This window comes from candidate division WOR-3 bacterium (genome assembly GCA_039802005.1).
Lineage (GTDB): Bacteria > Hydrothermota > Tepidihabitantia > SM23-42 > JAOAFX01 > JAOAFX01.
Window position 1 is genome coordinate 1 of record JBDRVV010000011.1, and the last position, 57,671, is coordinate 57,671.

General features: G+C 37.7%; 60 protein-coding genes (1 of these 60 running past the window's edge). 53 read left to right on the forward strand and 7 right to left on the reverse strand.

Going from position 1 to position 57,671, the window contains the following annotated elements; all coding sequences use genetic code 11:
- The 3 genes from ABIL69_04990 to ABIL69_05000 form a co-directional block, all read right to left on the reverse strand.
- Positions 1-80, reverse strand: an 80-nt coding sequence (locus tag ABIL69_04990; protein ID MEO0123342.1) for a hypothetical protein, incomplete at its 3' end; no start/stop codon positions are given.
- A 102-nt stretch (positions 81-182) separates the two neighbouring features.
- Positions 183-2,177, reverse strand: coding sequence for an excinuclease ABC subunit UvrB (uvrB, locus tag ABIL69_04995; protein MEO0123343.1), 1,995 nt, complete (start codon positions 2,175-2,177; stop codon positions 183-185).
- The gene (locus ABIL69_05000; GenBank protein ID MEO0123344.1) at positions 2,167-3,840 is read right to left on the reverse strand and encodes an alpha-amylase family glycosyl hydrolase; all 1,674 of its coding nucleotides are present in this window, start codon (positions 3,838-3,840) and stop codon (positions 2,167-2,169) included. Before ABIL69_05000 ends, uvrB begins: the two co-directional genes overlap by 11 nt.
- Positions 3,841-3,920: 80 nt before the next feature.
- Between ABIL69_05000 and ABIL69_05005 the strand changes: the two genes are divergently transcribed.
- The 29 genes from ABIL69_05005 to ABIL69_05145 all read left to right on the forward strand — a co-directional run bounded on the left by ABIL69_05005 (position 3,921) and on the right by ABIL69_05145 (position 30,334).
- Positions 3,921-4,859, forward strand: a complete 939-nt coding sequence (locus ABIL69_05005) for a D-alanine--D-alanine ligase (protein ID MEO0123345.1) — start codon at positions 3,921-3,923, stop codon at positions 4,857-4,859.
- 78 nt (positions 4,860-4,937) lie between these two features.
- A complete protein-coding gene (locus ABIL69_05010; GenBank protein ID MEO0123346.1) occupies positions 4,938-5,942 on the forward strand; it encodes a 4Fe-4S dicluster domain-containing protein in 1,005 nt (334 codons plus the stop codon).
- Positions 5,939-6,745 (forward strand): FAD/NAD(P)-binding protein, encoded by an 807-nt coding sequence (locus ABIL69_05015; protein ID MEO0123347.1) that lies wholly within the window; start codon positions 5,939-5,941, stop codon positions 6,743-6,745. The genes ABIL69_05010 and ABIL69_05015 overlap by 4 nt, the downstream gene beginning before the upstream one ends.
- Positions 6,742-8,307, forward strand: a complete 1,566-nt coding sequence (locus tag ABIL69_05020) for a molybdopterin dinucleotide binding domain-containing protein (protein MEO0123348.1) — start codon at positions 6,742-6,744, stop codon at positions 8,305-8,307. The genes ABIL69_05015 and ABIL69_05020 overlap by 4 nt, the downstream gene beginning before the upstream one ends.
- Complete coding sequence (locus ABIL69_05025; GenBank protein MEO0123349.1) at positions 8,292-8,759, forward strand: 4Fe-4S dicluster domain-containing protein; 468 nt, start codon at positions 8,292-8,294, stop codon at positions 8,757-8,759. The genes ABIL69_05020 and ABIL69_05025 overlap by 16 nt, the downstream gene beginning before the upstream one ends.
- A complete protein-coding gene (locus ABIL69_05030) occupies positions 8,759-9,679 on the forward strand; it encodes a complex I subunit 1 family protein (protein MEO0123350.1) in 921 nt (306 codons plus the stop codon). The genes ABIL69_05025 and ABIL69_05030 overlap by 1 nt, the downstream gene beginning before the upstream one ends.
- Before the next feature lie 66 nt (positions 9,680-9,745).
- Positions 9,746-10,165 (forward strand): NADH-quinone oxidoreductase subunit NuoB, encoded by a 420-nt coding sequence (gene nuoB, locus ABIL69_05035; protein MEO0123351.1) that lies wholly within the window; start codon positions 9,746-9,748, stop codon positions 10,163-10,165.
- Between the two features lie 117 nt (positions 10,166-10,282).
- A complete protein-coding gene (locus ABIL69_05040; GenBank protein ID MEO0123352.1) occupies positions 10,283-10,723 on the forward strand; it encodes an NADH-quinone oxidoreductase subunit C in 441 nt (146 codons plus the stop codon).
- Positions 10,716-11,930 (forward strand): nickel-dependent hydrogenase large subunit, encoded by a 1,215-nt coding sequence (locus ABIL69_05045; GenBank protein ID MEO0123353.1) that lies wholly within the window; start codon positions 10,716-10,718, stop codon positions 11,928-11,930. The genes ABIL69_05040 and ABIL69_05045 overlap by 8 nt, the downstream gene beginning before the upstream one ends.
- Positions 11,931-12,114: 184 nt before the next feature.
- On the forward strand, positions 12,115-13,317 hold the full coding sequence (locus ABIL69_05050; GenBank protein MEO0123354.1) for a proton-conducting transporter membrane subunit: 1,203 nt from the start codon (positions 12,115-12,117) through the stop codon (positions 13,315-13,317).
- Positions 13,317-15,218 (forward strand): proton-conducting transporter membrane subunit, encoded by a 1,902-nt coding sequence (locus tag ABIL69_05055; GenBank protein MEO0123355.1) that lies wholly within the window; start codon positions 13,317-13,319, stop codon positions 15,216-15,218. The genes ABIL69_05050 and ABIL69_05055 overlap by 1 nt, the downstream gene beginning before the upstream one ends.
- On the forward strand, positions 15,218-15,748 hold the full coding sequence (gene mbhE / locus ABIL69_05060; protein ID MEO0123356.1) for a hydrogen gas-evolving membrane-bound hydrogenase subunit E: 531 nt from the start codon (positions 15,218-15,220) through the stop codon (positions 15,746-15,748). The genes ABIL69_05055 and mbhE overlap by 1 nt, the downstream gene beginning before the upstream one ends.
- 8 nt (positions 15,749-15,756) lie before the next feature.
- The gene (locus tag ABIL69_05065; protein MEO0123357.1) at positions 15,757-16,188 is read left to right on the forward strand and encodes an MnhB domain-containing protein; all 432 of its coding nucleotides are present in this window, start codon (positions 15,757-15,759) and stop codon (positions 16,186-16,188) included.
- A gap of 1 nt (position 16,189) precedes the next feature.
- Entirely contained in the window at positions 16,190-16,684 is a 495-nt protein-coding gene (locus tag ABIL69_05070) for a four helix bundle protein (protein ID MEO0123358.1), read from the forward strand.
- The gene (locus ABIL69_05075) at positions 16,684-17,022 is read left to right on the forward strand and encodes an NADH-quinone oxidoreductase subunit K (protein MEO0123359.1); all 339 of its coding nucleotides are present in this window, start codon (positions 16,684-16,686) and stop codon (positions 17,020-17,022) included. Before ABIL69_05070 ends, ABIL69_05075 begins: the two co-directional genes overlap by 1 nt.
- A 2-nt stretch (positions 17,023-17,024) precedes the next feature.
- On the forward strand, positions 17,025-17,471 hold the full coding sequence (locus tag ABIL69_05080) for a four helix bundle protein (GenBank protein ID MEO0123360.1): 447 nt from the start codon (positions 17,025-17,027) through the stop codon (positions 17,469-17,471).
- 133 nt (positions 17,472-17,604) lie between these two features.
- Positions 17,605-19,095, forward strand: a complete 1,491-nt coding sequence (locus tag ABIL69_05085; protein MEO0123361.1) for a proton-conducting transporter membrane subunit — start codon at positions 17,605-17,607, stop codon at positions 19,093-19,095.
- A 159-nt stretch (positions 19,096-19,254) separates the two neighbouring features.
- Positions 19,255-19,740, forward strand: coding sequence for a Na+/H+ antiporter subunit E (locus ABIL69_05090; protein MEO0123362.1), 486 nt, complete (start codon positions 19,255-19,257; stop codon positions 19,738-19,740).
- Between the two features lie 240 nt (positions 19,741-19,980).
- Entirely contained in the window at positions 19,981-20,235 is a 255-nt protein-coding gene (locus ABIL69_05095) for a monovalent cation/H+ antiporter complex subunit F (protein ID MEO0123363.1), read from the forward strand.
- Positions 20,228-20,587, forward strand: a complete 360-nt coding sequence (mnhG, locus tag ABIL69_05100) for a monovalent cation/H(+) antiporter subunit G (protein ID MEO0123364.1) — start codon at positions 20,228-20,230, stop codon at positions 20,585-20,587. The genes ABIL69_05095 and mnhG overlap by 8 nt, the downstream gene beginning before the upstream one ends.
- 2 nt (positions 20,588-20,589) lie before the next feature.
- Positions 20,590-20,769, forward strand: coding sequence for a hypothetical protein (locus tag ABIL69_05105; GenBank protein ID MEO0123365.1), 180 nt, complete (start codon positions 20,590-20,592; stop codon positions 20,767-20,769).
- Positions 20,766-21,371, forward strand: a complete 606-nt coding sequence (locus tag ABIL69_05110) for a 4Fe-4S binding protein (protein MEO0123366.1) — start codon at positions 20,766-20,768, stop codon at positions 21,369-21,371. The genes ABIL69_05105 and ABIL69_05110 overlap by 4 nt, the downstream gene beginning before the upstream one ends.
- Positions 21,371-22,864 (forward strand): B12-binding domain-containing radical SAM protein, encoded by a 1,494-nt coding sequence (locus ABIL69_05115; GenBank protein ID MEO0123367.1) that lies wholly within the window; start codon positions 21,371-21,373, stop codon positions 22,862-22,864. Before ABIL69_05110 ends, ABIL69_05115 begins: the two co-directional genes overlap by 1 nt.
- A gap of 97 nt (positions 22,865-22,961) precedes the next feature.
- Entirely contained in the window at positions 22,962-24,236 is a 1,275-nt protein-coding gene (locus tag ABIL69_05120; protein ID MEO0123368.1) for an ATP-binding protein, read from the forward strand.
- 472 nt (positions 24,237-24,708) lie between these two features.
- Entirely contained in the window at positions 24,709-25,815 is a 1,107-nt protein-coding gene (locus ABIL69_05125; protein ID MEO0123369.1) for an efflux RND transporter periplasmic adaptor subunit, read from the forward strand.
- Positions 25,713-27,290: a radical SAM protein gene (locus ABIL69_05130; protein ID MEO0123370.1), complete on the forward strand. Its 1,578-nt coding sequence runs from the start codon at positions 25,713-25,715 to the stop codon at positions 27,288-27,290. The genes ABIL69_05125 and ABIL69_05130 overlap by 103 nt, the downstream gene beginning before the upstream one ends.
- Positions 27,291-27,323: 33 nt before the next feature.
- A complete protein-coding gene (locus ABIL69_05135) occupies positions 27,324-27,461 on the forward strand; it encodes a hypothetical protein (protein MEO0123371.1) in 138 nt (45 codons plus the stop codon).
- A 217-nt stretch (positions 27,462-27,678) separates the two neighbouring features.
- A complete protein-coding gene (locus tag ABIL69_05140; protein MEO0123372.1) occupies positions 27,679-28,557 on the forward strand; it encodes a hypothetical protein in 879 nt (292 codons plus the stop codon).
- A 142-nt stretch (positions 28,558-28,699) separates the two neighbouring features.
- Positions 28,700-30,334 carry an ABC transporter ATP-binding protein gene (locus ABIL69_05145; GenBank protein ID MEO0123373.1) on the forward strand — a complete coding sequence of 545 codons (1,635 nt, stop codon included), beginning with the start codon at positions 28,700-28,702 and terminating at the stop codon, positions 30,332-30,334.
- Positions 30,335-30,464: 130 nt separating this feature from the next.
- Here the strand turns inward: ABIL69_05145 and ABIL69_05150 are convergent, their stop codons facing one another.
- From ABIL69_05150 to ABIL69_05160, 3 genes are all read right to left on the reverse strand, one after another.
- Positions 30,465-30,650: a hypothetical protein gene (locus tag ABIL69_05150; protein MEO0123374.1), complete on the reverse strand. Its 186-nt coding sequence runs from the start codon at positions 30,648-30,650 to the stop codon at positions 30,465-30,467.
- Positions 30,651-30,724: 74 nt separating this feature from the next.
- Entirely contained in the window at positions 30,725-31,366 is a 642-nt protein-coding gene (locus ABIL69_05155) for a hypothetical protein (GenBank protein MEO0123375.1), read from the reverse strand.
- Positions 31,367-31,627: 261 nt separating this feature from the next.
- Positions 31,628-32,677: an IS110 family transposase gene (locus ABIL69_05160; protein MEO0123376.1), complete on the reverse strand. Its 1,050-nt coding sequence runs from the start codon at positions 32,675-32,677 to the stop codon at positions 31,628-31,630.
- A 345-nt stretch (positions 32,678-33,022) separates the two neighbouring features.
- Between ABIL69_05160 and ABIL69_05165 the strand changes: the two genes are divergently transcribed.
- The 13 genes from ABIL69_05165 to yedE all read left to right on the forward strand — a co-directional run bounded on the left by ABIL69_05165 (position 33,023) and on the right by yedE (position 43,362).
- Positions 33,023-33,325, forward strand: a complete 303-nt coding sequence (locus ABIL69_05165; GenBank protein MEO0123377.1) for a ferredoxin-thioredoxin reductase catalytic domain-containing protein — start codon at positions 33,023-33,025, stop codon at positions 33,323-33,325.
- A gap of 64 nt (positions 33,326-33,389) precedes the next feature.
- Positions 33,390-34,667: a double-cubane-cluster-containing anaerobic reductase gene (locus ABIL69_05170; protein ID MEO0123378.1), complete on the forward strand. Its 1,278-nt coding sequence runs from the start codon at positions 33,390-33,392 to the stop codon at positions 34,665-34,667.
- 49 nt (positions 34,668-34,716) lie between these two features.
- The gene (locus tag ABIL69_05175) at positions 34,717-35,487 is read left to right on the forward strand and encodes an acyl-CoA dehydratase activase (GenBank protein ID MEO0123379.1); all 771 of its coding nucleotides are present in this window, start codon (positions 34,717-34,719) and stop codon (positions 35,485-35,487) included.
- A gap of 2 nt (positions 35,488-35,489) precedes the next feature.
- On the forward strand, positions 35,490-36,266 hold the full coding sequence (locus tag ABIL69_05180; protein MEO0123380.1) for a hypothetical protein: 777 nt from the start codon (positions 35,490-35,492) through the stop codon (positions 36,264-36,266).
- Positions 36,266-37,828, forward strand: a complete 1,563-nt coding sequence (locus tag ABIL69_05185; GenBank protein MEO0123381.1) for a sodium:solute symporter family protein — start codon at positions 36,266-36,268, stop codon at positions 37,826-37,828. Before ABIL69_05180 ends, ABIL69_05185 begins: the two co-directional genes overlap by 1 nt.
- An 11-nt stretch (positions 37,829-37,839) precedes the next feature.
- Positions 37,840-38,637 (forward strand): methyltransferase domain-containing protein, encoded by a 798-nt coding sequence (locus tag ABIL69_05190; protein ID MEO0123382.1) that lies wholly within the window; start codon positions 37,840-37,842, stop codon positions 38,635-38,637.
- A 12-nt stretch (positions 38,638-38,649) separates the two neighbouring features.
- Positions 38,650-39,309 (forward strand): YdjY domain-containing protein, encoded by a 660-nt coding sequence (locus ABIL69_05195; GenBank protein MEO0123383.1) that lies wholly within the window; start codon positions 38,650-38,652, stop codon positions 39,307-39,309.
- A 103-nt stretch (positions 39,310-39,412) separates the two neighbouring features.
- Entirely contained in the window at positions 39,413-39,937 is a 525-nt protein-coding gene (locus ABIL69_05200) for an Ig-like domain-containing protein (GenBank protein ID MEO0123384.1), read from the forward strand.
- Between the two features lie 39 nt (positions 39,938-39,976).
- A complete protein-coding gene (locus tag ABIL69_05205) occupies positions 39,977-40,399 on the forward strand; it encodes a hypothetical protein (protein ID MEO0123385.1) in 423 nt (140 codons plus the stop codon).
- 13 nt (positions 40,400-40,412) lie between these two features.
- Positions 40,413-41,057 carry a YdjY domain-containing protein gene (locus tag ABIL69_05210; protein MEO0123386.1) on the forward strand — a complete coding sequence of 215 codons (645 nt, stop codon included), beginning with the start codon at positions 40,413-40,415 and terminating at the stop codon, positions 41,055-41,057.
- A gap of 4 nt (positions 41,058-41,061) precedes the next feature.
- Positions 41,062-41,253 carry a hypothetical protein gene (locus tag ABIL69_05215; GenBank protein ID MEO0123387.1) on the forward strand — a complete coding sequence of 64 codons (192 nt, stop codon included), beginning with the start codon at positions 41,062-41,064 and terminating at the stop codon, positions 41,251-41,253.
- A 38-nt stretch (positions 41,254-41,291) separates the two neighbouring features.
- Entirely contained in the window at positions 41,292-42,284 is a 993-nt protein-coding gene (locus tag ABIL69_05220) for a hypothetical protein (GenBank protein MEO0123388.1), read from the forward strand.
- Positions 42,285-42,297: 13 nt separating this feature from the next.
- The gene (yedE, locus tag ABIL69_05225; protein MEO0123389.1) at positions 42,298-43,362 is read left to right on the forward strand and encodes a YedE family putative selenium transporter; all 1,065 of its coding nucleotides are present in this window, start codon (positions 42,298-42,300) and stop codon (positions 43,360-43,362) included.
- A 384-nt stretch (positions 43,363-43,746) separates the two neighbouring features.
- Here yedE and ABIL69_05230 read toward each other — a convergent pair whose 3' ends face one another.
- Complete coding sequence (locus ABIL69_05230) at positions 43,747-44,619, reverse strand: site-specific DNA-methyltransferase (protein MEO0123390.1); 873 nt, start codon at positions 44,617-44,619, stop codon at positions 43,747-43,749.
- An 835-nt stretch (positions 44,620-45,454) separates the two neighbouring features.
- Between ABIL69_05230 and ABIL69_05235 the strand changes: the two genes are divergently transcribed.
- The 11 genes from ABIL69_05235 to purL form a co-directional block, all read left to right on the forward strand.
- The gene (locus ABIL69_05235; protein MEO0123391.1) at positions 45,455-46,093 is read left to right on the forward strand and encodes a corrinoid protein; all 639 of its coding nucleotides are present in this window, start codon (positions 45,455-45,457) and stop codon (positions 46,091-46,093) included.
- 128 nt (positions 46,094-46,221) lie between these two features.
- Positions 46,222-47,169, forward strand: coding sequence for a uroporphyrinogen decarboxylase family protein (locus ABIL69_05240; GenBank protein ID MEO0123392.1), 948 nt, complete (start codon positions 46,222-46,224; stop codon positions 47,167-47,169).
- Positions 47,159-48,550 (forward strand): ASKHA domain-containing protein, encoded by a 1,392-nt coding sequence (locus ABIL69_05245; GenBank protein ID MEO0123393.1) that lies wholly within the window; start codon positions 47,159-47,161, stop codon positions 48,548-48,550. Before ABIL69_05240 ends, ABIL69_05245 begins: the two co-directional genes overlap by 11 nt.
- Positions 48,541-49,542 (forward strand): 2-hydroxyacyl-CoA dehydratase family protein, encoded by a 1,002-nt coding sequence (locus ABIL69_05250; protein ID MEO0123394.1) that lies wholly within the window; start codon positions 48,541-48,543, stop codon positions 49,540-49,542. The genes ABIL69_05245 and ABIL69_05250 overlap by 10 nt, the downstream gene beginning before the upstream one ends.
- Positions 49,539-50,945, forward strand: a complete 1,407-nt coding sequence (locus tag ABIL69_05255) for a 2-hydroxyacyl-CoA dehydratase family protein (GenBank protein MEO0123395.1) — start codon at positions 49,539-49,541, stop codon at positions 50,943-50,945. The genes ABIL69_05250 and ABIL69_05255 overlap by 4 nt, the downstream gene beginning before the upstream one ends.
- Entirely contained in the window at positions 50,942-51,973 is a 1,032-nt protein-coding gene (locus tag ABIL69_05260) for a uroporphyrinogen decarboxylase family protein (GenBank protein ID MEO0123396.1), read from the forward strand. Before ABIL69_05255 ends, ABIL69_05260 begins: the two co-directional genes overlap by 4 nt.
- Positions 51,958-52,677 (forward strand): acyl-CoA dehydratase activase, encoded by a 720-nt coding sequence (locus ABIL69_05265; GenBank protein MEO0123397.1) that lies wholly within the window; start codon positions 51,958-51,960, stop codon positions 52,675-52,677. Before ABIL69_05260 ends, ABIL69_05265 begins: the two co-directional genes overlap by 16 nt.
- A gap of 70 nt (positions 52,678-52,747) precedes the next feature.
- Positions 52,748-53,863, forward strand: coding sequence for an inositol-3-phosphate synthase (locus tag ABIL69_05270; GenBank protein ID MEO0123398.1), 1,116 nt, complete (start codon positions 52,748-52,750; stop codon positions 53,861-53,863).
- 43 nt (positions 53,864-53,906) lie between these two features.
- Positions 53,907-54,539, forward strand: coding sequence for a dTMP kinase (tmk, locus tag ABIL69_05275; protein ID MEO0123399.1), 633 nt, complete (start codon positions 53,907-53,909; stop codon positions 54,537-54,539).
- Positions 54,536-56,071 carry a S41 family peptidase gene (locus ABIL69_05280; protein ID MEO0123400.1) on the forward strand — a complete coding sequence of 512 codons (1,536 nt, stop codon included), beginning with the start codon at positions 54,536-54,538 and terminating at the stop codon, positions 56,069-56,071. Before tmk ends, ABIL69_05280 begins: the two co-directional genes overlap by 4 nt.
- Before the next feature lie 183 nt (positions 56,072-56,254).
- A protein-coding gene (gene purL, locus ABIL69_05285; protein MEO0123401.1) for a phosphoribosylformylglycinamidine synthase subunit PurL crosses the window boundary here: on the forward strand, positions 56,255-57,671 show its 5' portion. 1,376 nt of this gene lie beyond the right edge of the window; only the first 1,417 of its 2,793 coding nucleotides appear in the window; the start codon lies at positions 56,255-56,257; its stop codon lies beyond the right edge, outside the window.

The following is a 57,671-nucleotide window of genomic DNA, read 5'->3' on the forward strand; positions in this document are numbered from 1 at the left end:
ATGCGGGCAATATCAACTCCACAAAGGACACCGTCTTCCTTAGGAAAAATTATCCCCAGTGTCTGTGAATCAGGTGGCACGATTGGATCGGTTGTGATATCACCTTTGCCGAGATCTTCCTTTAAGGCATTTCTTACTATTTTTCTTATTTTGCTTTCAAAAGTATTGATATTACCTCCTTTTTAAAAATTTCTAATTTTTTTATTATATCGTCTTTCACTAATTTCCATTTTTTTCTTTATCTCTTTTATTTTATCCCTGAGTTCCGCAGCCTTCTCAAATTCCATTAGAGATACCGCATCAGCCATTTCCTTATAAAGCCTTTCTATTTCTTCGAAGGATTCTTCTTCTTTTTTATCTTCAGATAATAATCTATCTGCTACAGAGGTTGCCTTGAGAATCTCTTCTTTTGTTTTCACAATACTGCGCGGTGTGATATTGTGAATGCGATTGTATTCAATCTGTTTGTTGCGACGGCGTTCCATCTCAGATAGTGCTCTTTTCATTGAGTCCGTTGTTTCGTCAGCATAAAGTATGACTTCACTACGGACATTCCGTGCAGCACGACCTGCTGTCTGTATCAAAGACCTTTCGCTTCTTAAAAATCCTTCACGGTCAGCATCAAGGATTGCGACGAGCCCAACTTCAGGAAGGTCAAGCCCTTCCCTTAATAAATTTATGCCAATCAGGACATCAAATTCGCCGAGTCTCAAACCGCGTAGTATCTCAACCCTCTGTATTGCATCAATCTCTGAATGCATATAACGAACTCTTATACCAATTTCATTGAGATACTGGGCGAGTTCTTCAGCCATCCTTTTAGTAAGGGTTGTGACCAATACCCGCTCATTATTAGAAATATGTTTCTGGATTTCGTTGATCAAATCGTCAACCTGATTGCTTGCTGGTTTCACAACAACCTGAGGATCAACAATACCGGTAGGCCTCACAATCTGTTCAACTATCCGATTATTAGATTTCTTTATCTCCCATTCTGCAGGCGTTGCAGAGATACAGATTGCCTGATTGATTAGAGATTCAAATTCATCAAATTTTAATGGTCTGTTTTCTAATGCTGATGGTAGTCTAAATCCATATTCTACAAGGGTCAACTTTCTTGAATGGTCGCCTTCATACATTCCCTGAATCTGAGGGATTGTTACATGGGATTCATCAATCACGATTAGAAAATCCTTTGGAAAATAGTCTATCAAGCAAAAGGGCCTTTCTCCTGGTTTTCTCCCGGAAAGATGCATTGAGTAATTTTCTATGCCTGGGCAATAACCGAGTTCTAACAGCATTTCGCAATCAAATAAGGTGCGCTGTAGTAAACGTTGTGCCTCAAGTAATTTTCCCTGTTTTTCAAATTCCGCAACCCTTTTTTCAAGTTCAATCTTTATATTTTTCACCGCCTCTTCAAGCCTTGGTCGGGTTGTGATAAAGTGTTTTGCCGGGAATATAATTACTTCATTCAACTCTTTTAATAAATTGCCAGTTAAAGGGTCAAAGATATAAATTTTCTCTATGAATTCATCAAAGAATTCTACTCTTATTGCATTTTTCTCATCGGCAGGGAATATGTCAATTACATCCCCGCGGACACGGAAAGTTCCCTGGGTGAATTGAATATCATTGCGCTTATATTGAATACCTACGAGTTGGTTGATTAATGATTCCCTACCTTTTTCAACTCCTTTTTTTAAGAATACAACGAGCTCTTTTACCTCATCTGGAGAACCAATATTATAAATACAGGAAACAGATGCAACTATTATGACATCATTTCTGGTTAAAAGTGAAGAGGTTGCCTTCAACCGGAGGCGTTCAATCTCTTCATTTATAGATGCATCTTTTTCTATATACAAATCACTTTCCGGAACATAAGCCTCAGGTTGATAATAATCATAATAAGAGATAAAATACTCAACTGCATTCTCCGGAAAGAAAGATTTGAATTCACTATATAACTGGGCGGCAAGGGATTTATTGTGCGATATGACAAGGGTCGGCTTTTGAACCTGTTCAATTACATTGGCAATCGTAAATGTTTTACCTGAACCAGTAACACCAAGCAAGGTTTGGAATCTGTATCCTGATTTGATGCCCTGGACTAATTTTTCAATTGCCTCAGGCTGGTCTCCGGCAGGTTTGAAGTTAGATATTAGTTTAAATTTCACGCTTCAAGATTTTAAATGACTTGGCAGGTAGAGACAGTCTTAGCTGTTGGGTTGCTACTGTCATTTTTTCCCCAGTCATAAGGTTCGTGTAAGTTCCGTTCCAGACTGGTAGGACGGTATAACTTTGGCTATCACCACTATTGATTATAACAATTATCCCACCACGATCATAGGCATAGACACGATTTATGTCATTTACATACAATGTATAGTAGTATTTATTGTTGAGAATTGGATTGTTTTTACGAATGGTTATTAATTTTTTTATCTCTTCAAATAAAGAACGGTTTTGTTTTTCGTATTCCCAGGGAAAACTGCCCATATTTAGAAATTGACCATCTTTCATTCCTACTTCGTCGCCGTATGTTAAAACTGGGGAACCACAGAAAGTGAAGAGAAAAGCATTGAGTAACAAAAGATTATCAATACTTGCTATGTTTGATATTCTAATGTTAAAATCACTCAAATCAATAAGGTTGGTAAGATTAATCTGTGAGGGCATGAAAAAGAGGATTTTTTTCAATTCGCTGTCGAATTCGCTGGTGGATATTTTATTATGGACGAAATAATTCATTATCAAATCGGCAATCTTTTTGTTGGCAGTTCCATCAAAACCGTTGATACCAAAATTTTCTGAACTACCAAGAACGAGGAGTTCTGGGTATTTTCTTTTGAGGGAATTTTTCAGAATACGAACAAAATCAGGGTCTATTTTAAAATCTTCTCCTATATAAACACCATCAAATCCAAAATGTAGCCAGTAGTCAATATAACCAATTAAGAATGCCTGAACCGATGGTTCTTTCAAATTTAATTTAGGAAAACGGGCATCATTGAGCCAACAGTCGTAATTTGGAGGGGATGTTTTGACTGGTAAAGAGTGGATGAAATACCAGTTATAATATTTTGAGGCTGAGCCATTTTTTATTACATCCTGAAAACTCGCAAAATCTGTACCAGTATGGGTGACAATGAACTTTAGTATTATACGCTTTTTCCTTAAATGGATTTCGTTTATTAAATTCTTTAGTTCAATTGTATCACCAAGATGTATATCAAGATTTGCATAATCACGCAGGTCATATTTATGATTAGAATTGGCAGATAGGATCGGTTGCAACAATAATATATCAAAATCTAAGGAATCAAGGTAAGGCAATTTTTCAATAATCCCCAGCAGGTCTCCGCCATAAGAGTATTCCCTATCCGGAATTTTTCCCCAGGGGGCAACATTCTTGGGATCATTTGTTTTGTTTGCATTATAAAATCCGTCCGGAAATATACTGTAATAAACCTTACTGTATGCCCACTCAGGAATTATAAAAGGTTGCTGCAGGCATTTGAATGTGCCGGTCTGGGGCAAAAATAATGAGTCGGTTTTATCACGCACAAGTATTTGATAATTGAATGTTGTATCAAATTTTCCAACATCAGCGGTAAAATAGTCGTATCTATTATCTTGAAAACCGAGTGTCATTTTTGTTCTTTTATTAGCATAAATAACAAAGGCTTCAAGGACAGTTCCTTTACTAACACGCAGTTTTATTTCACCCATCCAGGGATTAGCATAAAAAATGTTATCCGGATTATGGTTCAAGGCATCAAAATCAAGAGCATTAGATAGAATGATAAACACTATTGTGCTAATGACTATTTTCTTCATACAAAGAATTTTACATAATGTAAAAGATTTGTCAATAGGGAGATGCTTGACATTAGATTTTTTTTAATTATTATAGGATTATGAGAAATGAACGGGAATTTTTGTTAAAGAAAACAATAGGTGTTTTATACGGCGGTTGGTCATCGGAAAGAGAGATATCCATAGGTTCGGGAAAGACAGTTGCCGAATCATTAAAAAAACAGGGATTTACGGTAAAAGAGATTGATGTAGACAGGAATTTTATTAAAAAATTGCGCGGTATTGACATTGCATTTATTGCATTACATGGTAAACCAGGTGAAGATGGTACTATTCAGGGGATACTTGAATTTTTGGGGATCCCTTATACCGGTTCGGGTGTTATTGGTTCCGCAATAGGTATGGATAAAATTATTTCTAAATATTTATTTGAATCCCGTGGTATTCCTACACCAAAATATTATTACGAGAAAGACATGGATATTGATAAGATTATTGAGAAACTCGGTCTGCCTGTTGTTATCAAACCCCGGGCTGAAGGTTCAAGTGTGGGGGTTTTTATCCTTGAAACGCGTGAAGAACTTGCCAAAAAGATAAAATCTGTTACAAAGAAATATCCTGATATTTTCTTTGAACAATACATACCCGGTATGATGGCAACCTGTGGAATTTTAAATGAGGTCCCCCTTCCAGTACTTGAGATCGCCCCCAGGAAGAGAAAATTTTATGATTATAAATCAAAATATACAAAAGGGATGACTGAATATATAATCCCGGCAAGATTACCTGAGGATAAATACAAATTAACGCAGAGCTTTGCCTTATCAGCACACCAGTCAATCGGTGCCTATGGTTTTTCCAGGGTAGATTTTGTTTTTGATTTTGAACATAATCCATATGTGCTTGAAGTCAATACTATCCCCGGATTGTTACCAGAGTCAAATTTGCCCCTTGAAGTAAGGGCGATCGGTCTAAATTATGATGAACTTATTTTTGAAATCCTGAAGACTGCGCTCATAAGGGTGCAGGGAAAAAAGTAAGGTAAGTATTTATTTTTCACATTATTTTGTTTACTTAATTATTGACTTTTTTCTTTTTTTTGTTATAATCTATGTCTTATGAATTTTTTCTTATTGCCTTCTAATAATCTCAATCAGCTCTTAAAGAATTTTTCAAAAGGGGCGAAAATATTCTACCCTTTTTCTGAAAATGGTAAAAGCCATATTATTGAGTATAATCCTGAACATAATTTTGAGCCTGATTTTAGCAAAATCAGAACCGCACAGAATATCAAAAATTTCTTTTTTCCAGCAAGGGGTATTGTTGCCCGTTTTCCCGCAAAAATAGAACTTAGAAGCAATCCAATTGTACTTATGGGCGTTAAGAACTGCGATTTAAGGGGGATTGAGGTCTATGACCGTGTGTTTTTGAAATGGCAGCCGGTTGATCATATATATAAGGAAAGAAGGGATAATATCATTATTATCTCTGCTGACTGCCCTGAACCGCACGATACCTGTTTCTGCAATTTTGTTGGGTTGAAACCGTATCCTGAAGGCATAAGCGATTTGAATATAACTGTTGTAAAATCGGGTTATTTATTTGAAGTATTTTCAGAAAAAGGTCAAAACTTGATAGATGAAAATAAGGGATTATTTATAGAGGCTGAAAGTGAAAGCATAAACGAAAGGAATAATTTAAGAAAAAGTGCAATTGAAAAACTCGAAAATATAAATAAAAAGAGAATAAAAGAGAAGGTTTATGAACTGGTTGAAAAGGCAGATAAAAGGACCATAAGGGAAGCCCGTGACGAATGTGTTGAATGTTTCTCCTGCCTCCATTGCTGTCCTACATGCTACTGTTTTTTGTTAAGTGATTATAAAAAGGGTGATGATATTGAAAGGGTAAGGGTCTGGGATGCCTGTTATTATGCTGCCTATGCCCGGGTTGGCGGTGGTGCGAATCCACGCAGTCGCATAGATGAAAGATTCTGGAATAGATTCCAATGTAAATTTAATTATTTTTATCAATATGAAAAATTCTTTGCCTGTTCAGGCTGTGGAAGATGCTTTGTTGGTTGTTCGGCAAAGATTGATATAAGAGAAATTCTTAATAAAATATGAATCCTTACGAACCGATATTGACAAAGATTAAAAAGATAATTCCGGAGACGCCAACAATAACAACATTCGTTCTTGACGGCAAACCTATAGAATTTGAAGCAGGACAATTTGCAGAACTAACTGTATTAGGTGTTGGTGAAGCACCTTTTACACCTTCTTCATCCCCTTATGCAAAAGACTTGGAATTCACGATAATGAAGGTGGGCAGGGTTACCCAGAAGTTGTTTGAGTTGAAAGAAGGGGATACGGTAGGGGTGCGGGGACCATTTGGAAAACCATATCCTTTAAAAGAATTTAAGAAAAAAGATGTATTTATCGTTGGAGGCGGTGTTGGTTTTGCCCCGCTTCGTTCATTATTCCTGGCGCTGGTGGAGAACATTAAGGACTATAAAAAGATATATATTAGATATGGTGCAAGGACACCAAAAGATATTGTCTATAAATATCTGCTACCCGAATGGCAGAAGATAAAAAATGTTGATATTTTATTGACTGTTGATGTTGGTGATGAAGAATGGAAGGGCAGGGTTGGTGTGGTTACGACAATCCTTGATGAAATCCCGGTTGATATAAAGACGACTCCGGCTATCGTGTGTGGACCACCATTGATGATGAAGTTTACTACCCAGCGGCTTGTTGATGCGGGATTTAAGGATTCAAATATATATCTTTCTATGGAGAAGAATATGTCCTGCGGGATTGGAAAATGTAATCACTGCCGGGTCGGCAGATTCTATGTATGTAAGGATGGACCGGTGCTGACCTGGAAGGATGTGAAAGACATAGAGGATCCATTCCTATGAGCGTTAACCGTTTACCGTTTACCGTTAAACGAACTTTATGTACATTCTGTGGATATGGTTGCGAATTGGGGATTGTTTTTGATGATTTTGGCATAAGGGGTGTAGAATATTTAAAAGACACACCAAATCAGGGTAGAGTTTGTCCCAGGGGGAGTGCTTCTGCTTTTTATCTAAACCATTCTAAAAGGCTTTGTGTTCCCGTAGAAAACGGCAAGTATAAAAACTGGGAGTTTATCAATCAATTGTTCCGGGAAGTATTAAAACAGCCTGATTCGATTGCAATAACTGTTGATAGAAATGTAACAATAGAAGAAGAGAATACAATCATTGGATTTTGTAAAAAACACAAAATAAATAATATTGCATCTACTTATTTTGAATCCGAGGCACTGCTGAAAAGATTTATTGATGAAAAATCACCAGTTTCACTTGATGAGATAGAGAAATCTCAGATGATAATTATTCTTGGTGATGTTTTTAATTATGCACCAATGATTTCAAAGAATTTGATAAACTGGAAGTTGAGCGATAGAAAACATCGTCTTGTAGTGATTGATTCTATAAAAACTCATACCTCATACTTTGCTACAGATTTTCTAATGGTAAGGCCGGGAACCGAGGGACTCGTGCTACTTGTGCTTGCCGGTGAAACACTGTCAGGAATTAATGTTTCTGAAATAACCGGTATCCCAGAAAAAGTTGTTGAAAGAATCACAAAGGATTTTAAATCTGCGGAAAATGGACTTTTGATTGTTTCAATGCCCTTTGCCCATAGTTATGAACCGCAAATAATCGCTGAAGGGGTTAAGAGATTTGCAGGTGAGAGCAAGAAGAAGGTTCTGCCAATATTTGAGTTTATGCATTATAATGATTTTACACCTTTTGGAAGAATTTTTGATTTAATAAAAAATAATAAGATAAAATATATTATAAATTTTGGCGAATTGTTTCCGTTTTATTATCCACAATTGGTAAATGAATTATCCCAGGTTGAAATTTATGCTACATCAACCTTACGTTTTAAAGATTTTGTTCAATTCCCTGTCCCATTGAATATGGAAAAAGCAGGCACGATTCTCACAATATCGGGCAGTAAAGGCATCGGTGGTGAAATAAAACCAGCAAACGGGGCAAAAAACATCAATGAACTTTTAAATATTTTTGGTGTCGAGGATTCAACAATAGAGAAGAAAGACCTCAAGGTTGATATAAAATCCGGGGCAAAAAGGATAGCGGATTATTCGAGTAAGAAGACGGAAGGATACTTCAGACTATTCGGGGAGAAAGTCGCATACTATTATCTTGGTTTATTTGATAAACCAATTTTGAAAATAAACCCGGTGGATGCAGGTGAACTGGGAATTAAGCAGAATGATATTGTAAATGTGGAATCAAAAATCAGCAAAACTAAGATTCAAGTGAAGATAACGAATGAAGTACCAAAAGGTGTTTTATACACTCAACCAGAGATACCAGAAGTACGTGGATTGTTTGAATATGAGATTGTTGATGATTTTGTTAATTTCATTCCGACCGAGGTTAGAATATGGCAAGAAGAATAGTTTTAGACCTTGATTTATGCTGTGGGTGCAGGTCCTGCGAAGCCGCCTGCAAGGTTGCATTCAAGGGTGAGGCAAGGATAAGACACGGTGATATAGAAGGTGTAGCATATCTACCTTTGGCTTGTAAACATTGTAAAGAGGCACTGTGTCTTGCGTCCTGCCCGGTTGAGGCAATCACCCGCGATGAAAAGACCGGACTTGTGGTGAGGTCATCATTTAAGTGTATCGGGTGTCGGAGTTGTGCTTATGCCTGCCCATTTGGAGTTATTGATGCGCCACTTGTGCGCCATATATCACAGAAATGTAATCTGTGTAAGGACCGTGAAGAAGGTCCGAGATGTGTATCCGCCTGTTCATCTGGTGCACTCCAGTACCTTGACGAAGAAGAAATAAAGAAGATGGAGATTGGCGTAAGGATGGTTTCAAAGGATGCGTTTGTGAGGAGAAGATAATGAATTTTATCAGAATTCTATTTAACTATTTTATATTTCCTGGTTTTCTATTCACTGCAATTGTAGGTATGTTTTTAACCTGGATTGACCGCAAGGTGACCGCAAGGGTCCAGATGAGGGTTGGACCGCCGTGGTATCAACCTTATGCCGATTTTATGAAATTGTTGCTTAAAGAAACAATAATCCCCGAAGGTGCATCAAAGACTCTTTTCTTTATGGGACCAATTTTTGGTTTGATTTCAATGTCAATCCTTGCGGTTATGTTATTTACAATGAATTTTTCACCGGAAAATTCTTTTGCTGGTGATTTGATTGTGATGATTTATCTACTTGCCCTACCGCCGATTGGGGTGATCATTGGTGGTTCTGCTTCAAAAAATCCTTTAGCGAGTGTTGGCGCTTCAAGGGAGATGACACAGTATTTTGCCTATGAATTGCCATTCTTGATAACTATCGCCGGGATTGTTCTAAAATCTGGTGGAACGATAAAATTTGGTGAGATAGTATATCTGCAAAGAGTCAATGGGCCATTTTTATATTCAATATCAGGGATAATATTTGCCATAGTATTTTTGCTCGTGATACAGGCAAAATTGGGGTTTGTGCCATTTGACATACCTGAGGCGGAACAGGAGATTATGGCAGGACCTTATATTGAATATTCAGGTGTTGCACTTGCAATTTATAAAATAACAAAGGCAATGATGTTGTTGCTTCTGCCGGTATTTATGATTTCCATTCTTTGGGGTGGAGTTGGCGACTGGTGGGCAATTTTGAAATTATTATTGATTATTGTCTTGATAATTTTGATAAAAAATACCAATCCAAGATTGCGCATTGACCAGGCATTAAAATTTTTCTGGATATTTTTGGGAATTTTTGCTATTATTGGATTGGTGCTGGCAATGAAGGGATTATAAAGGGTAAAGAAGGGAGAAGAAGGGTGAAGAAGGGTGAAGAAGCGAAAATAAAAAAGGAGGTAATTGATGGGGGATTTTAAACTCTGGGGATTGAAGAAGTCACCCTGGGTTTTCCATGTTGCGGCTGCTTCGTGTAATAACTGTGATATTGAAATTCTTGATGTTTTAACGCCGAAATGGGATGTCGAGAGATTCGGTATCGTTCTTGTTGGTTCACCAAGGCATGCCGACGCATTGCTAATTACTGGAGTTTTGAACAGAAAGAGTTTACCGAGGGTTTTGCGTGTTTATGAACAGACACCAAAACCCTGTCTTGTTATTGGCGTTGGAACCTGTACCTGTCATTGCCATATGTTTGAAAAATCTTATAATGTGGTTGGACCTTATGATAGACATATACCGGTTGATGTTTTTATCCCTGGTTGTCCCCCTAAGCCCGAGGCAATAATAATGGGTGTGGTTAAGGCATTGAAGAGGCTTGGATGAATCGTAAAACGTTTACCGCGAACCGTGAAACGAAAAATGTAGCGGTGCGATTTATCGCACAAAAAAATATTAATGTAGCGCTCAGATTTATCTGGACGGAAATTGAATAGGAACAATATGAAGAAAGAATATTCAGAAGAGATATTGAATGAGATAAAAAAGAGATTTCCCGAAGTGGAGATTAAGATTCATTCTCCAAGAAGAACCTATATAAAAATAAATCGGGAAAGGGTTTATGAATTCGCAAAATATCTTTTTAATGAGTTGAATATGAGACTATCTATTGCGACCGGCATTGACACCCGTGATGGGATAGAGATATTATATCATTTTTCACATGATGCGAGTGGAACATACTACAATATCAAGACCCTTGTGCCTAAAGACGACCCGAAGATTAAAAGCCTTGCCGATTTTCTACCTGCCGCAAACTGGATTGAACGGGAGATTCATGAACTTCTTGGCGTTGATTTTGTTGGACATCCTAATCTTATTCCACTTTTGACCTCAGATGACTGGCCGGAAAGGACTTATCCACTGAGGAGAGATTATGAGTGAACTAAATCCGAAATCCGAAATCCGAAATCCGGAATATCGTGTTGTTCCCATCGGACCTTATCATCCACTCCAGGAAGAGCCTGAGTTTTTCAAATTGATAGTTGAAGGTGAAAAGGTCGTTGATTTGGAGATCAATCTCGGCTACAATCATCGGGGGCATGAATATATAGCACAGACAATGACCTTTGACCAGGTGCCTTTTCTGGTGGAAAGAATCTGTGGGATATGTTCTGATTCCCATCCCTATGCCTATTGTCTTGCAGTAGAAGATGTCTGTGGCATCAAGCCGCCCCCAAGGGCACAATATATAAGAACGATCATTGGCGAACTGGAAAGGATCCATTCCCATTATCTCTGGCTTGGGCTTGCCGGGCATTTTATTGGATATAATACAGTCTGGATGTGGGTATGGCGTTATCGCGAGCCGCTGCTTGATTTGTTTGAACTCATAATGGGCAATCGGAATCATTATGCAATAAATAAAATTGGTGGTGCAAGAAGGGACATTTTGCCCGAAGATTATCCAAAGATTGAAGAATATTTGAATCTGATTGAAGAGAAAACGGCAATGTTTACAAAGGCGATACTTGATGACCCGGTAATTCGTGCCCGACTTGAAGGGGTTGGTATTTTGAAAAAAGAAGACGCGATTGCCTACGGGGTTTTGGGTCCGACTGCCCGCGGTTCGGGTGTGGCTATTGATGTTCGTAAAGATGATCCATATGATGCCTATGATCAGGTGGATTGGAATATTGTGGTATTTGAAGAAGGGGATGTTCTGGCAAAGGCGAAAGTAAGATTACTGGAGTGTTTTGAGTCCATAAAGATTGTGCGCCAGTGTCTTAGAAATATGCCCGAAGGTCCGATTGAGACAAGGATTGAAGAGATTCCACCCGGTGAAGGTATCGGCAGGCATGAGGCACCAAGGGGAGAGGTTTTTCATTATGTCCGTTCAGATGGTTCAAATATGCCGGTGCGGCATAAAATCAGGGCACCGAGTTATATGAATATTGCTTCTAATGTCGCAGCGGTGAAGGGATATTCCATTGCGGATGCGGCTTTGGTTCTTGCTGCAGTTGATCCCTGTTATTGTTGCACGGAGCGAACTATTGTTTATGAGAATGGTAAGAAGAAATATGACGGCAGAGATTTATTGAAATTTTCCTGGGAAAAGACTGAGAAGATAAGAAGGAGATATAATAAATGAGAAATTCTAAGTCCGAAATACAAAATCCGCAAAGATGGGCAAACGTTTTACGGTTGCGAAATGTGCTACGGTTTGGAAAAACGGTTTCGATTAACGAAAAACGACAGACGAAGCGCTTTTCTCAACCGACAAACGATAACTTTCCTTCTGAATTTACAAATTTAGCAACTGAGGTAAAATTCTTATGAATCCCAATTTTCTCTTTGATCGATTCGGAATATTCTTGAGCATCACCTTTGCCTTTATTGGATTGATGTCTTTTATCTATGCCCTTGCTACAATCAGACAGAAGGGGCACAGGCTGGAGTACTATTTAATGCTGTTATTGATTGTTGTCGCGGGCATTGGTGTTGCAATTACTACAAATTTATTATGGATATTTATTTTCTGGGAAATTTCAACATTTGCAGTCTGGCGGGCAGTGGTTTATTATCGTCGACCCGACCAGATTTCTTCAGGCAATGTGGTATTTATTACAAATATAATTTCAGCCGGCTTAATGCTGATAGGTATTGGGATGTTATATCTTGATAACAATTCGTTCGTTATCTCTGAGATTAAACAAATCAATATTACTGCTCTTACATTTATTACAATCGGAATTTTTGCCAAGTCTGTAATTTTGCCGATCCATTTCTGGCTGATTCCTGCCTATGCCTCAATACCTTCTGCAATTGGCGGTTCGCTCGCGGGGATTGCTGAAAATCTGGGTCTCATCCTGTTCTATCGTCTTTTCACAAACAATATTAACATACCTGAAAATTATTTCACAATCGTTGCCTGGCTTGCAGTGATATCAAGTTTGATTGCTGGTGGTTCTGCATATAGAACAAATCGCTTGAGATATCTACTTGCCTATTCAACCATCAGCCAGATCGGATTTATATTATTAGGGTTTTCGGTAAATAATTTTTTTGGTAGTTATGGCGCAATCATATATATCCTTGCGCATGCCCTTGCAAAATCAGGGTTATTTTATGGTGTAGGGACGATTGAGGATATAACCGGAGAGGCAAATATAAAAAATATTTCCTGTATGTTAAGGGTTTCACCGGCATTGACTGTGATGATGGCATTATTATTCAGTTCAATCGTTGGATTTTTCCCAATGATTGGTTTCTTTGCAAAATTGATGGTTGTAATTGGCGCAGTGCAAAGGAATTATCTTTTTGGATTTTTTGCGATTGCCTCAGCGGTATTTACTCTTTTATACAGCGACCGTTTTTATCATGAATTATTTTATGGAGAAAAATGTGATATCGCGGAATTGAAAACAGAAAGAAGACCCGGGGTTATTGAAATTGGAGTGGTCTTTATTCTCACACTGCTTTCTCTAATATTGGGTGTGCTTTTCTATGAAATATTAGCATTCGTCGGAGGTATCTAATGAAAGAGATTTATGTTATTATGCTTTTACCTGTTATGTGCGGTTTGTTAGGATTTCTGGTAAGAAGATTGCGTAATGAAATGGGATTTTTGGGGTTTGTTATCACCTTCTATTTTGCATTAAGAATCTTTTTGACATTCCAAAATCAGACATTTTCATATAGTATCGCAGAGATAGCCGGCATTAACTTCAGGATATATTTGGATAACCTGACAAGATTTATACTTCTTTTTAATTCCATTTTCGCACTTTTGATTTTACTTTATTCAATTTCTCCAATGAGAAAAATGCCGGGTGAAGGTGTTTATCAATTGTATCTCGGTTTGACACTTTCTGGTGCTAACGGTGTTGTGCTAAGTGGCAATCTCATATTAATGTTGATATTCTGGAATATGCTTGTGTTTTCGCTATACGGAATTTTATTGGTCGGCAAGAAAGAAAGTGTTATTGCAGCGAGAAAGGCATTGACAATCGTTGGTGTTTCGGATTTTGTTCTTATGTTGGGTATCATTATTGTATATGCCATAGCCGGAAATGTTGACTTCCCTTCGGACCCGCGTCTACCTTTAAATAGTGGTATCCTGATTACTACATATATTTTATTACTTGTCGGAGTCCTTGCCAAGGCAGGTGCGATGCCATTGCATACCTGGATTCCCGAGGCAGCAAAGGTTGTACCTGCTTCAACGATGGCGTTTATTCCAGCGAGTCTTGATAAACTATTAGGTATATATTTTCTCGTCAGGATTTCTTATTATATATTTGACATAACTCAGTCAATGCCGATAAGAATGACTTTGATGGTTATTGGTGCAATAACGATTATCTTTGCCGTTATGATGGCACTCGTGCAAAAAGAGGCGATGCGCTTGTTATCATTCCATGCGGTATCACAGGTTGGTTATATGGTTTTGGGTATTGGAACTGGAATACCGGTTGCTATTGCGGGCGGTTTATTCCATATGATTAATCATGCTATATACAAAGCCTGTTTGTTTTTATCTGCAGGTTCGGTGGAATATCGTGCACGCACAACCGAACTTGACCATCTTGGTGGTCTTGGTACAAGGATGCCTTTGACCATGTTCTGTTTTATCATTGCCGCATTTGCTATTTCCGGTGTTCCACCATTAAATGGTTTTTATTCAAAATGGATGTTATATCAGGGAATAATTGAGTTGAATAAAGAAACAAATCTGTGGATTGTATTTTTGATCGCTGCAATGTTCGGAAGCGTTTTGACTTTAGCATCATTTTTGAAAATGACACACTCTCTATTTTTAGGTGAAAGACCAAAGGAACTTGATAAGGTGCGTGAAGTGAGATTTGGAATGATAACGCCTACACTGATTCTTGCTTTTCTTTGTATTGTATTCGGCATTTTTGCTGAAAAAATTCCCCTCGCACGATTGATATATCCGTCCTTACCATTCTTTAAAATTGAACCAATCGGATTTTGGTCTGCAGGATTGACAACAATTCTAATGATTTTAGGTCTTGTAATCGGATTGATTATTTTTATTTTGGGAACCGGACTCAAGCCCAGGAAGGGAAAGGTATTTGTTGGCGGAGAGGTCCTTGATACTGAAGAGGCAAGGATTACCGGTCCGAATTTTTATTCATCTGTCCACCAAATTGATATGTTAGAAAAGACATACAAATTTGGTGAAGAGGGGGCGTTTGATTTTTATAATTATCTCCGCGGGGTATTGGGTGGATTTTCAGTTCTTTTCAGAGAAGTGATTAATCAATTCTTTGTCATAATCTATCAGTCTTTGTCAAGAATCGTGGTCGCGCTTGGAAGTATCTTTTCTGCTATTCACACTGGTGAGCTACAGGGATATATAGGTTTGATATTTTTAGGGCTATTGATAATATTGCTACTGTTAGGAGTGAGATAATGATTGAGATATATCTATTTTTAGTCTTTATGATTATCGCTGCAATCATTGCGATTGAAATAAAGGATTTGCTTGCAGCAGCTATTGCTGTTGGCGCAGTTGGCTTTTCAGTGGCAATTCTTTTTATTTTGCTCCAGGCACCAGACCTTGCTATTGTCCAGATTGTTGTAGAGATTCTTACATTGATAATATTTGTTGCTGTAATTTTCAGGACAACGGATATTGATGAGACCGTGGATAAGAAATTCACACCAGCACAGATTGTAGGTTTGGTTTTTTATGGGTTTTTTGTGATACTATTTATTGTTGTAATGGAGCGTATATTCAACACTCTGCCACCTTTCGGCTCACCAATTATGAAAGTGGCGAGCGAATATATAAAACTGGGTTTGCCCAAAGTCGGTGGTGCAAACATTGTGGCAGATATAATCCTTGATTTCCGCGGACTTGATACACTCGGTGAGGCAACGGTACTATTCACATCAGTGATTGGAGTACTGGCGGTGATGAGAAAGATAGGAAGGAAATAGGAGGTCTTATGAGTCTCATTGTCAAGCGCGTCACAAATCTCGTCAGTGGTTTTATATTTATGTATGGTATCTATATTATTTTGCATGGACATTTAACACCGGGTGGTGGTTTTGCTGGTGGCGTTATTGTTTCGGGTGCATTAATTTTGCGGGTCCTTTCTTTTGGAAGTGCTGCGGAAAAAGAAAAAAGATTATCTACGATTGGTTCGGTATTTGAAAGTATCGGTGCCCTGCTCTTCTGGGGTGCAGCGTTTACGGGATTATTGGTAGCAGGTGTATTCTTTTTGAACGAACCCATTTTTGGACTCGGTAAACCCTTACATCTTTTCAGTGCTGGTTTGATACCAATATGTAATATTGCGATCGGTATAAAGGTTTCGGTTGGCCTATTATCTATTTTCCTTGCCCTTGCCGCATTGAAATATATAATGGAGGACTGATATGAGTGAAAAGCCGATAAACGTTAACCGTGAACCGTTTACCGATTATAAAAATTTTGTTTTTGATTTTGAAAAACTTGATGTCTATCAACTTGCGCTTGATTTTGTTGACGAAGTTTTTGAAATTACTTCTAAAATACCGTGGCAATTGCAAAGTTCGCTCGGTGACAATTTCAGACGTGCCGCACTTTCTATTGTGAGCAATATTGCTGAAGGCAGTGGTAAGATTTCTAATAGAGAGAAAAAGCATTACTACAAGATAGCACTAACATCCGACCGTGAATGTATCCCAATGATAACGCTTTTGAAAAGGCGTAAGCTCATAAGTCAGAATATTTATGAAAATCTCCGCGAAATTTGCATTCGTATTTCTTCTATGTTGATTAAACTTGAGCAATCGGTTAACGGTAAACGGTCAACGGTAAAAGGTACGCATAATTATGATGTCGGTCAACGGTCAACGGTAAACGGTAGACGATATAATAAGGAGGACTAATGGTTGTTTTCGCAAGTTGTATGATTTTATTTCTAATTGGTTTGTATGCAGTTGTTGCAAAGCGCAATTTAATAAAGATTGCGATTGGATTTGCAATAATGGAGTATGCCGTAAATTTGCTCTTTGCATTAATTGGTTTTAAAAAGGGCGCGATTGCACCAATCATAACGAAACTTGATATGCCTCATAATTTTGTTGACCCGGTTCCGCAGGCACTTGTTCTTACCGCAATTGTGATCGGTCTTGGAACAACCGCCCTGCTCCTATCCTTCATCGTCCGAATATACGAAAAGTTCAAGACATTTGATGTGAGTGAGATAAAGAAGTTAAAGGGCTAAAAATGGCGAAAGAGGGCTCAAGAGGGCAAGAAGGCGAAAGGATAGAAATGGCAGAAAGAGATAGTAAAGAGAGAAAGATTGGGTTGAAAGGGCATGAGCAAATGATTGTATGGCAAAACATAGACAAACTTGATTCTTATGTTCAATTTCTACTAAAGAAATTGCCTAAAAATGAATACAAGATGAGATCACAAATAGACGATGCATCAGATTCAGTTGGAGCGAATTTTGTCGAAGGCTATTATAGTGGCTCATTGTCTGAATATTTGAGATTTTTACACTATAGCCGAAGGTCGGCAGGAGAATTGAAAGAAAGGGTTAGAAGAGTGTTGCGTAAAGGTTATATTTCTGAAACAGAATATGAAAATTTTAATAATTTAGCTACCGGTGCCATGTATCTTTTGGACCGACTTATTCTGTCGTTAAGGATAAAAAAGGATAACCTATGATTACAGGATTTAAAATAATATCTATTCCGCTCAGCCATTTTGAGCCTTTTATTGCTCTTTTCAAGATGCCTTGTTGCCCCCTCGCCCTTTTTAGCCTTTTTGAGCCTTTTACTGCCTTTTATAGGAGGTCTGTATGATCTTTCTCCCCCTTTTCATTGCCTTGCCCCTTCTGGCTGCTTTTTTGATTCCATTGTTATCCAAATTATGGAAACCATTTGCACCAATTATTGGCAATATTACTACTTTTTTATTATTTGTTCTTTCGTTATATGGAATTGCAGTAATCCAGGGATTTCCGATGCTCGTTTATAAATTTGGTAACTGGCCACCGCCGATCGGTATCGTATTCAGTTTTGATGCCCTATCGGCATTTATGGTATTGGTGATTTCAATTGTAGTATTTTCAGGGGCAATATTTGCTGTCCGTTATTTAAATCATTATACAGGTCAATGGAAATTCTGGACATTATATATGTTGATTACTACAGGTTTAATGGGTATTTCTGTAACCGGTGATTTATTCAATATGTTTGTCTGGATAGAAATCTCTGCAATCGCTTCTTATGCCCTTGTGAGTTTCGGTATAGAAGCAGAAGAACTTGAGGCTTCTTTTAAATATATGGTGATGGGCGAAATCGCCGGTATGACACTTCTTTTGACGATAGCATTGATTTATGCTAAGACTTCAACATTGAACCTTGCGGATATCGCCCTTTCTTTGCAATCAATAAAGGATTCGGCATTCTACTGGTCCGTCCTTGCGCTTTTACTCTTTGCCTTTTCAGTAAAGGCAGCACTCGTTCCTTTCCATTTCTGGCTTCCGGATGCCCATCCGTCAGCACCTGCACCAATATCGAGTCTACTTTCTGGTGTGTTTATCAAAGTCCTTGGAGTTTATACAAGTGCTCGTTTTGTTTTCAATATCTTTGGTCTCAGCCGTGAAAACGCACCTTTCTTCTTTAATATTCTCATTGGCTTGGGGCTTTTATCAATAATCTTCGCAGGAGTTACTGCACTAAACCAGAACGATTATAAACGCCTGTTAGGATATTCTACGGTTTCCCAGGTGGGTTATATAATGCTTGGTTTAGGGGTTGGTAATTTTTATGGTGTTGCGGGTGCAATACTATATATCCTTGCCCATGCACTTGCCAAAGGCTTACTATTTTTAACATCAGGTTCTGTAGTATATGCGACCAACACAAGGGAAATTAACAAACTCGGCGGTCTGGGTGAAAAAATGCCGACAACTGCCTGGGGTTTCAGGTTTGGTGCTTTATCTTTGATTGGTTTGCCCCCACTCGTTGGTTTCTTTGCAAAATTTTTGATTGCCATTGGTGCGATAAAACAAGGGTTCTTGTGGCTTGCAATCGTGGCAATTGGATTCAGCGGTGTTACACTTGGCTATTTGCTAAAGATTGAAAACAATGTGTATTTGAAGAAAAATGGGGTAGAGGCTAAAGAATCTCCATTCCTTATGCGTGTGGCAATGGTATTTTTGGTCATTTTAATTATTCTCTTGGGAATTGGGTATAAACCAATGATGGATTTTGTGATACAACCGGCGGCTGAGGCATTGCTCAGAGGAACTGAATACATCAATCTGATATTGGGAGGATTTTAATGAAACCATTCCGCCATTCCCTATCCCTTGAAGGGAGAGGATTAAGAGCCTGCCCTGAATTCATTTCAGGGTGAGGGTGAAGGGAGGTATGATGCTTCCACGGAAGATGGGTGAAGAAGGGTTAAGAAGGGTAAATAAGGTTGAAAAAGGATGGTTCCTATGAAATATGTAATTTATTTTGTAATTGGCTTTGGGCTATGGCTCTTATTAACTTTGACAACTAATTTAGACCATATTATTGCGGGTGTGATTGTAGTTCTTTTAGGAACGATATTATTTGGTGGTTATTTTACTGATAAGCCACAAAAATTGCTCCAGCCGCATAGATTATTCTGGTTGATAATTTATGTTCCTGTATTTATATGGTATATGATCAAAGCAAACCTTGATGTAGCATACCGAACTCTCCATCCCCAGAGACCATTGAAACCAGGTATTGTTAAGATTAAGACGAATCTGAAATCCGATACCGGAAAAGTATTTTTGGCGAACTCAATTACCCTTACCCCAGGAACGATGACCGTGGATATAGATGGAGATTATCTCTACATCCACTGGATTTATGTTCAGGCAACCGATATTGAGAATGCATCAAAGATTATTGCCCGACCATTTGAGCGATTTTTGAGGAGGATATTTGATTAGCACCCGAAACCCGAAAAGATGTTCAAGCGTTTTACGGTTGCGAAATGCGCTAAGGTTTAGAAAAGCGGTTTCGTGTTACGACCAACTACAGACGAATCGCTTTTCGCAACCAACAAACAACGACATTTCATTTGGATTATTGAAATTCGTGATTTGTTTGGGATTTGGTGCTTGGGATTTGGGATTTATAGAGAAAAGTGCATTTGCTCGATTTATCTGGCATTCAATGAGGAGTGTATTATGATTCTGATGTTTATAGTTCTTACCTTCAGTGCGTTCTTATGTTTATATAGAATTCAGCAGGGTCCGACAATTCCGGACCGTGCCGTGGGTGTGGATATTATGGGAACGATATTTGTAAATATTACCGCCCTCACTGCAATCTTCTATAACCTGCCTTATCTAATGGATCTGGCAATCATCATCGCCTTGTTCAGTTTTATTGGCACCCTTGCCCTTGCAAAGTATCTGGAAAGAAGGAGTTTAGATGATTAGCCCGATTGGCTGGATAATAATCTGGATTGGAATTTTGTTTAATTTGTTAGGAACCGTGGGACTTGTCCGATTCCCTGATATTTACAATCGTCTCCAGACTTCTACAAAATGTGTTACCCTTGGTTCATTCGGTTTAATGATTGGTATATTCTTGCTTTATGGCTTTTCCCAGACGGGTATAAAGGCGTTAATCTGTGGTGTATTCTTGCTTTTGACCAATCCTGTGGGTGCCCATGCAATACTGAAAGGGTCGCTCCATTATGGAATAAAACTCTGGAAAGAGTCAATCATTGATAGATACGGTGCTGAGAAGTTGGGTGGAGAGCAGATAGAAAAAGAAATAAAAGGCTAAAGATGGCGGAAGAAGGCTTAATAAGGCTAAATGGACAAAAAGGCAAAAAGAAGGCAAGAATGGAAATAAGATTGTTGTATAGCCATTTGAAATTTTTTGCTGTCTTTTCAGCCCTTGGTCGCCATTTCACCATTTTTAGCCCTTTTGAGCCTTTTATCCGCCTTTTATTGGAGGTAGAATGAGGAAACCTAAATTAAGAGAACTTGGTGAGGCAATAAGGGCGATATTTAAAGGTCCTTATACAAGTAAATTTCCGTTTAAACCTTCTCCAGCGGCAAAAAGATTTCGTGGTAAAATAGAATTTAATTTTGACAAGTGCATTTTATGCGGTGCCTGTGTTGAGGTATGCCCGGCAAACGCCCGTGCCCAGATTGACGATAAAATCAAAAGAGTGCGCCGGGAGATCCATTATCAGGAGCGTTGTATATATTGTGGTCAGTGTGTAGCATACTGCACAACAAAAGAAGGGATATATCACACCCAGGAATATGACCTGGCGCAGATAACAAAAGAAGGTTATGAGAATGCGATTGAGAAGGAATTGATTCTTTGTGAGCGCTGCGGTGAGGTGATCACCACCCGGGCGCAGTTATTATGGATTGCACGCCGGGTTGGCGAACTTGCCTATGCCAATCCCAATCTATTTTTGGTATTATCACAAGAATTCGGTGAGGAGGCGATACCCAAAATGCCTTCTCCACCACCATACCGTAGTGAACATTTAAGATTTTTGTGTCCATCCTGTAGAAGAACCGTATATCTCCGGGAAGTCTGGGGATATTAGTGAAAATCCTTTTTGTCTATCCACAATTCCCGGTAACCTTCTGGGGATTTAAATACGCATTAAAATTTATTTCTAAGAAAACCGCATCACCGCCGCTTGGTTTGTTAACCGTCGCCGCAATGTTGCCTGAAGATTGGGAAAAGAGATTCATTGATATGAATACCACAAGATTGAAAGACAAACATATAAAATGGGCTGACTATGTCTTTATAAGTGGTATGGCATTACAGCGAGAATCAGCCAAGGCACTCATTGAGCGGTGTAAAAAATTGGGAGTCAAAACCGTTGCAGGTGGTCCTTTATTTACTACAGAATATCAATCTTTTAATGATATTGACCATCTTATTCTGGGTGAAGTTGAAGATATTATGCCACAATTTATTAATGATTTGGGAAATGGCAAACCATTACATATCTATCAGCAGAAGGATTTTCCAGATATTACAAAGACCCCGATCCCTTTATGGAAAATTGTTAATAAGAGAAAATATAGCCTTATGTCTATTCAATATTCACGGGGTTGCCCTTTTGATTGTGAGTTTTGTAGTGTCACTGCACTTAATGGACACAAACCAAGAACTAAAACGAGGGAACAAATCATAAATGAACTCAATGCACTATATAATTGGGGATGGCGGGATGCGGTTTTCTTTGTTGATGACAACTTTATCGGTAACAAGAAGAAATTAAAAGAAGAAGTATTACCTGCAATTATTAAGTGGATGTCAGAAAGAAGATATCCATTTACATTTTCTACTCAATGTTCTATTAACCTTTCTGATGATAATGAACTTATGGATTTAATGGTAAAAGCAGGTTTTCAGACTGTTTTTATTGGCATTGAGACTCCGAACGAGGCAAGTTTGAATGAATGTGGCAAAAAAGGTAATATGGGAAGAGACCTGGTTGAGAACATAAAAAATATACAAAGCCATGGGATTGAGGTCCAGGCAGGATTTATTCTTGGTTTTGATAATGACCCAGAGTCAATCTTTGTACGCCTTGCTGAGTTTATCCAGAACACCGGTATTAGCACCGCAATGGTGGGTTTGCTCAATGCGGGTAGGGGTTCGAAACTATTTCAAAGACTAAAATCGGAAGGCAGGTTGCTAAAAGAAACAAGCGGTGACAACACTGATTTTTCAATAAATTTTGTTCCGAAGATGGATTACAAAACACTAATCAATGGCTACAAAGATGTTCTTTCCCGTATTTATTCTCCAAAACAATATTATGAACGGGCAAAGAGATTTTTAAGAGAGTTTAATCCACCAAGATTGCGGCCTGTTTATTTTCGCTTTATCCATCTCAAGGCATTTTTCAGGTCTATCTGGTATCTTGGTATTGTAGGCAAAGAGAGATTGTATTTCTGGCGATTGTTTTTCTGGACCTTGGTCAAAAGGCCGACTTTATTTCCAACTGCCGTAACAATATCAATCCAGGGTTATCACTTCCGCAGGGTATGTGAGAACCGAAACAAATTCACAAGCTAGACTATCAACTCGTTCAAATGTCCATACCGGTTTATTTCCTGTAATTCTAAAAATTAAGTACTTGACAACAATAAAATTCTGACTAAAATTGTAGTGTATGAATAAAAATCTCGTCCAAAGGGATGTTTTCCCTTCAATTCTTAGTAGTCTTTCAGAAAAAGAAATAACTGTAATTATCGGACCGAGGCAGACCGGGAAAACTACGATTTTATCTCAGCTGAAAGAACATATGATAGAAAAACAGAATATCCCCGCTCAGAAGATAAAGATTTTCAATTTGGATTTGATGACTGACCTTGCTCTATTTAGCAGCCAGACAGATTTTCTGAAATACTTGGAAGATGAATTAAAGATTCACAAAAATTTATACCTATTTATTGACGAGGCGCAGAGATTAGAAAATCCTGGACTTTTTTTGAAAGGAATATATGATCAGACACTACCTGTGAAATTTGTAGTTACTGGTTCTTCTTCACTTGAAATGAAATCAAAGTTTTCAGAATCGCTTGCTGGAAGAAAAAGAATATTCCGAGTATATCCTTTTTCTTTCTTTGAATTTCTAAAACATAAGGACCCAACCTTGTTTAAAATTTTGTCCACTAGTGATAAGATTTCATCTTATCACCACAATCATATTCTTTCTTATCTTTATAATTTTATTATTTTTGGTGGCTATCCCAGGATAGTTCTTGAAGAAAATAAAGAGCAAAAGATAAAACTTCTGGAAGAAATTTATTCAAGTTATATAGAGCGTGATATTATAGGATTTATGAGGATAAAGAATCCTTTTGCCTTCAACAGGTTGGTTACACTACTCGCCGGCCAGATTGGTCAAATGACCAATTTCCATGAAATCTGCACGACGATAAAAATGAATTATCGGACGCTTGAGAATTATCTTTCAATCTTGGAAAATACATTTATTCTATCACTGGTACGACCTTATGCGACAAATTTAAGAAAAGAATTAACCAAGATGCCCAAGGTGTATTATGTTGATACTGGGTTCAGAAACTTTGCTCTGAAAGATTTTACTAACTTTGAAAATCACCGTGACAGAGGTTCTCTGTTGGAAAACTTTTGCTATTCTGAATTTTCAAAAAGATGGAATGGAGCAATATACTTCTGGCGAACAAAAGAAAAGGCTGAGGTTGATTTTGTACTGAAGGATTATTATGGCAATATAATTCCACTTGAGATCAAAGCACAGGAAATGTCCAAACCTTCAATAACGAGAGGTCTTCAAAGTTTCATAAAAACCTATCCTGTGAAAAAGGCGTATGTAATTAATCTCGCCTTGAAAGAAAAGATAATGTTGAATTCTACCCAGATTGAATTTATTCGACCATATGAGATTTTATCAATAACATAACAATCTCTTTATATCCGTTAGCGTTCTTCAATCTTTTCCCGTTTTATTGTATTGTACATGGTTGCCTTTAATATTCTTCTTGTTACACTTTATTCTTGAAGTTGTCCACATTAATTTCTTTCTTTTAAAAATTTTTGAAATTATGCTACAAAAATTTACTACAAATTTAAGAACCAAAATCGTGCAAACCCGCATAAAATCAGGTTTTTTACCCATATTCATTTTCCTCTTGACAAAAAACATTATGTTAATAGAATAGACTATGCTGTTAATAGGAATTAGTAAATACTACCTACCTACCTACCTACCTTATAAGTCCATACAGCTTTTTTGAGTTATCATATTTTTTGCGCAAACAATTTATGTTAAATTCTTCGCACGAATGCAGCCATTTATCAGAGAATGGGAAGTTGCTCTGGCTAGTAACAGAATACATACCTATTGATTTAGATGAAACAGAGGAAAAAATTCTATGCCAAAGGAAATCGTCATTTTGAAAACCCAGGTCTTCAGGATGATTCGTCGATACTTGTATATTATGAGCAGAAACGCAATATTTATTCTATTTATCATCTTTTTGCTTGCTGTGATTAACATTTTGTTAATTATAAAATTGAGTACGAAACAGGAGATTGTTGCCTTAGGATATATTGATGCTAAAAATAAAATCAAGGTGTATTCAAAAATAAACGGGATTGTAAAATACATATTTGTTAAGGATTGCCAGGAGGTTAAAATTGGGGATACACTGGTTATTTTTGATAAAACAGCTATCGAAAATGAATTATATTCGCTCTTGTTCAAACGTGAGAATCTTGAGGATGAGATATCTGAGTTACTTATTAGTGAAAAGAATTTATTTCAAAATTGTCTCTATGAATCATCTTGGGGGAATGTTAGTGTAGAGCAGTTAAAATATCAACTCGATGAAGCATATTCAAAATACATAATTGCAGAAACTCTCTATAGTAAACACCTAATAAGCAAATCAGATTACGATAGTAGAGTGAGAGACTACAAGATTAAACTCGCTACATATAATGTGTACAACCAGAGTGTAGTCATACAACATAAGCGATATAAGAGATTAATAAAGCAGAAAGTGCGGGAGTTACAAGTGATTCAAAACGAAATATCTACTTTAAAGAGTAAGTTAGCCGCAGCAGTAGTTTGTTCACCCATCGATGGTTTTTGCTGTCTAAAAAATGCACTGGATGTGGGAAAAAAAATTAATGAAGGGGATGAATTACTTGAATTGTTTAATTTAGAAAACATTTACTTTTCGTGCCATATAAGCGAAAACGAAGTTTTTAAAGTTAAGAGGGGAACAAAGGTTAAAATTTTTCTTAACGCATATCCATTTCCGCAATATCCGTGGCTTGATGGTGCAGTAGATGCAATAGACGAAATTGTAAATCCGGATGACTGGGGCAGAGGTTGGGTAAGGATGAAAATAACAGTTACGAATGTCCCTGATTGCTTGATTTCAAAGCTTTACCTGTCAGGCAAGGCAAAAATCAGCACTCATTCAGATGTACCGTTAATTACCAAGATTTTTGGTGTACATTCAAAATTTTGAAGATGGAGGATACAATGGCAATGGACAATGAAAATTCTGTCAACGCTTCAGAAGTTTATTCGAATATACATTACGACCCGAGAGAAATTCATATTTTTAGAATTGAAAGCAAAAATTTAGCATTTAAATCTTCTACACTTGAAATATATCAGTTAGATGAGATGGCGTATGAATTTTTGACTTCTCCAAAAACAGCCATTGAAAAATATTCTTTGACTGAAATTAGTGACCTGTACGCTGCTTTATTGAAATTAGGCTTTTTTGATAGTCTCAAAGATGATAAAATAGATAATCTATCCAGTGTGAATGCTTCTCAACCTATATCGCAATTAATGATGATTGTGTCACAAGATTGCAATTTGAATTGCATTTATTGCCTTGCTGACAAAGGTGCTTTTTATAAAAGACACACGCCCATGCCACCCGAAATAGGCATTAAATCTATAGATTTTTTAATGCACGAATCTGGTGATGCAAAAATTTGTTTAGTTTCGTTTACGGGTGGAGAACCATTATTAAACTTTCCGACGATAAAGATCACCGTGGAATACGGCAAGAAAATGGCAGAGAAGTATAATAAAGAAATTCTTTTTCTTCTTTCTACAAACGGTTCTGTTCTTGATGATAAAATACTGCAGTTTATAAAGAATTATAAAATATACCTGAATCTAAGTTTAGATGGACCACCTGATGTCCAGAATCGATGTAGACCATTCAAAAACGGAATAGGTTCATATGACATAGTAGTAAAGAATCTCAAAAAATTATTAGAACATTATGATCCAGACAGGATATTAATAAGGACGACGATCACAAGGTATAATTTAGATATGATTAATACAGCTGAACATTTTTTTCAGCTTGGGGCAAGAAGACTTTCGTTTGGTAAAGCCGCGCCAAATGCGTTTTGTGATTATCGGATATATGGAATTGATCCTAATACCGCAATGGGAGAGATTTATCTTAAAAATTACCTTAATTTCTGTAAATACATGGTTGAGTGTTTTATGCAGCGTCCCGAGATATCTTTTGCTAATATGAGAGATATTGCAAACTTACATTTTAGATTAAGAAAACCCTTGGGCTGTGGAATGGGACAATACCAAGTTGCTATTTCGCCAAATGGCGAAATATATCCTTGCGGCGTGTTTATTGGACTTCAAAATTACCTCATGGGGAATTTGAATCAAGGATTCAGCAGAAATTGTCAGTCGAAATATCACCAGATTATTAGTAACCGGAGAAAAATTTGTAATGTGTGTTGGGCGAGAAATATATGTGGGGGCGGATGTCATGCCGGGGATCTATTGGATGATTATAAACCAATTTCAGAAATTGTCTGTAATTTCGCCCAAAGAGTTCTTGAAATAAATTTGTTTGCTTATGCTTATTTGGTTGACTTAGTTGGGTACGAATATTTAAATAAGAGACTTGCTAAATACCGGGCGGAGAGAACTTCTGCTGAGGGTACTTAAAGACAACAGTGCGGTTGAAAGGAGGTGATAGATATGGCACACATAAGGCTTCTTAATCGAGGACCAAGCGTGCCTCATACGACTGAACCACCATCGCCTTGTACCTGTTGCCCAGAATTAAACTTTGGGGCAACTGTTGAGTGCGATGGCCTTTATGTCTACATTCCATAAATAATCGCATCTCTGCAGGGTTCTTTCCGCCCTTATACGAAGAAAGGAGTTTAATATGAATCATGTTGTTCTAATAAAGTATCCTAAGCTTGTCATTTTTCTATGCCTCTTAACTTGCTTTCCCCACATTAATAGTGAAAAAAGCAAGTTAGTGCAAATAGAAGAAGCATGCCGCGAATACTTCAATACGGCATACACGCATAATTACGCTAAATACTTGCAGTTTTATTCAAAACATGATACACCATCGGATTCTACTACTTTTGACAAATGGTGTAAAATCCTTTCTAATCTCAAAATTGTTGTGGATGGTGTTGAAAAGAAATCATACAATTCTACTTCATATTATAGAGTTTTAGTTTCCGCTTATACAAAAGATGGTAAGCAAAAAGTAATGGAAAGGATTGTCTATTTTGCCGATGAGAATGGTAAGATAGTTATTGTAAATTGGAAATTCTTTACAAAAGATTGGAAATTATTTCGGTCAAAATACTTTAATATCTATAGCAGGCAAATTGTATCTGATAGTATGATAACCGACATTGATAATTTTTATGAAGATGTAACACAGGAACTGGGAGTACAGCACGAACGAATCGATTACTATCTATGCAAAGACAAAGAGGAAGCAGGCTTGCTCCAGGGTAAACTAAGTAGTGCAGGTGGTACTTGTTTCCCCGGGAAAACAAAAACAATAATTGCTCCCGCGCTGAGTTATCATGAAATAGTTCACGCAATTACATATGCGATTGTTGATGTTTCCATGGACTTTTTGGTGGAAGGAGTTGCTACTTACTATACGTTTATATGGGAACCACAGAAGCTAGATAGTATTATAGACGAATTGAGATTGAAAAATCAATTAGCTCCTCTTGATACTCTTATGTGGAAATTTCGTAGTATTCCTGAAGACATTGCCTATTTTGAGGCTGCTTCTTTTGTTAAATTCTTGATTACAAATTATGGCATTAAGTCTTTTGTGGCATTATACAAAGGAGCAAAAAGTTGGGACAGCCTTGTTGCAGCGTTACACGAAATCTATGGAAAGGCGCTGAATGAAATTAATGACGAATGGTTATTGTGGTTAACGAAGTAGGAAGTAGAGATTGGATAACAAATCAGACTTCGGAGTTGAACTAAGATTTATACGCTCTTTTATCTTACCTCATTGGAAAGTAGGAATTACAATTCTATGTGCCACTTTATTATCTACGGGCTTAAGGACCGTTAGACCACTGTTGATTCTATTCTTGATTGATGATGTTTTCGTGTGCAAAAATTTTACATTGTTGAAGGGCGTTGCCTTTCTGTATTTCCTAAATGTAGCCATATCTTATATTCTCCTTTTGCTTCAAGACTTTTGGATTGAAAAAACAAAACAGAAAATCAAATTTTTTATACTATTGGGTTTGTTTAAGCATATTCAACTATTGCCAATTTCTTTTTTCAGAGATAAGGAATCAGGATACTTAAGTACCCGAATAATATCAGACACAGAATCATTGGGCAACATATTTACTGATATATTTACTAATATTGCTACCCCTTTCTTTACCATTATCGCTATCATTTCCATAACATTTGCAATTAGTGAAATCTTAGCTCTTGCTATGATTATTTTAATTCCTATTTATGTTTTGATGACATTTTTATTTCTTAGAAGAATAAGACGAGTAACTAATGAAGTACAAGAAGCACAAGCAACCATGGGGAATAAATATCAGGAAGTTTTCTCTTCCGTTTATTTTATCAAATCGCATGGTCTTGAAAACTTTTTTAAATTAAGAATAATTAAAGATTTAAAAGCTTTAATTAAAAGGTCAATAGTAAAAGAATATCTAAGGGCAGCTATCTATGATACAACTTCTTTGATAACTGCCTTGAGCACATTAGCTGTGATATACATCCTTGGAATTCAAATTATGCACGGCAGAACATCTGTGGGAACGGTCTATGTTGTGATTGCGTATCTAAATATGATTTTTTCGAATATCCAATCTCTCATATATACAAATACAAGGATTCAACAATCAATTGCTATAATTAAAAGAATTTATCATGTTTTAGATACCCCTGTTTCTGGTGAATATCAATGTGGATTAGCACCTCCCGTGGTAAAGAAAGTGCGATATTATAATGTTACGTTTGCCTATGATTCAAAGAAGGAAATATTAAAACAGATAAATTTAGTTTTTAATGAAAATGAAATTACTGCACTGGTGGGGGAGAGTGGTACAGGGAAGACAACTATAATAAATTTGTTGTTAGGATTATACGATTCATATAAAGGGAAAATCTTTCTAAATAACACGGAATTAAGAAGAATTGACAAACGAGCTTTAAGGAGGATGATAAGTTTGGTTCCACAGGAACCGTTCTTGTTTAGCACTACAATCAAAGAGAACATAAAGATGGGAAAACCTGATGCCTCTGATAAAGAAATAGTAGAATCAGCGAGATTGGCTTACGCCCATGATTTTATTAACAATCTTCCCTATCGTTATGAAACGATAGTTGGCGAAAAAGGTGCTAAACTATCGGGCGGTGAAAAACAAAGGATTGCATTAGCACGCGCAATCATAAAGAATCCAAAAATTTTGATTATTGATGAAGGAACTTCCCAAATTGATTCATTTTCAGAAAATCTCATCCAGAAATCTTTGAAGAATTTAAAGCGCGGACGTATCATTATTTTAGTAGCTCATAGGCTTGCCACCATATTAGAAGCCGATATGATATTTGTGTTAGATAAAGGCAAAATTGTTGCTAAAGGAAACCATGATTATTTATTAGAAAACTGTGAATGTTACCGACATCTATTTGAATCTCAGATTGAAGCGCTAACACCAAAAAATTTATCAAAAAATCAGTGACAACATCTGGGGGGGCGTCTTTCATCAAAATAAAATCTTACCCAAATTAAATTTAGATTCTCAGGCGAATAAGAGTATAGTTTTAGAATTGAATTAATCATGCTCTTTACTCCTGTGATCATATCTCTTTCTATGCACTCGGACAATTCAAAGCCCGATTGTATGGCGTATCAATATCATAGGTCTTATAAACCTTGCCCCCAACCCGCACCTTCTTCTGCAGCATCATCTTGGGAATAAAATAATTATGCAAGGTGGAAATCAACGGCATCAACTCTTTTAAAAGCATCCGTATCATAACGACAATAACCAACATACGAACGCACCAAAGTAAAATTCTGACTTTCCACTGTCCTGCCCAAACCATCGTTATTCTGTGCCGTTCTGAATTCAACTCCACATTCCTAACCCGACCTTTGGCTTCTCAAAATGCGGCTCCACCGGAATTTTCTTCTTCAAAACCGAGGCATGCGGATGGGGACGATACCGCCGGGCTATACGATACTGGTCTTTGATTGGTTTTAATAACCGCTCAATCGTTGCCGAACTGATGGTCTTTAAAAGGTCTTTAATTGATTCGGGAATATGTTTTAATGGCTGTAAATCATACCGTTCTTCTTCAGGAAATGTATCAAGATATGTTTGTGCGATACCATTAAAGAGCCAGTCTTGATTGATGGTAATAAAGGCTTTGAGATGGATGCTGGAGCGATAATGAGACAATACCCACAGGGCTTTGAGATAGGGTAATAATTCCTGGGTGTATTTCTTTTTTCGGCCACGTTTATGGACAAAGGTAATAGTTGGGTCACCCACGAGTTTTACACCTTGGGGGGTATAATAGACCTTGCCGGTATGATTAAGAAGTGTAGTGATGTATTTTCTGTGCAAATGGAGGGCCTTTACGAGGTCATCAAGGATTTCTTTTTTCTGCTTTTTTGACGCCTTGCGATAAAGCAAGGCATTTGATTTAATTATTGACCTTTTGGCTTTCATGGTGTATACTTCCTCCGGAATATCTATTGCGATCATAGGGGCTCCTTTCAGGAAATATATACTTGGGAGTCCCTATGTTTTCAAGTACCTGAGTAAGATAATTTATTTTGATTAAATAACCCCATTTCGGTAAGATTATTTTCTTTGAAATATTGTCAATATAACACCTAATAACACTTACATTTTATTTTCTCCATTAAACGGTTATTAACTGGATATTTCCATACTCAATCTTCTTTCGGTGCTTTAAAGCATATTGTATTACCTCGGAGTCCCAGGTCCTAACCTTTGACCGAGTCAGTGAAATTGACTAAAATAATGTGAGGTTTCCTGGGGCTCTTGGTACTCTTTTTTTGTTCGTAAAACCCAATAAGCAAACATCGCTAATTTTCGCGCTGTCGCTATCGCCGCGGTGGCCTTGCCTTTTAAACGACTCTTTTTCTCATAATAGAAACCTAAATAAGGTGAAGACCTTGTCGCCGGATAAACGGCCTCAATAAACGCCCACTTCAACCATTTATTGCAACCCTTGATTAAATGGCCATGATAAATCCGTCCACCAGAGGCATAGATTGAAGGGACTAAACCACAGTAACTCCAGAAATGGCGATAGCTTTTAAAGCGATTAATATCGTCAATTTCCAGGGCAATCAACGGGGCGAAGACCTCACCAATCCCAGGTATGGTCTGTAAAAGTCTTACTCGTTCATCCTGGAATAAATCGTCTTTTATTACTTCGCGCAAGTCCTTTAATAAGGATTCGACATATTGGAGGAGTTGAAGATGCTGTTTGAGGAGCAAAGATTCTTCACCGGGCAGAACCACGGACTCAAGAAATCTTCTGCCTAATCTCCCAAATAAATCAGTAACCGAGGGTAAGGGGATATGATTGCGCTCAAGGAGAATATGAATACGGTTTTTAATCCGGGTTGAAGTATTGACCAGGAAAGTGCGATGTCTAAGCAAGTATTTTTTCACTCTGATTTCTTTGGCTGGGACGTAGACCTCAGGGATATAATTAACCCTTAATAAATGAGCCAGTGTCTTTGCATCAACGGTATCGGTTTTAAGGTGAGCATGGGCAATTGCTTTAACCTTAACAGGATTGGCTAAGAGTACTTTCTCCACCTGGGGCATGCTTTCAAATAAATCATACACCACGCCCCAATTTCTTCCTGCTTCTAAAACCACCTGATAAGTAGAATTGTTTTCCAAAGACGTAAAGAGCTTATGCACCTCCTCTACGGTATTTGCTATTCGCACAATAGTTTTGAACGTGCCATCTTCAGTTGCCACCGCTACCACAGAGTATTTTTTATGTGCATCCACACCAAGATAATATGTCATAAAAACCTCCCTTTTCTAATCTTCTGCAATTATATTCCATTAATAATTAATTCCAATATTTCATTATATCCTTTGATTCAAATCGCATGGTTGACAAACAAAATTTTTTAATTATATTTAAGTGTGATTTTTATGTTTTGCCTTTTCCGGTTCCGTAAAGGAGTACGGAAATGACTCCCCGGGTATTTAGACCCGGTCGGGTCTATGGAAAAGCAGAACCACTAACTTCCACACTATCATACAACAATCTTATAGTTTATTATTCCCAATTATTGCAAAAAAGTCTGCAACCAAGAGTAGATGGTTTTAAGGTTTTGGTTGGGACGCTGGTCGAAAGGAGGCGATATGCCCAATCCCTGGGATAAAATAGTGGGAACAAAAGAATATAATAAAAACTACGAAAGGCTAATCAAGGTTGCCCGTCAAAAAGGCTATGTCTTTAATAAAAAGATAAGCCGGGTAAAAAAGGTGATTGGTCTGATGACAATGAATTATCTTGAATACGGAAAATACTATTGCCCCTGTAAACAGAGTGAACCACCGGACCTGAAAAATGATGTTCTCTGCCCCTGCCCGACACTTGATGAAGAAGTGAAAAAAGATGGACACTGTTTTTGTGAATTATTTTTTAGGAAGGAGAAAAAATAAGACCCTTAGCATTCTTCTTCTCCCTTGAAGGGAGAGAATACAGGTAAGGGTGAAAGGAATTTATATGTCTGGTAACAACTATGAAAAGATGTGGCAAGAATTAGGACTTGATGTAAATTTGCATAACGAAGTCCTCAATTATATCAATAAATGTTTTCAAAATACCGTCGGGAAGCAAAAAAATCGTCCCAAAACGATGGAATATTTTGATAGTGTGCTCCACGAATCGCATGGTGGCAGGGTTGCAGAATTGATTGAAGAAAAATCCAAGGGCAAAAAGATTGTCGGATTTTTCTGTATCTATGTTCCTGAAGAGATAATAATGGCTTTGGATTTAGTGCCAATTGCCCTGTGCGGGGGCACAAATTTTTCTGTTCCTTATGCTGAAAAAATGCTACCCAGGGATATCTGTCCACTTGTAAAATCTACCTTAGGCCTTGCTTTCTCAAAGACCTGCCCTTATGCGCCAATAAAGAGTCTTGCCGTCGGTGAGACAACCTGCGATGCAAAGAAAAAAGTATGGGATATCCTTGCCCAGAAGGTAAATTTCCATATTATGGAATTGCCTCAAAAAAAGAATGTTATCGATGCCAATCTCTGGGAGAATGAAATTCATTTGTTTGCTGAGAATTTGGAGAAACTTGCAGAAAAGAAATTAAACCCATCTGTCTTGAAAGAAAAAATTGAGATAATGAATAATAAACGGAAAGTACTTCAGCGATTGGCTAAACTGAGACTCAAAGAACCAACACCAATCAGTGGTCTTGATACCCTGGTTGTTATGCAGGCAGCATTAAATGATGAACCTGTTCGCTTCACGAAAAAAGTTGAAGAATTGTGTGATGAACTTGAAGACAGAATAAAAAAAGGGATTTCACCATTTTCAGACAAGGCAAAACGAATTATGGTCTCAGGTTGCCCATCGGTTATGGGAAACTGGAAGATCCATTCTTTAATAGAAACTTCAGGGGGTGCAGTAGTAGTTGATGAGACCTGCACCGGTGTGAAATATTTCAAGGACCTTGTTGATACAAAGGCGAATGATGTTGATGGACTCCTTGGTGCAATTGCTGACCGTTACTTAAAGTTAAACTGCTCCTGCTTTACACCGAATAATGACCGCCTTGATATGGCAAGGAATCTGGCAAAAGAAGGAAATGTAAAAGGGGTTGTTCAGTACATCCTTCAGTATTGCCACACTTATAATATCGAAGCTATCAGAATTGAAGGTGCATTAAAACAAGATAACATGCCGAGTTTAAAGATTGTTACCGACTATTCAGAAGAAGATACTGCACAACTACGCACAAGGATTGAAGCGTTCTTAGAGACATTGAAATAATGGGCAATAAAAGGCAATTAGGGGCAATTAAGGGCAATAAAGGCAAATAATGGTTACCGCCGGAATTGACATAGGTTCAAGGACTATTAAGTTTGTGTGTCTTAATGATAATAAAATTTTTGATTACCAGATTACTGATACCACAGTAGAACCACTTAAAAAGATTGAAGAGGTTTTAAAAGACAAGAAATTTGACCAACTTGTAGCAACCGGTTATGGAAGATACCTGATGCAGGAGAATTACAATTGTCCGATTGTAACCGAGATAAAGGCATATGCAACCGGCGCCTATTTTTTCTATCCCGACTGCCGGACCGTCATTGATATTGGTGGGCAGGATACAAAAGTGATAAAAATAAAAAGTGGGGAGGTTGCTGATTTCGAAATGAATGACCGTTGTGCCGCCGGGACCGGAAAATTCCTTGAGGTTATGGCACAGACACTCGGCTACAAAATAGAAGATTTTGGCACCGAAGCCTTGAAAGGTAGTAACTCTATACCAATAAATTCAATGTGCACGGTCTTCGCGGAATCAGAAGTGATATCTCTTATTGCCCGTGGTGAAGATAAAAAAGATATCGCATTGAGTCTGCACCATTCAATAATTAACCGGGTAATGACCATGGTTTCAAGAATGAATCCTGAACAAAAAATTGTCTTTGCCGGCGGTGTGGCAAAGAATAAATGTATGGTTCAATTGCTGAAGAAAAAATTGGGAAATATATTAGTTCCTGAAGAGCCCCAGATAATCGGCGCCTTGGGCGCAGCAATAATCGCTGCTAAAAATTTTGAAATAATGACAATAAAAGAAAGGAGATAAATATGAACCGAATTAAACCCCTCTATACAATCGCTATCTTGTTAACATTAGCAGGCATAAGCAGTTCTTCAGTTATGCCAATGATCGGGATAGATCTTCAGATGAGAAACAAATATGTATGGCGCGGGGCGGTGTTTAATAATGAACCCGTGCTCTGGCCTGACTTATGGATAAACTGGTCTGGTATTACATTTTGCACTTGGGGATCCCTTGATTTGACGGACACAAAGCAAAAACAATTTCAAATTACCGACTTGGCGTTCTATCTTGATTATACACGGGCTATAGGTCCTATTACGCCCACTATGGGTTTTGTCCTTTACACATATCCTGGGTCTGCTTACGGTCCATCATTTCCGACCACGGGTGAGATCTATCTTAAAATTGGTAGCGATCTAAAACTCGTTCAAGGACTCCTTAGCATAAACTACGATATAATTAAAGCAAAAGGATTTTACGCTTCTCCATCTATTTCAAAAGGTTTCTCTTTTGGTCCACTTGGTGCAAATTTTACACTGGCACTCGGTTTAGCAGATGGCAAACATAATGCCTACTACTACGGACTGGACAAGTTCTGCCTAACCGATTTTGGAGCAACGTTAAAAATTAATTATATACCACCCGGGAATCTATCAAAATACCTAACCATTACCGGAGACATAAATTTTGCTGCAATTGTTGATTCCGAACTCAAAGAGTATATCCAGAGTTTTACAAATACCCAGAACTTGCATGGTGGGTTCGGACTGAGTATCGTGTATTCATTCGGAGGTGAATAGTGGCGCCGACTTTCTTTTTCTGGTCCGCGGCAATAGCATACTTTTTATTTGTAATAACCATTGGTTATGTAATTTGGCGAAAAATCCACAAAGATACCGCCACCCATCAAATTCTTGATTTCTGGATTGCAAGCAGACGTTTTCCTGGTTGGCGTCTGGCAATTTCTCTTACTGCTGGTTGGTTAATGTTAGGATGGTTAGGATACGGTATGTCTATGATTTACCAAATGGGATTATCAGGTATATGGATACTGCCCTTACCATGGTTTATATTATGTTTTATCATAATCTTAATGGTTCCATTTGTGCGTAGATTACCAGCAATTTCACTACCCGAAGCTATTCAAAAAAGATTTGGGGGGCCAACACGCTTAATAATTGGATTATGTTCAATTTTCGTCTTCACATCCTGGACCGGTGCGGAATTATTTATGGTCGGGCATTTGGGGGCGCCGTTTTTGAAGATAACCCCGGTAACGACAATGATTATTGTGGCAATTCCAATAATGATCTACACCTATTTCGGTGGATTCAGGGCTGTAGTGATTACTGATTTTTTACAATTCGTATTTATGGCAATATTTATAACGGTATTGGGTATAGTTAGTATTAACACAGCTTCGGCAATTACAAACGGAGATATCATCAGCACTTTGAAGAATACACCCACCCCTTATTATGGAAAAGATACCATGTTCAATCTTTTTGCCTGTGGTATTGCAATGCCGATTATTCTTTTATTCGCCTATCTCCCGGGATGGATGATTGAACAAGATCTATTATTGAGAATTCAGGGGGCAAATAGTTTAAAAGAAGCAAAGAAGGGTGCCTGGCTTGCGCTTGTTTTGATCACTGTCTTTGTTATAACAATCCCCACAATCATTGCTTTTTGTGCACTCATTCTCTTTCCTCCAGGGTTGGAGTCAAGTGCTAGTGCAATCGGTGCTGACGCAACGGGCATCATCTCCGCAATCATTTTGCAATATTTTCCATTCTGGGCGCAGATTCTTATGCTCGTGGGATTGCTCTCTGCCCAGATGTCTACAGTAGATACCTTTGCTAATGTTACTGCACTACCACTTACTTATGACATAATTCAACCAAATTTCATGAAAGGACTTTCACGCGAAAAGATTGCCCAATTGTCAAGAATATTATCAATGTTTGCAATTGGGCTTGCGCTTATCTATGCTATTAATGCTACTTCTTTGATGGATGTTTATATCCTTTCATCTGGTGTTCTTACTGCGTCAATCGCAATACCTGCTTTTGCAATATTTTGGAAAAAAGCTAACCGTTTAGGCGTGATATTAAGCTCAATCCTTGGATTTGTCGGAAATGTTGCATTCTATATTCTCGAATATCATATCTGGAAGCACAATTATTCGCCAAAGTGGCTTGCAGATACATATTTAGGTTATATTATCATTGGACTTGTTGGTTCGATCATTGGTTTAATTGTTGGCTCTTTGATAGGAAAACCTTCAACTCCCGAAGAAATAAAGGTAGTAGCACCTCAACCACTTGAAGGAGTTGAAATATTTGATATTGCAAAAGAATGAAAGGGGGTATTATGGAGATCTATAAAAAAGACTATACAATAAAGGATGTCCAGGATGTGTATGATGGTCCTGGTGGTCTGCTCTGGGAGGCAGTGATGGGGGAGCAGATTCACTCCGGCGGACCAGAAGCGACCGATGTCCTGGCACAAAAACTGGGTTTAAAACCCGGAATGGTCGTTGCTGACCTTTGCAGTGCGCTCGGTGCACCAGCAAGGCATCTGGCAAGCAAATATGGGGTCTATGTGAAGGGAGTTGATGCCACAAAGACGATGTTAAAAAAGGCAATTGAAAGGACCAAGGCGGCAAAACTTGAACATATGATTGAATACTATGAAGGGAATGTGATGGATTTGCCTTTTAAGTCAGGAACCATTGATGTCGTCTGGGGGCAGGAAGCTTGGTGTTATGTAACGGATAAAGAAAGACTTTTGCGTGAGGCATATCGGGTATTGAAACCCGGGGGCAAGATTGGATTTACTGACTGGATTATTACCGGGAAAATCACGCCCCAGGAACTTGAACCACTCTACGATTCTATGGCATTTCCATATATGGAGTCGTTTGAAGGTTATCAGGAGCTTATGAAGAAGGTTGGCTTTAAGGTTCTTGAGGCGATTGATAATACCGAGGCATTTGCCAAGCACTTTGACCAGTACTATGAAATGGTGACCGTAAAAATGAAACCCGATATTCTAAAGAACTTTGGTCCAGACCTCTATAGTTTTGCCGAGAACCTGGTCACGATCTGGCGCAAAGCCGCACACAACCATCAGGTCGGCAGCGGCTTATTTATCGGACAAAAACCATAAAAAGGAGGTAAAATGAAACAACTAAAAACCCTAATCATCCTTGGATGCATAGTGATTGCATCCCTCACTATCTTTTGCGGAAAAGAAGAGGAAGAAAAAATAACTGATCCCACACCATTGAATCCAGTAGTCATTGATACCGCTAATAATGAAGTGAAGATATCCTGCGTAGTAAACAGGATGTGGGTAGATGATTCTGTATCAAATCATAATTGCATTGTTTCGAAATATGGCACCAATGGTGGCAAGGCAGTGCTGGTCGCTAATGTCCATCATTCCGATTTTTATTTTGCGTTACTCACTGTCGGTGCCGATCCCGGTGTTGACATTGGTGACCCCCCTGATACCAATGGAGTTCCTACGGGAACCGAATTCAAGGTATTGGTAAAGTTTGATGGCGATACTACGATATATGATATTAACGAACTTGTTGAAGATTCTTTAGGCAGAGAATTCAAATGCCGAATGCATAACAGTTATGCGCGTGCCGAAGCATTGAACAAAGGTTGCATCTGGTGTTATACCACTTGCAAGACTTCAATCACGAGCAACCCATCCTATACTGCATATGATTTTTACTATAGCGGTGTAAAATGGCCCTTCAGACCGATCAAGGAAAAATGGCCTGCTGATGGCACTCATGCGGTTGTGATTTTCAGAAAGGTACAATAGAAACCGTTTGGGGGGGTGCGTAAGCATCCCCCCAAGTGAATTGGAGGTCGACATTTATCATTCACCTAAATTCAAATCAATCCTAATCTTATCTCTTGGAATAGTGATTTTCTTCTCCTGCAAATCAAAGATAGAACCTGATACCGAACCCCCTGAAGTAGAAATTTTAAGTCCCCAAAGTGCTGTGGTTGCAAATGTCTGTTCTATAAAAGTCGCTGCATACGACAGCAGTGGTATCTCAAGGGTAGAAATATATCTTGATAATCATCTGGTTCAGACTGCCGATGACTCTATATGTATGTATCAGTGGGATACAAGAAATGTGCCTGATAATTCAAGACATTCAATCTATGCCAAGGCATATGACCTCGAAGATAATGAAGGTACTTCAGATATATTGAATGTGACTGCTTTCAACAACCTTGATAACACGGAGATTTTTATCTGGCTCTTTGACCAGAATGATGTATTTTATGATTCAAACATCAATAAATCTATTGATTGCAGTTACTGGCTTGAACAGACAATAATTGTCAATGGATACAGTTGTGATAAACTGACTTTTTTACCACCGGATTTGAGTTCTTACAAGGTTGGTTTTATCACCCTCGGCTGGGAAAGAACTTGAGGGGATCTATCAATAATCGCTCAGGCTGAGCGACAAAGATTGACCGAATTTCTTGATTCAGGAAAAGGATTATATATTGAAGGATGTGATTTTGTGGGGCTAAGTGATACGACTCAATTGCTTAGACGCTTTGGTTGTGTGTTTGGAGGCGATGGATTGCCTATGGATAGTGGTAATGTAAAACTTCTAATCGGACAGTCGGCATCGATAGTGGATTCATTCTCTTTTGGCTATTTATACAGACAGGGACCGGATCATTTAGTGGATAAATTAATCCCCCAGGAGGGAACGGTTTTATTTAAAGATCAAGACAGCATCGTCCGGGTTGCTTGTTGGTCTGGCAATTCCAATAACTATCGGGCAATATGCTCCACAATAATCTTTGGGGCGTTAGTTGATAGTCTTAATAATAAAAATGAACTGATGCTTCGGTATTTGAATTATTTGTACAAAAGAGAGTAAAAAAGGAGGTCGGATGTTTAATAAAAAAATATCAATAATTCTCATCAGTTTTATCCTAACTATTAGTCTTTGTTCGAAGAAAAAAGAAGAGATTACCGATCCGACACCAGAAAAACCGATTGTTGTTGATATAGAAAATAAGGAAGTCCGGATTGCCACAAGATTGAATCGCATCTGGTGTGATGATTCAGCTTCTTTACATAATTGCATCGTCTACCAGGGTGGGGTCAGGGCGCCCAAGGCTTTATTACAGGCATATTGTAATCATGCGGATTTTTTTGATGCCCTGATTGATATCGGTGCTGATCCGGGAATAGATATCGGTGATAACCCGGATAGCGCCGCAGTTGCCACGGGTAGCAAATTTGAGGTGACATTTCGCTGGGATGGAGCGCCCAAATCTTATACCTTAAATGAGCTCGTGCAGGATAGCCTTAATCGCGGCTTTGAAATAAGAATGCACAATGGCAAGCAGAGGGCGATTGACACGAATATGGGGTGTATAATGTGTTATACTGCTTGTAATATAAGTATCACCAGCAATACGACTTATAACTGGTATGAGAAGATGATGCAGGTCTATACATTTAGACCGCGTGCCGAACTTTTACCCGCTGATTCTACACTGGTGATCGTTACATTTAAACTTGCCCAATAGATAGATGAAAAGATTTGTTTTATATCTGTTGATACTTTTAGCAATAATCATAAACTCCTGCTCGTCAGTCTTCAAAAAGTCTTCACCGCTCACCAAAGGTGATATGATGTTCGTTGACGAAGATAAAGATATTGATTTTATCCGTGCTGAAGAAACCGTTACCGAAGGGGGCAGTCATTCAGGCTGCCCAACTTGACCGTGATTTTTTCTCAGAGTTCTGAGAGGAGATAGAAGATGCTACAAAAAATAAACTTTTTAATTTTCCTGTTGTTAATTATGCCCTTATCTTTGGTTTTTCCTGCTGGTCCAACTCTTGAACCCACACTTAAGGCACGGCTGGACATTAATTATCAATATGGTATATGTAACAGTCCATTACCTGAAGAAGATGAACCGGACACTGCGGACTTTTTGATTCCTACCCATAAGAGCATGTTTCGTTTACGCAAAAGATTTACACCTAAAGATGTATTTGTTTTTAGATATGAATTTCGCGAATACACCCTGAAAGAAAATTCATACCGTAGATTTATTGAACCGATAACCTATGAATTTGACCACCGGATTAAATTCGGTGCAGGGTACGCATCTTCACCCCAGGTATTTCCTTACTTTTTTTATGAATATCTCCGTTCTATAAATAACAGTGAAAGCCATTCAGGCATCTTCGGTGCCCGCATCAATATCGGACTGGCATCAATGTTTGAACCCACATATTCAATGATGCTCAACAATGGTAGCGTTTTCCATTCTTTAGTTTTACGCTGGCAGCAGATTATTACGCCCCGCACCTACCTGATGTTCAAAAATACCTTTATTTTTCCAAATTTTTCTACAACTGCTCAAGAAGTTACCTGGACGAATGCATTTGAACCCTTTATTGCTCATCGTATAACAGAAAAAAATGCAATACATTTAGGTTACCGGCAGTTTAACAATTTTGCTGGTTCAGTATCGTATACAATCTGGTCACAATTTGTCCAGCAATTTAAAGAAAATAACTTCTTATGGATACGCATAAGAATTTATTCAAGACCACCAAGAGATACATTAACAAACAAATACAATTCAGCAAGTTTGGAATTAAGACTTATGCGTAAGCCATTATCATCAGGAGAAAGATTAAAAAACCTTTCACTGAGTGCGTATAATACCTTTTTGAAAAGTAATACAAATATCTGGGCAAATACAACAGGAATAGAATTGACTTATATAATCCCAAAATAGATAGGAGAATAAAATGGAAAAGAAATTATTTCTGTCACCGGGCTTGTTAATAACCGGCGGAGTAATGGGCTTTTTATTCGCATTTTTAGGAAAAATGGGAAATCCAGCAAATATGGGGATTTGTGTTTTATGTTTTTATCGCGATATCGCTGGTGCTATAGGTTTGCATAAGATTACTGCGGTCAGTTATATAAGACCCGAAATAATCGGATTTATCCTGGGTGCAACGATATTTGCACTCTTTACCAAACAGATGCGTGCAACCTGGGGTGCAAAACCGATATTGAGATTTATCATAGGCATTCTTGTTGGTTATAACGCCTTGATATTTTTGGGTTGTCCGATAAGAATGTTTGGCAGAATTTCTGCGGGGGACTGGACCGCCCTCTTTGGTTTATTGGGTGTGATCATTGCGGTTATAGTATTTAACTACTTTGTCAAAAGTGGATTATCTATGGGAAGATCATTAGAGACGAAAAACGGAAAATTTTTAGCCTGGTTAACACCTTTGATTGGAATAATATTATTAATCTTATTGATTTTTGATCCTACCGGCGTTAATAAAAAACATACTGCCCATGCACCAATTCTAATGTCACTCGGGGCAGGAATCTTATTAGGCATTCTAGGTCAATGGTCTTCTTTCTGCTCCCTGGGTGGAACACTTGATCTGGTTATAATAAAAAGTTTTCATAGAGTCCAGGGGACGATTGCCTTTTTGATAGTTGCATTTATTGCAAATCTGGCATTTGGTCAATTCAAATCCGGTGCCCACCCGATTGCCCATACTGCTAATTTATGGAATTTACTTTCTATGTTTGTGATTGGATTTGGTTCAATAATGCTTGGTGGCTGTCCTTTTAAGCAGACGATAATGGCGAGCCGGGGAAATCTTGACTCTTTAATAGCAATTTTCGGAATGTTTGTTGGAATTGCTATTGGACACAATTTCAATATCGTAGCATCCCCAAAAGGTGTGCCAATCCAGGCAATTTCAGGGGTTATTGTTTCAATTATATTTTTATTGCTAATAGGAATTACAAGTATTGAAAGAGTTTCTAAAACTCCAAAAGGTTAGAACATAGATAAGTAGCGGATTACTTCGTTGCGCCAATTAGCGTAATGACGAAATGAAAAGTTCAGTAAAGATAAAGTAGAAAAATTTTAAAAAACGTCAATACCTTAACTTAATTCACTACAGGTATCGTTTTCCCAGTTGAGTAATATCTTATACCAGCAGAGTGGAGTCCATTGCTCAATGCATTTTGGTCTATCCATCAAATAAGATATACCCATTAGTTCCGCAGATTTTTGGGCATCCAAAGGAAAAGGTGTTACCAATATTCTAAACCCGGCCGAGGTGATTTCAAAAATTATTTCATCGGGATTCTGGCTATCAAAATAGTTTGTGTAATTTATTCGGCAAGTCTATTCGGTCTTAGTGCCGTAAAAATGGCGTCTCTCAAAACAATTTCGTTTGCTGCTGTTCATCCTTCAATCTTTGTTCGGCGGTCTTACAATATTCTTCCGATATATCTATCCCAACAAATCTCCTTTTTAGCTTATATGCTACTAAAGTTGTAGTCCCAACACCATTGAATGGATCCAAAACAATATCATCCTGATAGCTGAACAATTTCAATAATCGTTCTACTAACTCTTCTGGAAACATTGCTGGGTGGTTATATTTTTTCATATTACTTTCAGGAGCAATGTCCCAGCGTGCATATACCCACTTCTTAAATTCATCGCCAGTAATATCTATTTTTGAGACTTCACCTTCTTTTCTATGCGATTCTTTACAAAAAATTTCAATAAACTCCCAGGTATATTTTAGATACGGCATACTGGGGCTTTTCCAACTGCCCCAAGCAGTATATTTACAATTATAATTGTGTTTCTCCCAGATGATTTCAGCCTTCCAAAGTAACCCCAACTCCATTAGTTGTTTTGAAATGATATGATGGGTTGGCATATAATCAGAAAATAAAGGTTGAATATTAACGCAAATTCTTCCTGCTGGTTTTAAAACTCGATAACATTCTTTCCAGATTCTATTTAATTTATCAAAATAATCCTGCCAATATAATGCATCTTTATTTTTGTCATTGTTGTAATCCAATCCGAAATTATATGGTGGCGAAGTAATTATGATATCAACACAATTATCGGGGAAAGATTTCAATATAAACTCACTATCTCCACAAATAATTCTGTTTATTAAATGAGATACTGCAACCGTGGTAATCTGCGATTTTATTTGTGTTAAATGCTTTGTGCCGCCTCTCACCTTTTCCTTCTGAATCCTATTAATAACTTTCCTTTCTCTTTTCATTAACTTAACATCAGGGTAAATTTTTACATTTCTATATTCAGCATTCGGCTCGTGGATAAATTTTTCCGTTTTATTTATGCTTAGTAGCATTACTTTTTTAAACTGTTCAATTGCATAGGTGAGCCTCTTTTCAGTAAGAGGTTTAAAATATTCTGGTTTGTGCAAAGGTTTGTTTATATCTCTATCACCATCTAGTAGAGTTATAATTTTCATATTTAGTTCTGGGAAAAGTCTGTTTAGCGTAATTACTGACTCACTGCCCTTTACTTCTATTTTTTTGCCGTAATCTCCACCTAAGAAATTCTCCAATTGCACAATAAAAAATGCGTTTATTGTGGGAACCGCAGCCTTGAGTAAACTGGCATCAACCAAAACTCTTTTATACATTGCTACTTCTGTATAGGATTTACACTCCACACTGATTCTGAATATTCCATCAATATAGATATGAATATCTTGTGATAGTTTATATACCTCATCATTTGTTTTGATAACAACTTTCTTTTTGTCCATTTTAAGACGGGTAGAATCAGCAGATATTTCTGACCATGCAATTTTAACAAGGTCTTTGGTAATATCCTCCACAATCTTACCTTTTGTATATCTGACAGCACCAGCAGTATCTTTGGTTCTTCTGCCTGCGTAAAGTTCCTGTGATGCAAGAATAGCCCTTTCATACTCCCGTTGAATATCTTTTATATTCACCATACCAAATTATACAAAAATCATTTAATAAGTCAATAACATATTTTTAGAGAATTAATTGGCTTACCGAAGTAAATTATCTATTGCCAACGACAAATTCTTGAATAAAATAACTTTAAAAGGGGGCAAATTGGATTTTGCATTGATTAAGAAAGCAGTGGTCGGGTTTGAAGAAGAGAAGGTCAAGAAGTTAGTTAAGGAATTTTTGGAAGAAGGTGTTGCGCCAAAAGATATTTTGGAACAGGGTTTGATTCCGGGTATGAAAGAAGTGGGCAGGCTTTTTGAGAGCAAAGAATATTATGTGCCTGAAGTTTTGCTTGCATCCGAGGCATTTTATGCCGGATTTGAGTTGATCAGGCCACTTCTCGTTGAACAGAAGATCGAAAAAAAGGCAAAGATTGTAATCGGTGTTGTCCAGGGTGACATACATGATATAGGGAAGAATATTGTAAAGGTAATGCTTGAGGCAAGCGGTTATGAAATCATAGATTTAGGCAAGGATGTGCCCAATGAAAAATTTATTGAAATGGTTGCCCAGGAGAATCCCCAGATACTTGCCCTTTCTTCTTTAATGACCACAACGATGATACAGATGGAGACAATAATTAAATTGTTAAACAAAAAGAAATTACGAAAATATGTAAAGGTAATAGTTGGTGGTGCACCGATAAATCAGGAGTATGCCGATAAGATCGGTGCGGACGGCTATGCCGAGGATGCAGCCGGGGCAGTGAAACTGGTGGATAAAATTATTGGAGTTAATTCGTAAGGATTTTATGGAGTTAATTTGTAAGAAAGAGATAAAACCCTTACGGCTTAAATCCACGGAGATAAAAGCCTCACGGCTTAACTCCGGTGATAAAAGGAGTTAACTCGTGAGAGTTTTATTAGAATAATATGAACTTTATTGAAGAAGTAATTGAGAGAAAAAGAAGGTTTGCTATCTTCCCCATTGTCTGTGCAGATCACTGCGCCCATATTTTAAATAAAAATTTTAAGGATGTTGCTACAAATCGCGAAGTACTTGCCGAAGTCTTAAAGTATGGATATAATCTCTATAAATATGATATGATTCTAATTTTTTCCGACCCTTATGTTGAAGCCGAAGCAATGGGTTGTAGATTGGAGTATTCGCCCTATCCGACATTGATTAGCAATTCGGAGTTAATTCGTAAGAATTTTATAAAAGGCTTACGCCTTAAATCCAAGGATAGAACTGATGAAATAATTAAATCTGCACAAATACTAAAAAACAAAGTTGATGTTCCGGTATTTGTCTCAATCAAAGGACCTTTTACCCTTGCCTGTTTTCTTTACGGCACCGAAGGTTTTTTGAGGATATTATTAAATAATGAAACAACTGCAAAATCAATTATAAAAATAGCACTGGATTTTCAGATGCAATATCTTGAAAGGCTTTTGCAAATTCCGGTTCATATTTTTATCGGCGACCCCCTTGCATCATCGAGTGTCATATCACCAGTTTTATTTAAAAAATTTGCCTATGAACCACTCAAAATTTTAATCAAAAAAATAAAATCCGAGGGTATGATTGCTGGGATTCATATCTGTGGGGATACCAAGCCAATAATTTCATATCTTGACAGCCTCAAGGCTGATATTTTGAGCATTGAAGATATTACATTAAAGACCAGGACCTTGAAAATGGGTGGAATTTCAACAATAACTTTGCTTAACGGCGATAAGAATAAGATTAAAAAAGAGATCGAATACGCATTAAAAGAAGATTTCCTTATTTTATCAACATCCTGTGATGTTCCAGTTAACACCCCGACCAAAAATATAAAAGCAATGATTGAAATTGCACGGAAATATGAAAACTAATACATTATTAACATTGCTACAGAAGAAGGGTATTTTTATTGATGCAAACTGTGGTGGTAAAGGAAGATGTGGAAAGTGCAGGGTGATGATAAAGGGGAATTTAAATCCGCCGGATGATATTGAAAAAATGCTGATCCCAGAAAATTTATTGAAAAAGGGTTATCGCCTTGCCTGCAGGATTAAAGCCGATGCATTCCCAGAATTATTTGAAATATCTTTACCAAAAAAGAAAATTAATAGTGAGAAAAATAAGTTAGATAATATTGGACTGGCGATTGATATTGGAACAACCATAATCAAGGGTGCCCTTGTTGAAATTAATAATGCGAAAATTATCAAAAATGCGAAGGTTTTGAATCCCCAGCAATCCTGGGGTGGTGATGTTATTACCCGGATTGGTTTTGCTATCTCTGGAAATTACAAAATGTTAAGAGGCGCTCTACTCAGGGGAATAAAAGAATTAAAATCCGAATTAAAAATTTCAAAACCACAATTCACAACAATTGTTGGCAATCCAGTTATGTTATCATTCTATCTTGGTGAATCCGTTAAAAGCTTTGCCCATTATCCATTTGAAGGAAATATAAAAAAGGGTATCTATACAAAAAATCCACCAGGTTATGTATTTGGATGTATCGGTGGATTTGTTGGCGGTGATACCATTGCCGGAATCATTGCCAGTGGATTATTATCAGAGAAAAAGCCGTCGCTTTACATTGACCTTGGCACGAATGGTGAAATTGCCCTTATCACCGATAGAAAAATTTATGCTTTATCAACCGCAGCCGGACCGGCATTTGAAGGTGTAGGGCTCACCTGTGGTAGCCTTGCCTGTCCCGGTGCAATAGAAAAAGTTGAATATAAGAACGGATTTAAATTTCATACGATTGATAATAAACCACCTACCGGGTTTTGTGCATCAGGATTTATTGATTTGTTTGCAATACTATTGAAAAAAAAGTGGCTCACAGAATATGGAATGTTGAAGAAAAAAATTCAGATCAATGGTCTTAAGATAGAACAGATGGATATTCGGAAATTACAACTCGCAATTGGTGCAATTCATACTGGAATAAAATTTTTGCTTGATTATGCAGGTATTTCATCATCAGAAATAAAAACAGCGGTCATTACTGGCGAATTCGGCTCCCATTTGAATCCTTCATCTCTAAAAAGCATCGGCATAATTCCTCTGGGAATAGAAAATATCTTATGTAAAAATGACCTTCCCATACTTGGGGCAATAAGATTTCTGCTAAATGAAATAAGACCAGAGGATATAGAACAGATAAGAAAAAGAGCCATCCATCTTGAACTTGCCATGCAAAAAGATTTTCAGAAGAGATTCGTTGAAGGGTTAATATTAAAGCCATGGAACTAATCGGATATTCTTGCTCTTATATTCCAGTAGAACTCCTTTCCTTAACTGGTTTGAAACCATATCGTTTACTACACGGGGACCTCCAACTTTCCCAGAAAGGAGAACGCATTGTTCGTGTTGATGCCTGCCCATTGGTCAAGTCAAATCTTGGATTTGTCTTTGAAAATCAGAAAAGATTTGCCTGTATCATTGGTTCAACAGGTTGCGATATGTCACGGAGAATGATTGAGGCGATAAAATTTACTACAAGCATTCCAGTTTACATATTTAATAATCCCCGTACTGATAACTTTGAAATTTTCAGTAATGAAATTGATATGTTGATCAAAGAATTAGAACATTTTTTCCATCGTAAATTTGACAAAAATTTGATTCACCAAGAAAGTGAAAGAATTGAAAATATAAGACAGAATTTGCGTCAGATTGATGCCCGGCGAAGGACTAATCCATCTTTGTTATCCACGGCCACATTCCAAAAAATAGTAATCAGTTATCTTCAGGGGAATTTTGGAGATATAAAATCAGAAATTCCGGAAGAAATGTCTTATAAACCACGTGTCTATTTACTGGGCTCTCCTGTTTCCTATGAATCAGGTCCAATAATTGAATTGATTGAAAAGAGATTACGTATCTGCGGAGACTTTAATTGCGGATTATCAAGGGCACTATACATAAAGGTTGTAGAAAAAACAATTGAGGGACTAAAACAGGCATATTTCAAGCAACCACCTTGCATTTTCAAACGACCGAATAAAGGATTGTATGAATATGTGGAAAAAGATCTGAAGGAAACAAAAAGCACAGGAATAATTGCCTTCGTCCTTGACTACTGCGACAATTTTGATTTTGAAATCGCAAAAATGGAAAAGAGATTTTCACTCCCGATTCTAAAATTAAAGAGTGATTTTTCACTACAGAATATCAGCCAATTAAAGGTCAGGATTGATGCATTCATTGAGGTTCTTGCATCATATCGGGGTGGGATTGTATGAAAAAAGTTAGAGAACTTACCCCAAAAAAGATTGGACTCAATGCCTGGTCTAATCAATTTGAAAAAATTTCTGTTGAAATTATTAAAAAGTACAAATACTACAATAATAACGAATGGGGAATATATCTTTCTCCACCCGCAACATTTATGGTCTATGGTGCAAGGGAATTGAAAAGATTGAAATTTGACAACTCGTTTGAGGCATTGAGAATGTGGGGATTTGTCTTTAATGAAACGGAAAGACTCTTCAGGGCGCGTCAGATCAATAAAAAGGTTATTGCAACAATGGGTGATTTGGGAACCGTGCCAGTATTAGTTTTATCCTTTCCGGATTGTGTGCCATTTTATCCTGAATGTCTATGGTGGACTCCATTTTTTAAAGAATCTACGGATTTGCTTGATACTGCAAGCAAACTTGGACTACCCGAAGCCACCTGTTTTTCCCGTGCCGTTGCTTCAGCATTTTATAAAAAATCTTATTTTCCAAAGCCTGATTTAATCATTGCTTCGACTGGTGCCTCCTGTGATGATTATTCTTGTGTAATGCAAAATGTTGAGGATATGGGTTATGATATAATGTGGATAGAAATTCCTTATAGAAAGTCTTTGGAATTTCTACTCACCAGACCAAAACAACAGGATCTGGAGAAGACAAAAAGTGGATTGGTTTATATAAAAAAATTGGAAGAATATTTAGTAAAAGAATATCACAAAATATGGCAGGCATTATTTAAATTGACCGGTGTTAATAATCCCCATCGTTTTCTGGAAACCATAAAAAAGGTTAACCGGCTGCGAAGTCTTGTATTAGAAATAAAGAGAATGAATTCAGAGGCAGATATTGCGCCGCTACCCGCACTGGAATTAATGACTATTGAGTTTGGAAATCTATATGGTTATGCTGATTTTGATGAGTGGGTGGAAATTGTGCAGATGATACACGATATGGTTAAAAAACGGGTAGAAAAAGGAATTGGTGTGCTGAAAAAAGATGCAATTCCCATTGCCTGGGTAACGCCGAGTGCTGACCCATATCTATTAAATCTTGTTGAAGACCTTGGATGCAGGGTTGTAGAAACTGAATATGTAATAAATCAGGCAATGGTCCAGATAGAAGAAGACATAGAGCCATTTCGTGCACTCGCGAGATCATTCATAAATGCCTCACTTATTGGTTCTACTGAAGAAAGGGTAAAAAATATTAAAGAAAAGATTGCAAAAAAACTTATAAAAGGAGTTCTTATAACAAATATGCTTGGTGCATCCCATTGTTCAATGGAAACAAGGATAATAGAAAAATTACTTGATGATGTTCCAGTGCTTTCAATTGATGTCCCCGCACCATTTGGTATCACTCAGCAGATAAGAACCCGCCTTGAAGCATTTGTGGAGACGATTAAATGAAAGACATTCTGACTCCTCGTGAACGATTTGGTATGCTGGTGATTGATGAAAAACCCGATCGCTGTCCGGTTATTCCTTTGATCACATCACATGCAGCAACTGTATCAGGCATAAAATTAAAAAGATACTATACAAATGGAGAAAAAATGGCTAAGGCACAGATAATTGCGTATGAGCTTTATCAGCATGATGCGATATCAATATTTTCTGAAGTAGGAATAATTGCCGAGGCAATGGGTTCCGAATTTTATTACCCGGATAATGACTTGCCCATATTAAAAAATCCTGCATTAAAAAATAATCTCAATGATAAAATCATAATTCCTAATCCCAAAAGGTCAGGCAGACTGCCCGTTTATCTTGAGGCAATAAAATATGCGTATAAGGCAATCGGTGATATTGTACCTATTCTCGCCTATGTACCTGCACCGTTTACAACGGGAATGCATTTATTACCACCTGAAAAATTTTTGATTGATACATTAAAAAATCCCGAAGAGATTAAAATAATTCTTGATGCTGTCTTTGAGGCAACAATAAAATTTTGCTTTGAAATAATAAATGCTGGTGCATTACCAGTCATCGTTGACCCGCTTGCCTCGGGAAGTGTGATAAGCCCTGCGGTTTATAAAGAAATTGCCTTGGGCTATGAGCAGAGATTGATTGATTATCTACACAGATATGATTTTGATGTGATATTGCATATTTGTGGCGATACCACACCAATCATTGAAAATCTATTAAATACCAATGCTGATTTGATCAGCCTTGACCGTGTGAATATGATTAAGGCTATGGAGAGGTTATCAAATAAAATGAGATTGATTGGCAATTTTGACACAGGGGCTCTTTTACTCTTAGAACCAGAAGAGATTTACAGGACGACCGGAATTATGGTTGAGCAACTTAAATTTGCACATAAGGGTTATATTGCCTCAACCGGCTGTGAAGTGCCAATAAAGGCAAAAACAGATAATGTTTTGGCATTCATAAAGTCTGCAAAGGAGAAAGGATGGTACTGGGTATAGATGTTGGTTCAATGTATACAAAGGGTGTTCTATTTGATGGACAGGTAATTAAAAAATTGGTTGTCAAAACTGCTTTCAAACCAAGACAGGCAATAAGTGAGATAAAAAATCAACTCAGTGGTTTCGATAAGATTATTGCCACTGGATATGGAAGAGACATGGTTGAAGATGCTTATAAAGTCATTACTGAGATCTCAGCGTTTGCCCGTGGTTCAACATATTTTAACCCTGAAATTAAAACGATAATAGATATTGGAGGCCAGGATAGTAAAGTAATAAAAGTAAAAAACGGCAAGGTAGTAAAGTTTGTTATGAATGACCGGTGTGCTGCAGGGACAGGAAATTTCATTGAAAAAATCGCCCAGTCTTTGAACTTATCCCTTATTGAATTTGGAGAACTGGCATTGAAATCAGAAAAACCAGAGATAATAGATTCACTCTGTGTGGTTATGGCAGAAACCGAGATACTGAGTCTGATTCAGGAAGGTAAAAAACTTGAAGATATTATCTTTGGCGTTTGTGATTCCCTGATTCGTAGAATAAATGGTATTGCCGGGCAGATCGGAATAGAAGAACCATTATTATTCTGTGGTGGTGGGGCATTGAATCCAGGACTGGTTAAGGCATTGAAAAGATATTATTCAGAAACCATAGTCCCTGAAGACCCGCAATTTGTTGGTGCAATAGGCGCAGCAATGACCTAAGATAAAAAACTCGAGAAGAAATATTGACTTTTGCTTAAAAAAGTGTAAAATTTAAGGTTAAGGAGGTTTGATGGGCAAGATTAGAGTGGCGATCATTGGGGTTGGCAATTGCGCATCAAGTTTGGTCCAGGGTGTTTATTATTATCGTAATGCCCGTGAAGATGAGTTCATTCCCGGTATTATGCACACCAGACTTGGTGGTTACCATATTAATGATATAGAGTTTTCATTAGGAATTGATATAGATAAAAATAAGGTCGGTAAGGACCTTGCCGAGGCGATATATACTAAACCAAATAACACTTATAAATTCTGCTCGGTGCCAAAATTAAATGTACCGGTGGTCCGGGGTATGACCCACGATGGATTAGGTTATTATCTATCACAGATTATTGAGAAGGCACCGGGACCAACCGCTGATATAGTAAGACTATTAAAAGAGACAAGGACCGATGTAGTTATAAATTTTCTACCTGTGGGTAGTGAAGAAGCGACAAAATGGTATGTTGAACAGGTCCTTACTGCAGGCTGCGCGTTTGTAAATTGCATTCCGGTATTTATCGCCAGCCAGAAATACTGGCAGAAAAGATTTATTGAAAAGGGGTTACCGGTATTGGGAGATGACATAAAATCTCAGGTTGGTGCAACAATTGTCCATCGGGTTCTGGTAAATCTATTCAATGATCGGGGTGTAAAGTTAGAGCGCACATCACAGTTAAATGTGGGTGGAAATACAGATTTCTTAAATATGCTTGAACGTTCAAGGCTCCAGTCAAAAAAGATCTCCAAAACCCAGGCAGTGACTTCCCTTTTAAAATATAACATAGGCGACGAAAATATTTATATCGGACCTTCGGATTACATTGCCTGGCTCACAGATCGAAAATGGGCATATATGAGATTGGAAGGTAAGACCTTTGGCGATGTCCCCTTAAATATTGAATTAAAACTTGAGGTCTGGGATTCACCAAATTCTGCGGGTGTTGTGATTGATGCTATAAGGTGTGCAAAACTTGCACTTGATAATAAATTGAGTGGAGCAATAATTGAGCCTTCAAGCTATTTCTTCAAATCTCCACCAGTCCAGTATCCGGATTATATCTGCCGCGAAAAGACCGAAAACTTTATAAAAAAGTATGGGAAAAAGAATTCCAAAAAAGTAAATGTTAAGAAAAAGAACAAGTAGAAAAATTGCTTTCTATACTAAAATTAACCATTAATAAATACTAATGCCCAAAAGAGGTCTCTTCATCACATTTGAGGGTGTTGAAGGTTCTGGTAAAACAACCCAGGCTAAGGCACTCGCTGATTGGTTTGAACAGAATGGTTTCGCCTGCATTCTTGTGCGTGACCCGGGTACGACAATTCCCGGTGAAAAGATAAGAGAGATTCTTCTCAATCCAGAGAATTCAATACATCCAAAGTGTGAAGTCCTTCTCTTCCTCGCCGCAAGAAGTCAACTTGTCTATGAAAAGATTCTCCCCGCACTAATCGAGAAAAAAATTGTAATATCAGATAGATTTTCAGACTCCACTTATGCATATCAGACATTTGCAAGAAATTTACCTGAAAGGCTGATTGCTATCTTCAACCGGTTTGCAACTGCGGGATTAAAACCTGATTTGACATTTCTCGTTGACATTGATATCCCATTAGGACAGGCAAGAGGCAAGTGTGTTGACCGTATGGAAAAAGAAAGTTTCTCTTATCACAATGAAGTTCGAAATGGCTATTTAAAACTTGCACGGCGTGCAAGGAAACGCATAAAAATTCTTGATGGTAAAAAATCCGTTGACGAACTGAAAAAAGAAGTGATTGATAATGTAAAAAATTTGTTAATAAGAAAGGGGTATAAAATATGAAGAATAAGTTATTCATTCCCATAATCGTGATTTCCATAGTCTTTGCGGTTATAATTACACAATGGGTCTGGGCAAGGACTGATGCATATACATCGTTAAGAATTTTTAATAAGATTCTTAAGGATGTAGAGGACAATTATGTCGATGAGGTGAATACTGATTCACTTATAAGGGGTGCAATAAATGGAATGCTAAATTCATTGAAGGACCCACACACCCAGTATCTTACAAAAGAAGAATACGAACAATTACGCATGACAACTGAAGGAGAATTCGGAGGTATTGGTGCCCAGATTGGTACGAGAGAAGATAAAATAGTCATAATTTCACCGATTGAAGGAACACCTGCTTATCGTGCCGGGCTTCTGCCTGGTGACCACATTATGATGGTGGATAGTGTTCCGACCAAAGGAAAGAGTGTTGATATTGTTGTAAAACAGATTCGCGGGACTCCAGGAACAAAGGTTTTACTAACTATCCAGCGTGAAGGCATTCCTGAACCTTTCACTGTTGAAATTACCCGTGCGGTGATAAAACTTGAGGCAGTTCCATATTATGGAATGGTGGCAAAGGATATTGGATACATCTACCTTTCCAGTTTTTCCCGTGTTGCTGATGCAGAATTCAAAACCGGGCTTGATTCATTATTTGCCTGGGGTGCAAAGAAGATAATATTTGACCTCAGGGGAAATTCTGGTGGTTTATTACAGGAAGGCATCGCAATAAGTGAATTCTTTTTATCGCCAAACAAAGATATCGTTACAACCAAAGGCAGGATTGAGCCACCACGGACCTTCAAATCTCAAAAATCTTATTCTTATGGTGAATTCCCTATGATTACCCTGGTCGATGGTGGCAGTGCCTCGGCATCCGAGATTGTTGCTGGCGCTTTACAGGACTGGGATAGAAGTTTAATTATCGGCACAAATACATTCGGCAAGGGTTCGGTTCAAAATGTCATTCCTCTTGAAGACGGTGGTGCCTTGAAACTGACAACCGCCCGCTGGTATACCCCTTCTGGCAGATGTATTGATAAACCATTTGTAGATGAAGAGAATTCTGAAGAGAGTGTTACCAAAATTGACTCAAGCAAAAAAAATATTTATATCACATTAAATCTTAAACGGAAGGTCTACGGTAATGGTGGAATAACACCTGATATTATGATAGAACCCAGAAAACTAACAAAATTGGAGACGGATATCTGGATTAAGGGCTATTTCTTTGACTTTGCTGTTCACTATACCAATACACACAAGGATTTAAATAAAGATTTCGTTGTCGATAATAAAATGCTCGATTATTTTGCTACCTATTTGAAAGAAAAGAAAAAAATGGATTTTACACCGGCACAATTTGATTCAGCAAAGACTGCATTGGCAGAAAGGATAAAACAGGAGATTACATTAAATCTCTTTGGCCGAAAAGAAATGTATCGCTACCGGACTGGTGTTGACCCACTCGTGCAAAAGGCAGTAGAACTGCTGAAGGAGGTGGGTACACAAAAGGAACTTTTTCGTCACATTAAATGAAGGAAGAAGTTCTTTTTCAGATACAGGACAATTGAATACGAGGGCATTGATTATCGTTATGGTTTCCGCATTGGTTCTAATTCTTATTTTATTATGGCTGATTATATTTATTGGAATAAGGTTAAAGCGAGCACAAATCCAATGAAATCATTTTTGTATTTTTTAATATTATATATTTGAACTATGTACCGGATTGAAATAAAAAGGAAGGACGACCCGCGGGGAAAATTTGTAAAAGAGGATTTTGAATCAATCGGCTTCAAGGGGATTTCTTCGGTTGAAGTAAAGGATGTCTACTACATTTATGATAAAATTCCGTTTAAAAGGGTCGTTTATCTTGCCGAAAAATTATTTTGCGACCCGGTGGTTGAAGAATACAAGATATGCCAGGGGAAGGGTTTTGAAATACTATTCAATCCCGGTGTGACCGATCCAAAAGAAGATAGCATAAGAAAGGCGGCAAATGACCTGGGGATAAAACTTAACAGTGTCAAGACCGGGGTCAATTACATCTTTAGAGGTACTTTTGATAAAGAAAAACTAAAGAGTTATGCAAGCTTATTTCTTTATAACCCATTGATACAGCATATCAAACAGATTGGAGAAAAAGATTTCAAGCCGCAGAGTCAGAAATATTCCTATTTGAAAATAAGTCTTGATACGGACCTCGTAAAATTGAGTAAGGATATGGGATTGTCATTATCAAAACTTGAAATGGAAACAATAAAAAGTTATTTTGAAAAATTAAATAGAGATCCTACCGATGTTGAATTGGAAACAATTGCCCAGACCTGGAGTGAACATTGCCGTCACAAGACATTTTTAGGAAAGATAAAAATAGGTAATAATGTAATTGACAATCTTCTAAAAAATACAATAATGAAGGCGACAAAAGAAATAAATCATCCACTATGTCTATCGGTTTTTCATGATAATTCCGGTGTGATTGAATTTGATGAGAATTACGGTGTCTGCTTCAAGGTTGAAACCCATAATCATCCTTCGGCATTGGAACCCTATGGTGGTGCTGCAACTGGCATCGGTGGTGTGATAAGAGATATTCTGGGAACCGGACTTGGAGCAAAACCAATAATGAATACGGATGTTTTTTGTTTCGGCAAGCCAGAATTAAAATACGAGAAACTGCCCGAAGGCATACTACATCCAAAAAGGATAATAAAGGGTGTCTATCAGGGTGTGAGGGATTATGGCAATCGTATGGGCATTCCCACAAAGAGTGGAGCAGTTTATTTTGATGATGATTTCCTTTATAATCCACTCGTGTATTGCGGAACCGTTGGATTGATTAGAAAGGACAGGATAAAAAAGGGTGCAAAACCAGGTGATTTGATATTGCTGGTAGGTGGAAAAACCGGTCGTGATGGAATACATGGTGCGACATTTTCTTCTGCAGAGCTTTCGGTAGAGGCAGAAAAATCCTGTGTCCAGATTGGTAATCCGATTGTTGAAAAAAGGGTTCTTGATTGTTTGCTAAAAGTAAGCGAACTTGGAATTCTAAATTCAGTTACTGATTGTGGGGGTGGTGGACTATCAAGTGCCGTTGGCGAAATGGGAAAAAAGATTGGTGCAAGGGTATATC

Coding starts and splice junctions, on each gene's coding strand:
- ABIL69_05020 (MEO0123348.1), top strand. CDS start 6,742: ATGAGCGTTAACCGTTTACCGTTTACCGTTAAACGAACTTTATGTACA.
- ABIL69_05030 (MEO0123350.1), top strand. CDS start 8,759: ATGAATTTTATCAGAATTCTATTTAACTATTTTATATTTCCTGGTTTT.
- ABIL69_05245 (MEO0123393.1), top strand. CDS start 47,159: ATGAAAACTAATACATTATTAACATTGCTACAGAAGAAGGGTATTTTT.
- nuoB (MEO0123351.1), top strand. CDS start 9,746: ATGGGGGATTTTAAACTCTGGGGATTGAAGAAGTCACCCTGGGTTTTC.
- ABIL69_05050 (MEO0123354.1), top strand. CDS start 12,115: ATGAATCCCAATTTTCTCTTTGATCGATTCGGAATATTCTTGAGCATC.
- ABIL69_05085 (MEO0123361.1), top strand. CDS start 17,605: ATGATCTTTCTCCCCCTTTTCATTGCCTTGCCCCTTCTGGCTGCTTTT.
- ABIL69_05095 (MEO0123363.1), top strand. CDS start 19,981: ATGATTCTGATGTTTATAGTTCTTACCTTCAGTGCGTTCTTATGTTTA.
- ABIL69_05255 (MEO0123395.1), top strand. CDS start 49,539: ATGAAAAAAGTTAGAGAACTTACCCCAAAAAAGATTGGACTCAATGCC.
- ABIL69_05250 (MEO0123394.1), top strand. CDS start 48,541: ATGGAACTAATCGGATATTCTTGCTCTTATATTCCAGTAGAACTCCTT.
- ABIL69_05270 (MEO0123398.1), top strand. CDS start 52,748: ATGGGCAAGATTAGAGTGGCGATCATTGGGGTTGGCAATTGCGCATCA.
- ABIL69_05090 (MEO0123362.1), top strand. CDS start 19,255: ATGAAATATGTAATTTATTTTGTAATTGGCTTTGGGCTATGGCTCTTA.
- ABIL69_05195 (MEO0123383.1), top strand. CDS start 38,650: ATGAAACAACTAAAAACCCTAATCATCCTTGGATGCATAGTGATTGCA.
- ABIL69_05215 (MEO0123387.1), top strand. CDS start 41,062: ATGAAAAGATTTGTTTTATATCTGTTGATACTTTTAGCAATAATCATA.
- ABIL69_05265 (MEO0123397.1), top strand. CDS start 51,958: ATGGTACTGGGTATAGATGTTGGTTCAATGTATACAAAGGGTGTTCTA.
- ABIL69_05160 (MEO0123376.1), bottom strand. CDS start 32,677: ATGACATATTATCTTGGTGTGGATGCACATAAAAAATACTCTGTGGTA.
- ABIL69_05040 (MEO0123352.1), top strand. CDS start 10,283: ATGAAGAAAGAATATTCAGAAGAGATATTGAATGAGATAAAAAAGAGA.
- mbhE (MEO0123356.1), top strand. CDS start 15,218: ATGATTGAGATATATCTATTTTTAGTCTTTATGATTATCGCTGCAATC.
- ABIL69_05170 (MEO0123378.1), top strand. CDS start 33,390: ATGTCTGGTAACAACTATGAAAAGATGTGGCAAGAATTAGGACTTGAT.
- ABIL69_05000 (MEO0123344.1), bottom strand. CDS start 3,840: ATGAAGAAAATAGTCATTAGCACAATAGTGTTTATCATTCTATCTAAT.
- ABIL69_05230 (MEO0123390.1), bottom strand. CDS start 44,619: ATGAAAAGAGAAAGGAAAGTTATTAATAGGATTCAGAAGGAAAAGGTG.
- ABIL69_05055 (MEO0123355.1), top strand. CDS start 13,317: ATGAAAGAGATTTATGTTATTATGCTTTTACCTGTTATGTGCGGTTTG.
- ABIL69_05010 (MEO0123346.1), top strand. CDS start 4,938: ATGAATTTTTTCTTATTGCCTTCTAATAATCTCAATCAGCTCTTAAAG.
- ABIL69_05070 (MEO0123358.1), top strand. CDS start 16,190: ATGAGTGAAAAGCCGATAAACGTTAACCGTGAACCGTTTACCGATTAT.
- ABIL69_05175 (MEO0123379.1), top strand. CDS start 34,717: ATGGTTACCGCCGGAATTGACATAGGTTCAAGGACTATTAAGTTTGTG.
- yedE (MEO0123389.1), top strand. CDS start 42,298: ATGGAAAAGAAATTATTTCTGTCACCGGGCTTGTTAATAACCGGCGGA.
- mnhG (MEO0123364.1), top strand. CDS start 20,228: ATGATTAGCCCGATTGGCTGGATAATAATCTGGATTGGAATTTTGTTT.
- ABIL69_05025 (MEO0123349.1), top strand. CDS start 8,292: ATGGCAAGAAGAATAGTTTTAGACCTTGATTTATGCTGTGGGTGCAGG.
- ABIL69_05045 (MEO0123353.1), top strand. CDS start 10,716: ATGAGTGAACTAAATCCGAAATCCGAAATCCGAAATCCGGAATATCGT.
- ABIL69_05135 (MEO0123371.1), top strand. CDS start 27,324: ATGGCACACATAAGGCTTCTTAATCGAGGACCAAGCGTGCCTCATACG.
- ABIL69_05155 (MEO0123375.1), bottom strand. CDS start 31,366: ATGATCGCAATAGATATTCCGGAGGAAGTATACACCATGAAAGCCAAA.
- ABIL69_05165 (MEO0123377.1), top strand. CDS start 33,023: ATGCCCAATCCCTGGGATAAAATAGTGGGAACAAAAGAATATAATAAA.
- ABIL69_05220 (MEO0123388.1), top strand. CDS start 41,292: ATGCTACAAAAAATAAACTTTTTAATTTTCCTGTTGTTAATTATGCCC.
- ABIL69_05280 (MEO0123400.1), top strand. CDS start 54,536: ATGAAGAATAAGTTATTCATTCCCATAATCGTGATTTCCATAGTCTTT.
- ABIL69_05190 (MEO0123382.1), top strand. CDS start 37,840: ATGGAGATCTATAAAAAAGACTATACAATAAAGGATGTCCAGGATGTG.
- ABIL69_05015 (MEO0123347.1), top strand. CDS start 5,939: ATGAATCCTTACGAACCGATATTGACAAAGATTAAAAAGATAATTCCG.
- ABIL69_05260 (MEO0123396.1), top strand. CDS start 50,942: ATGAAAGACATTCTGACTCCTCGTGAACGATTTGGTATGCTGGTGATT.
- ABIL69_05080 (MEO0123360.1), top strand. CDS start 17,025: ATGGCGAAAGAGGGCTCAAGAGGGCAAGAAGGCGAAAGGATAGAAATG.
- ABIL69_05110 (MEO0123366.1), top strand. CDS start 20,766: ATGAGGAAACCTAAATTAAGAGAACTTGGTGAGGCAATAAGGGCGATA.
- ABIL69_05105 (MEO0123365.1), top strand. CDS start 20,590: ATGGCGGAAGAAGGCTTAATAAGGCTAAATGGACAAAAAGGCAAAAAG.
- ABIL69_05150 (MEO0123374.1), bottom strand. CDS start 30,650: ATGTTGGTTATTGTCGTTATGATACGGATGCTTTTAAAAGAGTTGATG.
- ABIL69_05120 (MEO0123368.1), top strand. CDS start 22,962: ATGAATAAAAATCTCGTCCAAAGGGATGTTTTCCCTTCAATTCTTAGT.
- ABIL69_05240 (MEO0123392.1), top strand. CDS start 46,222: ATGAACTTTATTGAAGAAGTAATTGAGAGAAAAAGAAGGTTTGCTATC.
- ABIL69_05210 (MEO0123386.1), top strand. CDS start 40,413: ATGTTTAATAAAAAAATATCAATAATTCTCATCAGTTTTATCCTAACT.
- ABIL69_05075 (MEO0123359.1), top strand. CDS start 16,684: ATGGTTGTTTTCGCAAGTTGTATGATTTTATTTCTAATTGGTTTGTAT.
- tmk (MEO0123399.1), top strand. CDS start 53,907: ATGCCCAAAAGAGGTCTCTTCATCACATTTGAGGGTGTTGAAGGTTCT.
- ABIL69_05065 (MEO0123357.1), top strand. CDS start 15,757: ATGAGTCTCATTGTCAAGCGCGTCACAAATCTCGTCAGTGGTTTTATA.
- ABIL69_05180 (MEO0123380.1), top strand. CDS start 35,490: ATGAACCGAATTAAACCCCTCTATACAATCGCTATCTTGTTAACATTA.
- ABIL69_05125 (MEO0123369.1), top strand. CDS start 24,709: ATGCCAAAGGAAATCGTCATTTTGAAAACCCAGGTCTTCAGGATGATT.
- ABIL69_05005 (MEO0123345.1), top strand. CDS start 3,921: ATGAGAAATGAACGGGAATTTTTGTTAAAGAAAACAATAGGTGTTTTA.